At 59.3% G+C, this 55,259-nt stretch carries 59 protein-coding genes and 1 pseudogene (1 of these 60 running past the window's edge); 27 read left to right on the top strand and 33 right to left on the bottom strand.

Annotated features, from left to right (window positions below; genetic code table 11):
- The 4 genes from lon to ACR0KM_RS14195 form a co-directional block, all read right to left on the bottom strand.
- Positions 1 to 270: the start of an endopeptidase La gene (lon, locus tag ACR0KM_RS14210; protein WP_480859493.1), read on the bottom strand. It extends 2,139 nt beyond the left edge of the window; the window shows 270 of its 2,409 coding nt (coding positions 1-270); it begins with the start codon at positions 268 to 270; its stop codon lies beyond the left edge, outside the window.
- A gap of 233 nt (positions 271 to 503) precedes the next feature.
- Complete coding sequence (locus ACR0KM_RS14205; protein WP_480859496.1) at positions 504 to 914, bottom strand: DUF6636 domain-containing protein; 411 nt, start codon at positions 912 to 914, stop codon at positions 504 to 506.
- 83 nt (positions 915 to 997) lie between these two features.
- Positions 998 to 2,128 carry a tRNA guanosine(34) transglycosylase Tgt gene (tgt, locus tag ACR0KM_RS14200; RefSeq protein ID WP_480859499.1) on the bottom strand — a complete coding sequence of 377 codons (1,131 nt, stop codon included), beginning with the start codon at positions 2,126 to 2,128 and terminating at the stop codon, positions 998 to 1,000.
- A 63-nt stretch (positions 2,129 to 2,191) separates the two neighbouring features.
- A complete protein-coding gene (locus ACR0KM_RS14195) occupies positions 2,192 to 3,103 on the bottom strand; it encodes a nucleoside hydrolase (RefSeq protein ID WP_480859503.1) in 912 nt (303 codons plus the stop codon).
- 175 nt (positions 3,104 to 3,278) lie between these two features.
- Here ACR0KM_RS14195 and ACR0KM_RS14190 point away from each other — a divergent pair, with 175 nt between their 5' ends.
- The 3 genes from ACR0KM_RS14190 (at position 3,279) to ACR0KM_RS14180 (ending at position 4,905) form a co-directional block, all read left to right on the top strand.
- Entirely contained in the window at positions 3,279 to 4,169 is an 891-nt protein-coding gene (locus ACR0KM_RS14190) for an SPFH domain-containing protein (RefSeq protein WP_480822002.1), read from the top strand.
- Complete coding sequence (locus ACR0KM_RS14185) at positions 4,169 to 4,447, top strand: NfeD family protein (protein WP_480859505.1); 279 nt, start codon at positions 4,169 to 4,171, stop codon at positions 4,445 to 4,447. Before ACR0KM_RS14190 ends, ACR0KM_RS14185 begins: the two co-directional genes overlap by 1 nt.
- Before the next feature lie 95 nt (positions 4,448 to 4,542).
- Positions 4,543 to 4,905 carry an SUF system Fe-S cluster assembly protein gene (locus ACR0KM_RS14180; RefSeq protein WP_170393211.1) on the top strand — a complete coding sequence of 121 codons (363 nt, stop codon included), beginning with the start codon at positions 4,543 to 4,545 and terminating at the stop codon, positions 4,903 to 4,905.
- A gap of 220 nt (positions 4,906 to 5,125) precedes the next feature.
- On the opposite strand, the gene ACR0KM_RS14175 is transcribed toward ACR0KM_RS14180, so the two are convergent.
- Entirely contained in the window at positions 5,126 to 5,452 is a 327-nt protein-coding gene (locus ACR0KM_RS14175) for a hypothetical protein (RefSeq protein WP_480859507.1), read from the bottom strand.
- 171 nt (positions 5,453 to 5,623) lie between these two features.
- On the opposite strand from ACR0KM_RS14175, the gene ACR0KM_RS14170 reads away from it, so the two are divergent.
- The gene (locus ACR0KM_RS14170) at positions 5,624 to 5,989 is read left to right on the top strand and encodes a HesB/IscA family protein (protein ID WP_480821996.1); all 366 of its coding nucleotides are present in this window, start codon (positions 5,624 to 5,626) and stop codon (positions 5,987 to 5,989) included.
- Here the strand turns inward: ACR0KM_RS14170 and ACR0KM_RS14165 are convergent.
- Positions 5,986 to 6,897 carry an isopenicillin N synthase family dioxygenase gene (locus tag ACR0KM_RS14165; protein ID WP_480859509.1) on the bottom strand — a complete coding sequence of 304 codons (912 nt, stop codon included), beginning with the start codon at positions 6,895 to 6,897 and terminating at the stop codon, positions 5,986 to 5,988. The genes ACR0KM_RS14170 and ACR0KM_RS14165 overlap by 4 nt on opposite strands.
- Before the next feature lie 121 nt (positions 6,898 to 7,018).
- On the opposite strand from ACR0KM_RS14165, the gene tpiA reads away from it, so the two are divergent.
- Entirely contained in the window at positions 7,019 to 7,768 is a 750-nt protein-coding gene (gene tpiA, locus ACR0KM_RS14160) for a triose-phosphate isomerase (RefSeq protein ID WP_480859538.1), read from the top strand.
- 11 nt (positions 7,769 to 7,779) lie between these two features.
- On the opposite strand, the gene ACR0KM_RS14155 is transcribed toward tpiA, so the two are convergent.
- The 7 genes from ACR0KM_RS14155 to ACR0KM_RS14125 form a co-directional block, all read right to left on the bottom strand.
- Positions 7,780 to 7,929 (bottom strand): hypothetical protein, encoded by a 150-nt coding sequence (locus ACR0KM_RS14155; RefSeq protein WP_480821992.1) that lies wholly within the window; start codon positions 7,927 to 7,929, stop codon positions 7,780 to 7,782.
- Between the two features lie 60 nt (positions 7,930 to 7,989).
- Positions 7,990 to 8,301, bottom strand: a complete 312-nt coding sequence (locus tag ACR0KM_RS14150) for a DMT family transporter (RefSeq protein WP_480821990.1) — start codon at positions 8,299 to 8,301, stop codon at positions 7,990 to 7,992.
- 160 nt (positions 8,302 to 8,461) lie between these two features.
- Complete coding sequence (locus ACR0KM_RS14145) at positions 8,462 to 9,838, bottom strand: TRAP transporter large permease (RefSeq protein WP_480821988.1); 1,377 nt, start codon at positions 9,836 to 9,838, stop codon at positions 8,462 to 8,464.
- Entirely contained in the window at positions 9,838 to 10,515 is a 678-nt protein-coding gene (locus tag ACR0KM_RS14140; protein ID WP_480859511.1) for a TRAP transporter small permease, read from the bottom strand. The genes ACR0KM_RS14145 and ACR0KM_RS14140 overlap by 1 nt, the downstream gene beginning before the upstream one ends.
- Positions 10,516 to 10,626: 111 nt before the next feature.
- Entirely contained in the window at positions 10,627 to 11,628 is a 1,002-nt protein-coding gene (locus ACR0KM_RS14135) for a DctP family TRAP transporter solute-binding subunit (RefSeq protein ID WP_480821984.1), read from the bottom strand.
- 365 nt (positions 11,629 to 11,993) lie between these two features.
- Complete coding sequence (locus tag ACR0KM_RS14130; protein WP_480859514.1) at positions 11,994 to 13,223, bottom strand: sigma-54-dependent transcriptional regulator; 1,230 nt, start codon at positions 13,221 to 13,223, stop codon at positions 11,994 to 11,996.
- Entirely contained in the window at positions 13,220 to 14,953 is a 1,734-nt protein-coding gene (locus ACR0KM_RS14125) for a sensor histidine kinase (RefSeq protein ID WP_480859516.1), read from the bottom strand. The genes ACR0KM_RS14130 and ACR0KM_RS14125 overlap by 4 nt, the downstream gene beginning before the upstream one ends.
- 47 nt (positions 14,954 to 15,000) lie before the next feature.
- On the opposite strand from ACR0KM_RS14125, the gene ACR0KM_RS14120 reads away from it, so the two are divergent.
- Positions 15,001 to 16,182 (top strand): cytochrome P450, encoded by a 1,182-nt coding sequence (locus ACR0KM_RS14120; RefSeq protein WP_480859540.1) that lies wholly within the window; start codon positions 15,001 to 15,003, stop codon positions 16,180 to 16,182.
- A 151-nt stretch (positions 16,183 to 16,333) separates the two neighbouring features.
- Here the strand turns inward: ACR0KM_RS14120 and ACR0KM_RS14115 are convergent, their stop codons facing one another.
- Positions 16,334 to 16,813: an Lrp/AsnC family transcriptional regulator gene (locus tag ACR0KM_RS14115; protein ID WP_480821976.1), complete on the bottom strand. Its 480-nt coding sequence runs from the start codon at positions 16,811 to 16,813 to the stop codon at positions 16,334 to 16,336.
- A gap of 177 nt (positions 16,814 to 16,990) precedes the next feature.
- Here ACR0KM_RS14115 and ACR0KM_RS14110 point away from each other — a divergent pair, with 177 nt between their 5' ends.
- The 6 genes from ACR0KM_RS14110 to infC all read left to right on the top strand — a co-directional run bounded on the left by ACR0KM_RS14110 (position 16,991) and on the right by infC (position 21,851).
- Positions 16,991 to 17,305: a DUF2849 domain-containing protein gene (locus ACR0KM_RS14110; protein WP_480821974.1), complete on the top strand. Its 315-nt coding sequence runs from the start codon at positions 16,991 to 16,993 to the stop codon at positions 17,303 to 17,305.
- Positions 17,306 to 17,368: 63 nt separating this feature from the next.
- Complete coding sequence (locus tag ACR0KM_RS14105; protein ID WP_480859518.1) at positions 17,369 to 19,033, top strand: nitrite/sulfite reductase; 1,665 nt, start codon at positions 17,369 to 17,371, stop codon at positions 19,031 to 19,033.
- Entirely contained in the window at positions 19,023 to 19,784 is a 762-nt protein-coding gene (locus tag ACR0KM_RS14100) for a phosphoadenylyl-sulfate reductase (protein ID WP_480859520.1), read from the top strand. The genes ACR0KM_RS14105 and ACR0KM_RS14100 overlap by 11 nt, the downstream gene beginning before the upstream one ends.
- Positions 19,781 to 20,188: a DUF934 domain-containing protein gene (locus tag ACR0KM_RS14095; protein WP_480859522.1), complete on the top strand. Its 408-nt coding sequence runs from the start codon at positions 19,781 to 19,783 to the stop codon at positions 20,186 to 20,188. Before ACR0KM_RS14100 ends, ACR0KM_RS14095 begins: the two co-directional genes overlap by 4 nt.
- 105 nt (positions 20,189 to 20,293) lie before the next feature.
- On the top strand, positions 20,294 to 21,145 hold the full coding sequence (locus ACR0KM_RS14090) for a ferredoxin--NADP reductase (RefSeq protein WP_480821966.1): 852 nt from the start codon (positions 20,294 to 20,296) through the stop codon (positions 21,143 to 21,145).
- A gap of 115 nt (positions 21,146 to 21,260) precedes the next feature.
- Positions 21,261 to 21,851 carry a translation initiation factor IF-3 gene (infC, locus tag ACR0KM_RS14085; RefSeq protein WP_480822411.1) on the top strand — a complete coding sequence of 197 codons (591 nt, stop codon included), beginning with the start codon at positions 21,261 to 21,263 and terminating at the stop codon, positions 21,849 to 21,851.
- A 52-nt stretch (positions 21,852 to 21,903) separates the two neighbouring features.
- Here the strand turns inward: infC and ACR0KM_RS14080 are convergent, their stop codons facing one another.
- The 3 genes from ACR0KM_RS14080 to ACR0KM_RS14070 form a co-directional block, all read right to left on the bottom strand.
- On the bottom strand, positions 21,904 to 22,290 hold the full coding sequence (locus ACR0KM_RS14080; RefSeq protein WP_480821964.1) for a hypothetical protein: 387 nt from the start codon (positions 22,288 to 22,290) through the stop codon (positions 21,904 to 21,906).
- A 77-nt stretch (positions 22,291 to 22,367) separates the two neighbouring features.
- Entirely contained in the window at positions 22,368 to 23,684 is a 1,317-nt protein-coding gene (locus ACR0KM_RS14075; protein ID WP_480859524.1) for an aspartate aminotransferase family protein, read from the bottom strand.
- A complete protein-coding gene (locus ACR0KM_RS14070) occupies positions 23,681 to 24,454 on the bottom strand; it encodes a beta-keto acid cleavage family enzyme (protein WP_480859526.1) in 774 nt (257 codons plus the stop codon). Before ACR0KM_RS14070 ends, ACR0KM_RS14075 begins: the two co-directional genes overlap by 4 nt.
- Positions 24,455 to 24,543: 89 nt before the next feature.
- On the opposite strand from ACR0KM_RS14070, the gene ACR0KM_RS14065 reads away from it, so the two are divergent.
- Positions 24,544 to 25,443: a MurR/RpiR family transcriptional regulator gene (locus ACR0KM_RS14065; RefSeq protein WP_480821958.1), complete on the top strand. Its 900-nt coding sequence runs from the start codon at positions 24,544 to 24,546 to the stop codon at positions 25,441 to 25,443.
- 46 nt (positions 25,444 to 25,489) lie between these two features.
- Here the strand turns inward: ACR0KM_RS14065 and ACR0KM_RS14060 are convergent, their stop codons facing one another.
- The 5 genes from ACR0KM_RS14060 to ACR0KM_RS14040 all read right to left on the bottom strand — a co-directional run bounded on the left by ACR0KM_RS14060 (position 25,490) and on the right by ACR0KM_RS14040 (position 31,397).
- The gene (locus ACR0KM_RS14060; protein WP_480859528.1) at positions 25,490 to 26,281 is read right to left on the bottom strand and encodes an FAD binding domain-containing protein; all 792 of its coding nucleotides are present in this window, start codon (positions 26,279 to 26,281) and stop codon (positions 25,490 to 25,492) included.
- A 96-nt stretch (positions 26,282 to 26,377) separates the two neighbouring features.
- The gene (locus ACR0KM_RS14055) at positions 26,378 to 28,738 is read right to left on the bottom strand and encodes a xanthine dehydrogenase family protein molybdopterin-binding subunit (protein ID WP_480861639.1); all 2,361 of its coding nucleotides are present in this window, start codon (positions 28,736 to 28,738) and stop codon (positions 26,378 to 26,380) included.
- Between the two features lie 51 nt (positions 28,739 to 28,789).
- Positions 28,790 to 29,275, bottom strand: a complete 486-nt coding sequence (locus tag ACR0KM_RS14050) for a (2Fe-2S)-binding protein (protein WP_480821952.1) — start codon at positions 29,273 to 29,275, stop codon at positions 28,790 to 28,792.
- Positions 29,276 to 29,430: 155 nt separating this feature from the next.
- Positions 29,431 to 30,432, bottom strand: coding sequence for a molybdopterin-binding protein (locus ACR0KM_RS14045; RefSeq protein WP_480861637.1), 1,002 nt, complete (start codon positions 30,430 to 30,432; stop codon positions 29,431 to 29,433).
- Positions 30,429 to 31,397 (bottom strand): XdhC family protein, encoded by a 969-nt coding sequence (locus ACR0KM_RS14040; RefSeq protein ID WP_480861635.1) that lies wholly within the window; start codon positions 31,395 to 31,397, stop codon positions 30,429 to 30,431. The genes ACR0KM_RS14045 and ACR0KM_RS14040 overlap by 4 nt, the downstream gene beginning before the upstream one ends.
- A gap of 207 nt (positions 31,398 to 31,604) precedes the next feature.
- Here ACR0KM_RS14040 and ACR0KM_RS14035 point away from each other — a divergent pair, with 207 nt between their 5' ends.
- Entirely contained in the window at positions 31,605 to 32,105 is a 501-nt protein-coding gene (locus ACR0KM_RS14035) for a hypothetical protein (RefSeq protein WP_480861633.1), read from the top strand.
- On the opposite strand, the gene ACR0KM_RS14030 is transcribed toward ACR0KM_RS14035, so the two are convergent.
- Positions 32,106 to 33,365, bottom strand: coding sequence for a vWA domain-containing protein (locus ACR0KM_RS14030; RefSeq protein ID WP_480861631.1), 1,260 nt, complete (start codon positions 33,363 to 33,365; stop codon positions 32,106 to 32,108).
- Positions 33,366 to 33,423: 58 nt separating this feature from the next.
- Complete coding sequence (locus ACR0KM_RS14025) at positions 33,424 to 34,332, bottom strand: AAA family ATPase (protein ID WP_480861629.1); 909 nt, start codon at positions 34,330 to 34,332, stop codon at positions 33,424 to 33,426.
- Between the two features lie 136 nt (positions 34,333 to 34,468).
- Between ACR0KM_RS14025 and pyrC the strand changes: the two genes are divergently transcribed.
- A complete protein-coding gene (gene pyrC / locus ACR0KM_RS14020; RefSeq protein WP_480861627.1) occupies positions 34,469 to 35,506 on the top strand; it encodes a dihydroorotase in 1,038 nt (345 codons plus the stop codon).
- Here the strand turns inward: pyrC and ACR0KM_RS14015 are convergent.
- Both ACR0KM_RS14015 and ACR0KM_RS14010 read right to left on the bottom strand, forming a co-directional pair.
- A complete protein-coding gene (locus ACR0KM_RS14015; protein WP_480861625.1) occupies positions 35,503 to 36,798 on the bottom strand; it encodes an MmgE/PrpD family protein in 1,296 nt (431 codons plus the stop codon). The two genes, pyrC and ACR0KM_RS14015, sit on opposite strands and share 4 nt — an antisense overlap.
- A 38-nt stretch (positions 36,799 to 36,836) precedes the next feature.
- Entirely contained in the window at positions 36,837 to 37,280 is a 444-nt protein-coding gene (locus ACR0KM_RS14010; protein ID WP_480861623.1) for a type II toxin-antitoxin system RatA family toxin, read from the bottom strand.
- Positions 37,281 to 37,352: 72 nt separating this feature from the next.
- Between ACR0KM_RS14010 and hpt the strand changes: the two genes are divergently transcribed.
- On the top strand, positions 37,353 to 37,892 hold the full coding sequence (gene hpt, locus ACR0KM_RS14005; RefSeq protein ID WP_480861621.1) for a hypoxanthine phosphoribosyltransferase: 540 nt from the start codon (positions 37,353 to 37,355) through the stop codon (positions 37,890 to 37,892).
- Positions 37,893 to 37,905: 13 nt separating this feature from the next.
- On the opposite strand, the gene ACR0KM_RS14000 is transcribed toward hpt, so the two are convergent.
- The gene (locus tag ACR0KM_RS14000; protein WP_480861619.1) at positions 37,906 to 39,051 is read right to left on the bottom strand and encodes an amidohydrolase; all 1,146 of its coding nucleotides are present in this window, start codon (positions 39,049 to 39,051) and stop codon (positions 37,906 to 37,908) included.
- Positions 39,048 to 39,998 (bottom strand): lipoyl synthase, encoded by a 951-nt coding sequence (gene lipA / locus ACR0KM_RS13995; RefSeq protein WP_480821930.1) that lies wholly within the window; start codon positions 39,996 to 39,998, stop codon positions 39,048 to 39,050. The genes ACR0KM_RS14000 and lipA overlap by 4 nt, the downstream gene beginning before the upstream one ends.
- A 265-nt stretch (positions 39,999 to 40,263) precedes the next feature.
- Here lipA and ACR0KM_RS13990 point away from each other — a divergent pair, with 265 nt between their 5' ends.
- Complete coding sequence (locus ACR0KM_RS13990; RefSeq protein ID WP_480821928.1) at positions 40,264 to 40,812, top strand: redoxin family protein; 549 nt, start codon at positions 40,264 to 40,266, stop codon at positions 40,810 to 40,812.
- Positions 40,813 to 40,865: 53 nt separating this feature from the next.
- On the opposite strand, the gene ACR0KM_RS13985 is transcribed toward ACR0KM_RS13990, so the two are convergent.
- Complete coding sequence (locus ACR0KM_RS13985) at positions 40,866 to 41,789, bottom strand: hydrogen peroxide-inducible genes activator (protein WP_480821926.1); 924 nt, start codon at positions 41,787 to 41,789, stop codon at positions 40,866 to 40,868.
- 44 nt (positions 41,790 to 41,833) lie between these two features.
- On the bottom strand, positions 41,834 to 42,937 hold the full coding sequence (locus ACR0KM_RS13980; RefSeq protein ID WP_480861617.1) for a DUF6456 domain-containing protein: 1,104 nt from the start codon (positions 42,935 to 42,937) through the stop codon (positions 41,834 to 41,836).
- A 241-nt stretch (positions 42,938 to 43,178) separates the two neighbouring features.
- On the opposite strand from ACR0KM_RS13980, the gene ACR0KM_RS13975 reads away from it, so the two are divergent.
- Positions 43,179 to 43,478: a DUF6477 family protein gene (locus ACR0KM_RS13975; protein WP_480861615.1), complete on the top strand. Its 300-nt coding sequence runs from the start codon at positions 43,179 to 43,181 to the stop codon at positions 43,476 to 43,478.
- On the opposite strand, the gene ACR0KM_RS13970 is transcribed toward ACR0KM_RS13975, so the two are convergent.
- Positions 43,479 to 45,023, bottom strand: a complete 1,545-nt coding sequence (locus ACR0KM_RS13970) for a trimethylamine methyltransferase family protein (RefSeq protein ID WP_480821920.1) — start codon at positions 45,021 to 45,023, stop codon at positions 43,479 to 43,481.
- A gap of 126 nt (positions 45,024 to 45,149) precedes the next feature.
- A complete protein-coding gene (locus ACR0KM_RS13965; protein ID WP_480861613.1) occupies positions 45,150 to 45,590 on the bottom strand; it encodes a GNAT family N-acetyltransferase in 441 nt (146 codons plus the stop codon).
- A gap of 70 nt (positions 45,591 to 45,660) precedes the next feature.
- On the opposite strand from ACR0KM_RS13965, the gene guaA reads away from it, so the two are divergent.
- The 9 genes from guaA to ACR0KM_RS13920 all read left to right on the top strand — a co-directional run bounded on the left by guaA (position 45,661) and on the right by ACR0KM_RS13920 (position 54,969).
- Positions 45,661 to 47,220 carry a glutamine-hydrolyzing GMP synthase gene (guaA, locus tag ACR0KM_RS13960; protein WP_480861611.1) on the top strand — a complete coding sequence of 520 codons (1,560 nt, stop codon included), beginning with the start codon at positions 45,661 to 45,663 and terminating at the stop codon, positions 47,218 to 47,220.
- 96 nt (positions 47,221 to 47,316) lie between these two features.
- Positions 47,317 to 48,222, top strand: coding sequence for a DMT family transporter (locus ACR0KM_RS13955; protein WP_480861609.1), 906 nt, complete (start codon positions 47,317 to 47,319; stop codon positions 48,220 to 48,222).
- A gap of 118 nt (positions 48,223 to 48,340) precedes the next feature.
- Positions 48,341 to 49,561 (top strand): OmpP1/FadL family transporter, encoded by a 1,221-nt coding sequence (locus tag ACR0KM_RS13950; RefSeq protein ID WP_480861607.1) that lies wholly within the window; start codon positions 48,341 to 48,343, stop codon positions 49,559 to 49,561.
- 98 nt (positions 49,562 to 49,659) lie between these two features.
- Positions 49,660 to 50,556, top strand: a complete 897-nt coding sequence (locus tag ACR0KM_RS13945; RefSeq protein WP_480861605.1) for a DMT family transporter — start codon at positions 49,660 to 49,662, stop codon at positions 50,554 to 50,556.
- Positions 50,557 to 50,604: 48 nt separating this feature from the next.
- Positions 50,605 to 51,477, top strand: coding sequence for an ATPase (locus ACR0KM_RS13940; protein WP_480861603.1), 873 nt, complete (start codon positions 50,605 to 50,607; stop codon positions 51,475 to 51,477).
- A 38-nt stretch (positions 51,478 to 51,515) separates the two neighbouring features.
- Positions 51,516 to 52,433, top strand: a complete 918-nt coding sequence (metA, locus tag ACR0KM_RS13935) for a homoserine O-acetyltransferase MetA (RefSeq protein ID WP_480821906.1) — start codon at positions 51,516 to 51,518, stop codon at positions 52,431 to 52,433.
- On the top strand, positions 52,423 to 53,376 hold the full coding sequence (locus ACR0KM_RS13930; protein WP_480861601.1) for an alpha/beta fold hydrolase: 954 nt from the start codon (positions 52,423 to 52,425) through the stop codon (positions 53,374 to 53,376). Before metA ends, ACR0KM_RS13930 begins: the two co-directional genes overlap by 11 nt.
- A gap of 49 nt (positions 53,377 to 53,425) precedes the next feature.
- Positions 53,426 to 54,295, top strand: coding sequence for a polyphosphate kinase 2 (ppk2, locus tag ACR0KM_RS13925; RefSeq protein WP_480861599.1), 870 nt, complete (start codon positions 53,426 to 53,428; stop codon positions 54,293 to 54,295).
- Positions 54,296 to 54,354: 59 nt separating this feature from the next.
- Positions 54,355 to 54,969, top strand: a complete 615-nt coding sequence (locus ACR0KM_RS13920) for a TetR/AcrR family transcriptional regulator (RefSeq protein WP_480821900.1) — start codon at positions 54,355 to 54,357, stop codon at positions 54,967 to 54,969.
- 186 nt (positions 54,970 to 55,155) lie between these two features.
- Here ACR0KM_RS13920 and ACR0KM_RS13915 read toward each other — a convergent pair.
- Positions 55,156 to 55,259 (bottom strand): annotated as a pseudogene (locus tag ACR0KM_RS13915) (IS6 family transposase); the annotation flags it as partial.

Below are 55,259 nucleotides of genomic sequence, written 5' to 3'. Positions count from 1 at the left end.
GACCAGCACCTTAACGGTGCCATCGGGCAGCTTCAGCAGCTGCAGCACATTGGCCAGCACGCCCGAGCGGTAGATCCCGTCAATATCCGGGTCATCATCGCTGGGGTCCATCTGGCTGGACAACAGAATTTGCTTGTCATCCTGCATCACCTCTTCCAGCGCGCGGACCGATTTGTCTCGGCCCACGAACAGCGGCACGATCATATGCGGAAACACCACGATGTCGCGCAACGGCAGGACGGGGTATGAGGAATTCAGAGGCTCTTGCATGCTCTATCCTTATCATTGGCAAGACGACACCGGTCCCTGATCCAGGCAACCCTTGGCCGTCTCCTGTTTGGACGATAAAGGTGGGGCACCTGTTTCCCCATTTCAACCTCATCGCCTTACGTCGTGAAGTAGCATGACCCGAGGATTTCGCGACTGCAAGGCATCGCGCGCACATATCCACTGATTTTGAAGCCTCAGTAGCTAATCATCGGCTTGAGACGCACAAATATGGGTCAGAACACCTTCTGGACCGCGCGCGACAAGAAGAAACCGTGGCCGACCTCGTTCTTGCACTCCAATCCCTTTCGCGAGGAATGGCAAACAAAGCCGCCGAACCGTCCGGTGACGCCATAATCGGCCCGGTCAAATCCGTCGCGGCTGTGGTTTACTGGCTGACACAGCATTCTGACCGCGCCCTGATTGGTCATAAAAAAATCATGCCCCCAATCTGACTGACAATCGGCGGGCTTGGGCAAGGCCGGAGCGCCCGAGCGCTCGATAATGGTGCAGGACAGATCCGAGGCGCCGGGCTCTTGCCCGACGACACATTGTATGTTTTCGGATGGTGTTTCAAACGTCCACACATCTGCCTGCGCAGATGTGATCAGACAAAACGAAGCAAAAACAGCAAGAAAACGAGGCATAGAGTCCTCCTGAACAAAACAAGAAAATTCTTTGAAATAAACTGTTGTCAGAATAGCAGAAGGCGCGCCGTTTGTCACCGTTGTCAGAGCGGTTCGATATCGCCCTGCGCCCGTTGCGCGTGAAACTGCGCCTGCCACTCGGCGAAGGTGCCCGAGGTGATCGCATCGCGCATTCCCTGCATGATCTCCTGAAAGTAATGCAGGTTGTGCCACGTCAGCAGCATGCCCGAGATCATCTCGTTCGAGCGAAACACATGATGCAGATAGGCGCGGGAGTAATTCGAGCATGCGGGGCAGCTGCAGTGTTCATCCAGCGGGCGTGGGTCGTCGGCATGTCGGGCGTTCTTGATATTGACCACGCCGTACCGCGTGAACACCTGTCCCGTCCGCCCCGACCGCGACGGCAGCACGCAATCCATCATGTCGACCCCACGCGCCACCGCGCCGACGATGTCATCGGGCTTGCCGACCCCCATCAGGTAACGCGGCTTGTCGGTGGGCAGATAGTCGGGTGCATAGTCGAGACAGTCGAACATGGCCTCCTGCCCCTCGCCCACGGCCAGACCGCCGATGGCGTAGCCCTCGAATCCGATGGCCTTCAGCGCCTCGGCGCTTTCCGCGCGCAGGTCCTGTTCCAGCCCACCCTGCATGATACCGAACAACGCGTGGCCCGGGCGATCGCCAAAGGCCTCACGCGAGCGCTCGGCCCATCTCATCGACAGCCGCATCGAGCTGGTGATCCGGTCGCGGTCGGCAGGCAGTGCCGGGCATTCGTCAAAGCACATCACGATGTCCGAACCCAGCAAACGCTGGATCTCCATCGACCGTTCCGGCGTTAGCTCGTGTTTGGACCCATCGACATGAGATTTGAAGGTCACGCCCTTCTCGGTCAGTTTCCGCAAACCGGCCAGGGACATGACCTGAAACCCACCTGAATCCGTCAGGATGGGGCGATCCCAGTTCATGAACTTGTGCAACCCGCCCAAACGGTCGATCCGCTCGGCCGTGGGGCGCAGCATCAGGTGATAGGTGTTACCCAGCAGGATATCGGCACCCGTAGCCCGCACACTTTCCGGCATCATCGCCTTGACCGTTGCAGCCGTACCGACGGGCATGAACGCTGGCGTTCGCACCTCGCCACGCGGGGTGTTGATCACACCTGTGCGGGCCTTGCCATCGGTGGCTTTCAGATCAAAAGAAAATCGCTGAGTCATGTCATCGCCTTGGGTCGCTGAACCGGGCAGGCTTTGCCCGATCTACATGGGCATTGCAACCCGTCAGGGCAGCGAGGCCACGCGTTCCGTAAACAGATGCACGACCCCTGCCCCGTCCACATCCCGACACACACGCACCGGCGGCCGTGCGGGGTCAGGTCGCGTCGCGCCGATCTCGGGGCCGTCCAGCGCCACTTGCAAACCGGTTTCTACCACCTCGAACATCGGCTCATGCGTGCAGGCGATCACTGCGGTTGAATCATGCAGACCGCAGCCCTCAAGCCCGCCGACCTCTTTGTAGAACTTTAGATAGAAGCGCGATATGTCACGCAGAAAGCCGCCCATATCAGGCGAGCGCAGGGCCAAAGCCTCAAAATCGGCGGTTTCGTAGAGCGTTTTCAGCGTCACATCCAAACCCACCAAAACCGTGGGTGGCGGCGCGGCAAAGACCTCATCCGCGGCTTTGGCATCGTGATAGATGTTCGCCTCGGCATGTTCGGTGATGTTTCCGGCGCAGAAAACGGCACCGCCCATGATCACCAGCTTACCAAGGTTGCCCGCAAACTCGGGATCAAGCCGCATCGCATCCGCGATGTTGGTCAGCGGGCCCACAGCACATACAACCAGCTCTTGGCGATGGGTCCGCGCCATTTCCACAAGGAACTCAGCCGCAGGCAGCGCGTGATTCTGGCCGATTTCACGAATCTCAGTGAGATCGCCAAAACCCTCTGGCCCGTGCACACGCTCGGACGGGGCATGCGTTGTCTCACCGCGCGCAAAGGGCGCGCCCTCGGCCACAGGGATGTTCAGCCCCAGCTTGTCTGCCAAAAACCGCGCGTTGCGGCTGGATTGGTGGACATGGGTGTTGCCGAATACGGTTGTCAGGCCGATCAGTTCAATCTCGGTGGCTGCAGCGGCATAGGCGATAGCCATCGCATCGTCGATGCCAGGGTCTGTGTCTATGATCAGTTTCATCCCGGCCCGATATCGCAAACACGCACGGGATGCAAAGCGGACACAGCGCGGAAATTCCACGCCACATAAACGCTTTCATAGATTTGCATTTTGCGCCTCACAATCCATACCAGAGTTGAAATCGGGCGACTCAATCCCCAAATGTATACTATAGTACACAAAAATAGAGGACAGTATGATCGAAGACCAGATTATCGGACTGCTTACATCCAATATCATCTATCTGCTGGCAGCGGCACTGGTTGCCATTGTCATCTTCAAGGGCATCAAGATCGTGCCTCAATCCGAGAAATACGTGGTTGAACGGTTCGGGCGTCTGCACTCGGTCCTCGGGCCCGGTATCAACTTTATTGTTCCTTTTCTGGATGTTGCACGTCACAAGATATCTATTCTTGAACGTCAATTGCCCAACGCGACGCAAGACGCCATCACCAAGGACAACGTTCTGGTGCAGATCGATACATCAGTGTTTTACCGGATTCTGGAACCTGAAAAGACGGTCTATCGTATCCGTGACGTGGATGGCGCGATTGCGACCACAGTAGCCGGTATCGTCCGTGCCGAGATTGGCAAGATGGATCTGGACGAGGTGCAGTCGAACCGCGCGCAACTGATTGAACGTATTCAGGAAAGTGTTGAAACCGCCGTCGATGACTGGGGCATCGAAGTGACCCGCGCCGAGATTCTGGACGTGAACCTCGATCAGGCCACCCGTGATGCGATGCTGCAGCAGTTGAACGCCGAACGCGCGCGCCGTGCGCAGGTGACCGAGGCCGAGGGCCAGAAGCGTGCCGTCGAGCTGCAGGCCGACGCCGAGCTTTACGCCGCCGAACAGACCGCCAAAGCCCGCCGCATCGAGGCCGAGGCCGAGGCTTATGCGACTCAGGTCGTGGCCAAGGCCATTCAGGATAACGGGCTGGAGGCCGCACAATATCAGGTGGCGTTGAAACAGGTCGAGGCCCTGAATGCCTTGGGCAACGGCACCGGATCGCAAACCATCGTTGTGCCCGCCAACGCGCTTGAAGCATTTGGCAATGCGTTTAACATGCTCAAAGGAGGCAAATGATGGCCGATCCTTTCTGGCTGACATGGTGGATCTGGCTGGCCGGAGCACTTGCTCTGGCCATCCTTGAAGTTGCCCTGCCCGGCTTCATATTTCTGGGCTTCGCCATCGGCGCGGCCATCACCGGCCTGCTGTTGCTGATCCCCGGCCTTGCCCCTTCGTTGCCGGTTTTGCTGTTGATCTTTGCCGTCCTGTCATTGGTCGCGTGGCTGGTCCTGCGCCGGATATTCGCCCTGCCGCATGGTCAGGTCAAAACGTTCAACCACGATATAAACGATTGATCGGGCAAGAGGTCTGAAACAGGTGCAACGGCACCTCTGGACGCTGCCCGGCACTTTCCCTATATAATTTCTCAGGTAACAGACCCGAGGCTTCAATGACCCACCCCAGCGAACAGTTCGAAGGCAGCCCACTGATTGCGCCGTCGACCATCGATCACCCGCTTTACGAACCGGTGGTCGAAGCCTGCAGGACGGTGTTTGACCCCGAGATTCCGGTCAATATCTATGACCTCGGTCTGATCTACACGATCGATATCACTGGCGAAAACGCCGTCAAAGTGATCATGACCCTGACCGCGCCGGGTTGCCCCGTCGCTGGCGAGATGCCGGGCTGGATCGTCGAGGCCATAGAACCCGTGGCGGGCGTCAAAGAAGTCGACGTAGAACTGACATGGGAACCCCCTTGGGGCATGGAAATGATGTCGGACGAAGCCCGTCTTGAGCTTGGCTTCATGTAATCTGAACATCTGTTTTCTGATTTTGGCCGTTTGTCGCGAAACGGTCATGCGTCTGTTACCAATCCTTTGGCTTTCTGACATGAACGCCCGGCAAAGTTGCGGCGAAGGTAGGGCGATCCCCGCCGTGCCGACTTTCCGGGCCATGACTCGTTCGCCGTCCCCAAAGAACAAACCCGGATATCAGACCGCCCTTGCCCGAGGGCGGTCTTTTTACTGCACCTTACTGCAGCCCGCAGCTCGATTTGATCTGATCCGCCCGCGCATCCAGTTCTTTCACATAGTCACCCGAGAGCATTTCGAGATGTTTCTGCTCGGTCCCGGTGATCAGGCCTAGCAACGCGCCCGCAGGCAGGATCGAGACGACCCCCTCAAGCTGTTGATCTTCGGCGTGCTTCTTCTCTACGGCAATCGCTCGAAGGTCTCCGGGCGCGGTGGCACAATTCACGGGATGTCGCTTTTCCTCGTCCCCGGCTATCGCCGCTTGCGTCCACGCAAACAAAACCGTGGCGATCAAAACACAGGTTCCAGCTTGGTTCTGCACTGCCATCGATCCGTACCTCTCTGCATAAATTCCAGCCGTTTCAGGCTCTGCCGTCACGCTAATGCGTTGCGCCCCCATGTGACAACCCGGCGCTGGCGTAGGATTTGAACAACAGTCCCTTGAGCCCGACGCCTCTCGGCCTTAAATTAGAGGTAACGTGCGAAAACGGAGTCCATCATGTTTGGCATCCCCGGCAAACAAGCCGTGACACTGACAGATAAAGCCGCCCAACAGATTGTTCGGCTTATGCAATCCGGCGGCCATGCCGGTTTGCGCATTGGCGTCAAGAAAGGCGGCTGCGCAGGCATGGAATATACCATGGACTATGTCGACGAGGCTGACTCGAACGACGAAGTCGTCGAACAGGACGGCGCACGCGTGATGATCGCCCCGATGGCCCAGATGTTCCTGTTCGGAACCGAGATCGATTATGAGGTCTCGTTACTGGAATCCGGCTTCAAGTTCCGCAACCCCAACGTGGTCGATGCATGCGGCTGCGGAGAATCCATCAAATTTGACGAGACCCTTGCGGCGCAGCGCTAAGGCGCTGCCTGAAGATGCACATAGGTCTCGTTAAAGCGGCGCGTCAGGTGATCGCCTGCGCGGATCACCTGCCCTGAACCCGGCGGCGCTACATTGGTGTCATATGACGGGTTGAAGAACAAAGGTACCGAAATCCGCTCAGCCGCGCCGCCCTTCACCCGGTGCAAAGTCGCCTTGACCTCACCATCCGTCCAGAATTCCAGCATTTCGCCGAAGTTGATGATGAATTGGCCCGGCTCGGCCTTGACCGCTTGCCAAGTGCCGTCGGGCATGCGTACTTCCAAACCCGGCTGACCATCTGTGGCCAACAAGGTCAGGCAGCCGTAATCCGTATGTGCGGCAATACCAAAGTCCTTTTTCCCTGCCCAATCAGGGCGTTGTGGGTAAAAGTTGCCACGCAACAGCGCCATGGGCGTATCGAAGGCGTCATCAAAGCTGCGCTCATCCTGACCAAGCGCCACAGCAATCGCCCGCAGCACGCGCATCGCGACGGCGCAAGCGTCAGTATAATAGGCTTGGATAACCTCTTGGAAATCCTCAATATCAGGCCAAAGATTGGGTGCATATACGCCGAGCGCGCGCTCCGCATATGGATCGCCGGGCGGCAGCTCATATCCACAATCGAACACTTCTTTGTAGTCGGGATTGGCCTCGGGATCGACCTGTTCGGACTGCGATGCCCCCCAGCCGCGATTCGAACCGGTTGCCGCCATGTCCACGGCACTTTTGATGGCAATGGGTTGTTGAAAGAAAGACCGATAGGCCGCGATGACGTCTGACACTCGTTGCGGCCCGAGGCCCGTGTTCGCGACGGTCAGAAAGCCGACCCGCCCGACAGCATCTTTCAGCTTTGCCAATTCCGACGGATCGCGTTGATCCAGTGCAGCGAGATCAAGGTTCTCTATCATGTCACCCTCTGTCTTTTTCCCGCGCAATCTGTCCGTAGCGCGCGCAGACTGCAACCGCAATTGTAAGCCTTGCCCGAGGGTGATATCCGAAATGCAGAACGGATCACGCGGAGGGCTGGCGATGCGGCGCAAACTGGCGGCAGGCAACTGGAAAATGAATGGGACGAGCGGCGCGCTGACCGAGCTAGAAAAGCTTGCTGCCCTGCACCCCTCGGCACCAATTGATATCCTGATCTGTCCCCCGGCAACCCTACTGCACCGCGCCCATGATGTGGTTGGTGACTCTGGTATCGCTGTCGGTGGTCAGGACTGCCACGCAGCGGTTTCAGGCGCACATACAGGCGATCTGAGCGCCGATATGCTGGTCGACGCCGGCGCCTCGGCTGTAATCCTGGGGCATTCCGAGCGCCGCGAGGGCCACGGCGAGCACAATGAAGACATTCGCGCCAAGGCACGCGCGGCAATGGACGCAGGCCTGAAAGCGATCATCTGCGTTGGTGAAAGCCTCGAACAGCGCGAAGCCGCCAATACGCTGGATATCATTGGCGGGCAGATGTCAGGCTCGATCCCTGATCAATCCACAGGCGAGAACCTGGTCGTTGCATACGAACCGATCTGGGCCATAGGCACCGGCAAGGTTCCCACATTGGAAGAGATCGGCGAGGTGCATGATTTCATCCGCGCACGGCTCGAACGTCGGTTTGGTGAAGGCGTGGGTCGTTCGGTGCGCCTGCTTTATGGCGGGTCGGTAAAACCCGGCAACGCAGCAGAGATATTTGCAGTGTCGAATGTGGATGGCGCCTTGGTTGGCGGTGCAAGTCTGAAGGCAAGCGATTTCTCGGGCATCATTCAGGCGCTCGAGAACGCCTGACGCAGGCGAGACTATTCAGCGATGTCTTCGGCCCAGAGATCGGGCTTTTCAGCGACAAAGCGCTTCATCAGGGCGATACCAGTCTGCGTCATCAGCGATGATGACCTCAACGCCTCGGCATAGGCGATACACAACAGGCGGGTATCAGCGTCGGTCAACATGGGCGGCTATCCTTTGAATGGCCCTGACACGCTGCCCGACGCGAGTGTATCCGTCAACGCTCAGGCAAGTTTCATGACGACAAGGCCACTGACAATCAGCACAGCCGCAAAGACGCGCATCGGGGTCAGAGCTTCGCCCAGAAACAAGATGCCGACCGTGAACGCGCCGACGGCACCGATGCCGGTCCAAATGGTGTAGGCGGTGCCCAAAGGCAGATCCCGCATCGCCATGGCCAGCAACCCGAAAGAGCCTATCATGGAAACACCCATGATCGCAGTCGGCCACAGCCGGGTGAAACCAGCGGTTTGTTTCATGGCTACGGCCCACACGATTTCCAGCAGGCCAGCGAACAACAACAATATCCAGGGCATAAGACAACCTCACGCTTGTTTCAGGTCGTCCTGAAAGATCATCCATGATGGCTGAGGTCGTCCTCTGGGGCTGAGATAAGAGCTATACAGCGCAATACAAGGCAGCAAAGAAAAACCGGGCAGATTGCTCTGCCCGGTCTCACTGCTCGATTTGAGTGGTCTAATTGGTTATGATTTCCGGCCCCATGAAGGTGTTGGGCAGGAAGGTCGATATCCACGGGATGTAAGTGACCATGATCAGGAAGACGAACAGAACCGCCAGGAACGGCAGTGCCGCCTTCACAACGCTCATCATAGGCATGCCCGCGACGCCCGAGGTCACGAACAGGTTCAACCCGACCGGAGGCGTGATCATCCCGATCTCCATGTTGACCACCATGATGATGCCCAGATGGATCGGGTCGATACCCAGCTCGATCGCGATCGGGAACACCAAGGGCGCCACGATCACCAGCAGGCCCGAGGGTTCCATGAACTGACCACCGATCAGCAGGATCACGTTCACCACGATCAGGAAGGTCACCGGACCCAGACCCGCCGACAGCATGGCGCTGGCGATGTGCTGTGGTACCTGCTCGTCCGTCAGCACGTGCTTTAGGATCAGCGCGTTTGCGATCACGAACAACAGCGTCACGGTCAGCTTGCCAGCCTCGAACAGCGTATGCTTGGTGTCGGGATGGAAGAAGGCCGTGACCAACGCATGGGGCTTTTTGAGCAGCGGCAGGTTCGGTGACCCTTCCGCGGTGCTAAGCGGCCCCATGTCCTTGTAGACAAAGCTCGCGATGAAGAAGGCATAGACAGCAGCAACCGCAGCGGCCTCGGTCGGGGTAAAGATGCCCCCGTAAATACCGCCAAGGATGATCACGATCAGGAACAGGCCCCAACCGGCTTCGCGGGCAGAGACAAAGATCTCACCCCAGCCTTTCCAATCACCCTTGGGCAGGTTCTTGACCTTGGCCATGACGTAGATGGTGATCATCAGCATCAGACCGGCCATCAGGCCCGGAATAACACCCGCAAGGAACATCCGACCGACCGACACCTCAACAGCGGCGGCGTAGACGACCATCACGATGGATGGCGGGATCAGGATGCCCAGTGTACCCGCGTTACAGATCACGCCGGCGGCGAATTCCTTGGAATAGCCCACCTGACGCATGCCTGCGATGACGATGGAACCGATGGCAACCACCGTGGCCGGGGACGACCCCGAAAGTGCGGCAAACAGCATACAGGCAAACACGCCCGCAATCGCCAGACCACCGGGAAGATGGCCAACGCAGGCGATCGAGAAGCGGATGATCCGCCGCGCTACGCCGCCCGTCGTCATGAACGACGACGCCAGGATGAAGAACGGGATCGCCAGCAGGGTGAAGTGCCCCTCGAACGCCTCAAACAGCGTGCCCGCAACTGAGGCCAGAGAGCTGTCGGAATAGATCAGCAGGAACAGGGTCGAGCTGAGGCCAAGCGCCACCGCAATCGGCACACCGATCAGCAGCAGGCCGATGACCATCGAGAATAGAAGTACAACGTCCATCAGTTATGCTCTCCTTGCTGAGCGCGGACTTCTTCGATCTCGTCCTCGACTTCGTGGCTGGCGACAAGGCGGTCTGTTTCGCCGCGCCAGATTTGTACTGCAGCTTGCGTGAACCGGATCACCAGCAGCAGCATCGACACCGGCAGAACCAGATAGGGAATGACTTTCGGGATTTTCTCATACCCCTCGCCATAGTTGATCAGGTCCTCGAGAAAACGCAGGGGTGCGACCATGGGAATGTCGTCGACCTCATAGAAGCTCTGACTGCGCGCGCCGGAATCGAACCCGGTTGGGAACCAGCGACCAGAGGTCGGCGGCAGGTCGGCAAAGACCGCCCAATAGTCATAAGACCCCTTGAGCAGCAGCAACGAGAACACCAGACAACAGGCCACAGCAATCAGTGCCAGAATCCGGCGCGGTGCCGGAGCCAGCATGTTCAGGATCGCGTCCACACCAAGATGCGCGTGTTTTTTGACCGCATATGATGCCCCCAGCAGCACCAGCCAGCCAAAGGTGAACACGGTCAACTCAAGCGCCCACAAGATATTGGAGTTAAAAACAAAACGCGCAATGACGTTGGCGAACGTTACGACTGTCATCACGCCCAAGAGCAGCGCGATCATCGTCTCTTCGATATGGTCGATCAGCCCGCCTTGGCCGGGTTTCGCACCAGACATCTCTCTGTCCCCACATTTTTGGTGATGATTTGTTGGGGGCGGGCCCTAGACGGCCCGCCCGGCCCGCGCATCGACAACTCCCCAGTCCCTGATGCGCGGCCTGATCCGGGATCAGAACCCGGCGTTGATCGCCTGCGCGGCGTCAATCTTGTCCTGGCCTACGTCGTCCGCGAACTTGTCCCAAACGGGCTTCATCGCGTCGACCCAAGCCTGACGCTGTTCAGGATCCAGTTGACGGATGATGCCGCCCGCCTCCGTGATCGACGCTTTGGCGGCTTCGTTCACAGCAAAGGCTTCTTTGTTCCGGGTGTCGGTCACTTCGGCCAGAATGGTCAAGAACTGTTCCCGCACCTCCGGGTCGAGGCTGTCCAGCCAGTCAACCGACGTCACGACCAGATAGTCGATGATGCCATGGTTGGTTTCGGTGATGCCGTCCTGCACTTCGAAGAACTTCTTGCCGTAGATGTTCGACCAGGTATTCTCCTGTCCGTCCACAACGCCCTGCTGCAGTGCGCCATAAACTTCCGAGAAGGCCATCTTCTGCGGGCTGCCGCCAATGGCTTCCATCTGGGCTACCAGCACGTCCGAGGACTGCACGCGGAATTTCAGGCCATCCGCATCGGTCGGCTCAACCAGTGGCTGGTTGGCTGACATCTGTTTCATACCGTTGTGCCAGAAAGCCAGCCCTTGCAGACCGCGGCGCTGCATGCTGTCCTTCATCGCCTGACCTTCAGCCGAGGCCTGGAACGCATCCACAGCGTCAATGTTCTTGAACATGAACGGCAGGTCGAACAGGCGGAACTGCTTGGTGAACTTTTCGAACTTCGACAGCGAAGGCGCGGCCAGTTGGACGTCGCCTTGCAGCATCGCCTCAAGCACTTTGTCATCGTTATAGAGGGTCGAGTTCGGGAACACCTCCATGCACATGACGCCATTCATCTCGTCATTGACGCGCTGCTCCAGCAGTGACGCCGCGATGCCCTTGGGGTGTTTGTCAGTGTTTGTCACATGCGCGAACTTGACGACGATTTCGCCATCATCACAAGCGGCCATGCCTGCCGTTGCGGTCACACTCAGCGCAAGCGCCGTTGCGGCTGTTGCCAGGAATTTCATCAGTTTTGTCCTCCCAGACTTCCTTGAAACTTCCGTTCGACGCCCAAACGGCGCCCTGTGCAGCGAAGTGAACCGAATCGCCCCTGCGCGCTCAAGAAATTGTTGCGTCGCGCAGCGCAGCGATAAATATGTATATATTTCAGAGACCTGAGCACTGCCCGAAACCGTGCCATGGCGTCCTGCACCGAAAGATGTGCGGAATCTCACACAACGATCACGTGCCCTGTGCGAAATTCCGCACACTCTTCGAATCACTGAATACGAATCGTTTCTTCCAACCTGGCGTCTCGATGACGTGCTTCGTCGGACTGCGCGCCCCAAGGGGTTTGATCGTTTGATCCTGCTGGCCGAACGGCAGAGGGCGGTTACCGTCGATAATCCTCGGGCCGAATGTTGTAGCGTGCCAGCCGATCATAAAAGGTCTTGCGCGGCAGCTTCAGCGCCTTCGCCGCCTCGGCCGCCTTGCCATTGTGTCGCCCCAAAGCCGCAATCAACAAGGAACGCTCAACCCGCGCCAACTGCTCACTTAGCCCCAGATCGGCGGCTTGGGCGACATCCTCTGGCATGCCCAGGACAAAACGCATCGCCGCCGACATAAGAGAGCGCGCATTACCCGGCCAATCCTGCGCCATCAACGAGGCAAGGTGCTCGGGCGTCACCTCTGGCTCGGCGATCCCGGCCTGCTCGGCCGCCTGTGCCACATAGTGTCTGAAGATCACCGGAATATCCTCGGGCCGTTCAGAAAGCGACGGTATGCGCACCCGCATAACATCGAGGCGATAGAATAGATCCGCATTGAACCGCCCCTGCGCCGCCAGATCGGACAAATCCGCAGTTGTACCGGCGATAATGCGTGCATCCGCCCCCTGCTCGATCAACTCGAGCGTCGCGTATTGCGTTGCATCCGACAACGCCGAAACCTCGTCCAGAAACAGTGACCCGCCCGAAGCATCCTCGTATCCCTGTCGCAATTCTTCGGATGTCAGGCCAGCGGCGGGTCGCTTTACAAACGGTCCCTGCCCGACCGGCGACATCAGATGCACCACCTCTGCCACTTTCGATATCCCGCTGCCCGCAGGTCCGGTCACCAAAACCTCGGCCCGGGTCCGTGCCACAACGCGTACACGTTCGCGCAGGGCTTCGGCCTGATCCGACAGCCCAAACAACATCCGGGCCGCAGGGTCACCGCGTTCAAGCTCGCTTCTTTGCTGGCGCAACGCCACAGTTTCAGCACGTACGCCGATTGCTCGTTCAAGAACCGACAACAGATCAGCGGCGGCACACGGTTTTTCTAGAAAGTCGAAGGCGCCCTGCCCCATCGCCTGCACCGCCATCGGAATATCGCCCTCGCCGGTCAGCAAAACCACTGGCAGCTCAGGGTCTACTTCGCGCGCATAGCTCAGCAGGTGAAATCCGTCGCGGCCCGGCATCCGAATATCTGAAACGATCACACCTTCAAAATCGCGCCGGATATGATCCTTCGCGGCCACAAAAGACCCTACGGAGACCGGCTCATACTCGGCCAGTTCCAGCGTCTGGGCCAGGGCCTCGCGCACAGCCGAGTCGTCATCCACCAAAAGAACTTTACGGATCATGCGACCTTGTCCTTGTCATATGGTTCAAGCTCAACGGTAAACTCGGCACCGTCCCGCGTATTCATGCCCCGGATATCGCCCCCAAAGCTCTGCACCAAGCCATAGGAGATCGACAAGCCCAGCCCCATCCCTTCCGAGCTTCCTACGGTTTTGGTCGTATAGAACGGCTCGAACACCCGGTCAGGATCGGCGATACCCGGTCCGGTGTCGCGCACCGACACACGAATGCGCGTCCCCTTGGAGAGGCGGATCGATATCCGGCGGACGTCCTGATCCGCCATCGCATCCGCCGCGTTGTTGATCAGGTTCACAAACACCTGTCCCAACCGCACCTCGCCCCCCCAGGCGAAAACCGCAGTATCGGGTGGCGACCAGTCCAAAGCTATATCCTCGTCCCGCAGCCGGGGCTCGGTCAATTCCACTGCCGCGTTCAGCACCTGCACCAGATCAACACAGTCCATCGGCTCGCTTTCATTGCGCGCGAATGCCCGCAGGTTCTTGATGATCCGCGCCATGCGCGCCGCCATTTCCGAGATCCGGCCCAGATTCTCGCCCGCTTTCTCGCCTTTCCCCCGCTCCAGAAAAGCCGAGCCATTGTCCGCAAATTGGCGGATCGCCATAAGGGGCTGGTTCAGCTCATGGCTGATCCCGGCGGACATCTTCCCAAGTGCGCTCAGTTTGCCTGCCTGCACCAGATCCGCCTGCGCCTGTTTCAGCGCTGCTTCGGCCTCCTGCCGCTCGGTCACCTCGCGCCTGAGTGCCGAGTTGGCCAGCGTCAGATCACGCGTACGTTGCGCCACCCGGCTTTCCAGCACGGCATTCGCTTCGGACAAGGTACGGCGACGCTCCGACGCCAAGAACAATAGCGCACCAAACGCAAAGCAGATCGCAGCCACCGCTGCTGTCTGCAGCCCGGCCAGACGCCGCGCAGGCGCAACATCCACCAGAACCTCAGCTGTCATGTCGATCACCGGCAAAGCCAGCGTCAGATGCAGCGCCCGGCGTGGGAAGTATCGCCCCCAACCCAACCGCCACAACTCATGCCCCCCGACCCGCGTTGACGCAAAATCAAGCGACGCTCCGTCCGGTGGCGTCAATCCCTGCTGCCCGTTCAAACGCTGCCAGAACAACAGGTCCGAACGGTTCGAAATAAAAACAACCCCGTTTGCATCGATAAAGAACACAGCTTCGGTGCTGCCCCGCCAGGTTTGCTCGACGTCTTGCACATCGGCGACGACCATAAGCGCGCCAACCACTTGCCCTGCGCTGCCGAACGCCGGAGCGACGTAGGTATAGATCCGGTCGCCGCTGTCTTGCAGCACCCCATGTGCGCTACCCAACGCACCTTGCATCGCGCGTTCAAAGGCCGGATGGCGTGTCATATCCCGCTGCGAAACAGGTTGCGCTGACACCAGAACCTGACCGTCGGTGTCCAGATAGACAACGTTGATTGCCGCCGTCTTGTCGGCCACGTCCAGCAGTATCGACTGGGCCGCCTGTTTTTGCGCGTCAGTCTCAAGGGTGCGTAATGCCGGATGCTCGGCCATCAGGACAGCAACCTCCTGATAGACCTGCATCTGCGTGCTCAGACGGTCCGCCGCCAGTTCCAGATCGGCCTCGGCCTGCTGACTGAGTTGCGTTAACGCCTGACGATAGCCATACGTCCAGATCGCTGTCGACAGCGCGGCGACAGCACACAGGAAACCAACGATAAGCCAAATCCGTTGCATCTCTTAGGGTCTTGCATTCACAGCGACCCATGGCAAGTCTGCGCATCATGAAGACACTGTCACAATCCCCGACCGAGCCCGGCTTCGTCCAAAACCCCTATCCCTTCTACGATACCGCGCGAGAATACGGCGATCTTTTCTTCTGGGAGGACTACGAGATGGTTGCAGCTGTCTCGCACCGGGCGGTACAGGCGCTGCTGAAAGATCGGCGCTTCGGGCGCGAGATGCCACCCGAACTGGTCCAACCCGACCCCGAGCACCTCGCGCCATGGCGCGCGGTCGAAGCTCATTCGATGCTCGAGCTCGAGCCGCCACGCCATACCCGTCTGCGCGCACTGGTGCTGCGGGCGTTCACATCTCGCGCCATCGCAGCCCTTACTCCCGCGATCGAAACCTTGTGCCACGATTTGATCGACAAATTCCCTTCCGACCAATTCGATCTGCTGCCAGCCTATTGCACACAAGTGCCGGTGCAGACGATTTGCCGGCTGCTGGGCGCCCCCGAACACATGGCACCGCAACTCCTGGAGTGGTCGCACGCCATGGTCGCGATGTATCAGGCTGGCCGCACCTATCAGACCGAGCATGCCGCAGCGCGCGCAGCGGCTGAGTTCACGGATTTCATCGAAGGGTATATCACAACGCGCCGCCACGACCGGCGCGACGATCTGATCACCCGGTTGATAGCAGCCGAGGCGCAAGGCGAAAAGCTCTCGCACCAGGAACTCGTCGCGACCTGCATCCTGCTGCTCAATGCGGGTCATGAAGCGACTGTTCATGCCATCGGCAACGGCATCAAAACAATCCTGTCGACCCACGCGCAGGACACACCGAAACCAAATGACATGACGGACACGGCAGTCGAAGAACTCCTGCGCTTCGACCCGCCACTGCATATGTTCACACGATACGCCTACGAAACTGTGGAAGCTTTCGGACATCGGTTTGCACGCGGCGACAAGGTTGCATTGCTTCTGGGTGCTGCCAACCGTGATCCGATGATCTGGAATGCACCTGACGTCTTTGATCCGACCAGGCCGGTAAAAGCAAATAGCAGCTTCGGCGGAGGACTCCATTTCTGTGTCGGCGCCCCGCTAGCGCGCCTCGAAATCGGAACTGCACTGCGAATCCTGCTCAACAGATGTCCGCAATTGAGCCTTGCAGAAGCACCTTCCTATTCGAACAGCTATCACTTCCATTGCCTGAGCGCGCTGCATGTGCGCATCTAGAGCCTCAAAATCGCGCTGGTCGCGCGATGCCTCCGGCGGGGATATTTAGAGCCAGATGAAGACTGGATCCCCTGCTTCATCTGGCCAAAAATATCCCGGGGGAGGCGCGGCTTGCCGCGACGGGGGCAGCGCCCCCATCCTTTGCCAAAGTTCAGGCCGCGCCAGAGGAACCCAAAGGCAGCATTGTTGTCGACTTAATCTCCTCCATCGACAGCAACGCGGTTACGTTATGGACGCGGACCTCCGATATCAAAGCCTGATAAAACGCATCGTAGGCACGGGCATTTTTAACGCGGACCTTCAGAATATAGTCGATGTCACCTGCCAGCCTGTGCGCTTCTTGCACCTCAGGGCGATCCCGCAGGGCTTGCAGGAACTTCTTCTGCCAATCGGCCTCATGTTCGGACGTCCTGATCAGCACAAAGAAGGTCGCCTCGAATCCCAGAGCCTCGGCGTCCAGCAAGACGGTCTGCTGGCCGATCACACCTGCCCCTTTCAGTTTGCGAATGCGATTCCAAACCGGCGTTTTCGAACTGCCGACCCGAGCCGCAATTTCGTCCAATGATTGACTGGCATCCCGTTGCAACTCGGCCAGAATTTTCCTATCCGTGTCATCTATTCGCACCGACATTCCAATTTTTCCCTCAATGCAGAACGCTGATCTTCTAGTTCGCGAACATGCAGAATATCCGTTCTTATTTTATTCAACATATGGCGAATTGTCGGGAATATTTCCTATATTGCGGGTTAAGTCAAACACCTCCCACGGCATTGCCCTGATGCCTGCCAACAACAAGGACCTTGCCTGATGCCCCGCGCTTTTACACCCAAAGTGGTTACAGCCAATGACCTGCTGGAAGGTGATGTAATCTACCTGACCGAAGACGACCGTTGGTCGCGCAACTTGTCCGAGGCCGAGTTGATCACGGATGAGGCACACGCTCAGCTCCGCTTGCTGGATGCCGAACGCCAGGCCAACAAGATCGTCGGGGCCTATCTCGCTGACGCTTTAGCTGGCGATCATGGTCCCGAGCCTGCTCATTTCCGTGAAGATTTTCGCCGTACCGGCCCATCCAACTATGCCCACGGCAAACAGGAAACTTCCCCGCAGCCCCGAGCCTGATCTCAGGCTCTCTCCCACCTTCAAGGCCCTAAGGTTCGGGGCTGCAACTAAGGACAGCTCATCATGTATCGCTACTCCGAGTTCGACACCGCATTTTTGGCAGAACGCAATGCGCAATTCCGCGCACAGGTCGAGCGCCGCATTGACGGATCGCTGACCGAGGATGAATTCAAACCGCTGCGTCTGATGAACGGGCTGTACCTGCAACTGCACGCCTACATGCTGCGCGTTGCTATTCCCTATGGCACGCTGTCCAGCGCGCAGATGCGCCAACTGGCCCTGCTGGCCGAGAAGTGGGACAAGGGTTACGGCCACTTCACCACCCGTCAGAACATCCAGTACAACTGGCCCAAGCTGAAAGACGTGCCGGATATGCTGGACGCGCTGGCCGAGGTTGGTATGCACGCCATCCAGACCTCGGGCAATACCATCCGCAACGTGACCGCCGACCACTTCGCCGGTGCCGCCGCGGATGAAGTCGCCGATCCGCGCCCCTATGCTGAATTGCTGCGCCAATGGTCGACCGATCACCCGGAATTCCAGTTCATGCCGCGTAAGTTCAAGATCGCCATCACCGGCAGCGAAAACGACCGTGCTGTGATCAAAGCGCATGACATCGGCCTACAACTGGTCGAGCGTGACGGCGTTCTGGGTGCCCGCGTCATCGTGGGTGGCGGTCTGGGCCGCACGCCGATGATCGGCAAAGAACTGTCCGACTTCGTCGCCTTTGACGATCTGCTGGCCTATCTTGAGGCCACCGTTTCCGTGTGGAACCAGATCGGTCGCCGTGACAACAAGTACAAGGCACGGATCAAGATCACCGTGCACGAACACGGCATCGACGCCATCCGCGCCAAGGTAAACGAGCGTTTCCTGCAGGTCCGCCCGCAGTTCAAAGGCGCCGACATGGCGCTGCTGGACGAGATCAAGGGTCACTTCGCTGCGCCCACCTTCCGCGAAGGTTCTGTTGCGTCGTTTGAAAGCGCCTATACCAACGATCCGGTCTTCCGCTCGTGGGTCGATACCAACATCGCGCCGCACAAGAACGCGGACCACGCGATCGTCACGATCTCGATCAAAAAGCACGGCGCAACACCCGGTGATGCAACCGCTGAGCAGATGCGCGTGATGGCTGATCTGGCCGAACAATTCGCCTATGACGAACTGCGCATCAGCCATGAGCAGAACGTGATCCTGCCGCATGTTCACAAATCGGACCTGCCCGCGATCCACGCGAAGCTGAAGGAATACCAACTGGCGACTGCCAATATCGGTCTGATCAGCGATATCATCGCCTGCCCCGGCATGGATTACTGCGCGCTAGCTACGGCACGCTCGATCCCCGTTGCACAGGAAATCGCGACCCGCTTTGACGATCTGAAGTTGGAGCACGATATCGGCCACCTCAAGATCAAGATCTCGGGCTGCATCAATGCCTGTGGGCACCACCACGTGGGCCATATCGGCATCCTTGGTCTGGATCGCGCAGGCGTCGAGAACTACCAGATCACGCTGGGCGGCGACGGGACGGAAACGGCGGCCATCGGCGATCGCACCGGTCCGGGCTTTGCCTATGATGAGATCGTTCCGGCGGTCGAGCGGATCGTGAACACCTATCTAGAACAGCGTGACAGCGCTGAGGAAGAGTTCCTGCAGACCTACCGCCGCGTCGGCATGGCTCCGTTCAAGGCAGCACTCTACCCCGAGGCTCGGGCGAATGCCGCTTGATCTGATCCAGACCGAACTGGGCCGGGATAGACGCGCACTGACCGAACAGGTCAACGCGCTAAATGCCCGGTTCCGGCACCACAGCGCGCATGACGTGATGCATGGTGCCATCGACGAGATCGAAGACCTCGCTTTGGTGTCCAGCTTCGGGGCGGAATCGGTGGTGCTGCTGCACATGGCCGCCGTTGTCGACAAGATGACGCCGGTGCTGTTCATCGACACCCAGATGCTGTTTACCGAGACGCTTGAGTATCAGCAAGAAGTCAGCGAGCGTTTGGGCCTGCGCAACGTCAAGATCATTCGCGCGGACGACGAAGAGGTGCAGCGCGAAGACCCCTACGGCGCGCTGCATTTGCGCGATACCGATGCCTGCTGCAACCTGCGCAAGACCTTTCCGCTACAACAGGCGCTGTCGGGCTATTGCGGCTGGATCAGCGGGCGCAAGCGGTTTCAGTCGGGCACCCGGGCAGCGCTTGAGTTTTTTGAGGTCGAGGACGGTACCGGCCGCGTCAAAGTCAATCCGCTGGCCCACTGGGCGCCCGAGGACGTGCGCGCCTATATGGAAGAAAACAACCTGCCCCGGCATCCGCTGGTGGCCAAAGGTTACCCCTCGATCGGTTGTGCGCCCTGCACCTCGCCGGTCAAAGAGGGCGAAGACCCACGCGCCGGGCGCTGGCGCGATCAGAACAAGGAAGAATGCGGCATCCATTTTGTAGACGGCAAGATGGTGCGCGTCGGAGAAAAATCATGAACGTAATCGTAACGGATGAGGGGTTCGCCCCCGATGACTGGACCGATGGCTATGTCACCCTTGAGGACGCAGCTAATGATGTCGTTTCACTGGACGTGACCTCGGACACTGATCCGGATGAACTGATTGATCGGCTGGGCAGCGCCCAGATGGTGCGGGTGGACTTTCCCTCGTCCGCCGATGGGCGTGGTTTCACCATCGCTCGCGTTTTGCGGCTGAAAGGTTACACCGGTCGTCTGCGCGCCAAGGGGCACGTTCTGGCTGACCAATATGCCATGGCGCGTCGCAGCGGCTTTGACGAGGTCGAGATCGACCATGCGCTGGCCAATCGCCAGCCGGAAGATCAGTGGCTTGCACGTGCAAACTGGCAAGACAACAACTATCAGGCCCGCCTGCGCGGCTGACACAAACTGCGCAAGCTTTCACGACATAGGGGCAATCTGCCCCTTTTCGTGACTTGGATCAAAGATTAAACGGAGATGTCGGTTTAGCAGACCGGTAGTGAAACGATGACAGAGATGAAGCCCGTGACCGAAGCAACTGCCGTCAAGGCCCCCGTTCTGCCCGATGCCCAGACCGTAACGGACGTCAAGCATTGGACCGAAAGCCTGTTTTCCTTCAAGGTCACGCGCCCGGCTTCGTTGCGCTTCCGTTCGGGCGAATTCGTCATGATCGGCCTGATGGGCGATCCTGATCCCAAAACCGGTCGCCAAAAGCCCTTGTTGCGCGCCTATTCCATCGCCTCGCCGTCCTGGGACGAAGAGCTGGAGTTCTACTCGATCAAGGTGCAGGACGGTCCGCTGACCTCAAAACTGCAACACATCAAACCCGGCGATCAGATCATCTTGCGGCCCAAGCCTGTTGGCACGCTGGTCCATGACGCCCTTCTGCCCGGTAAGCGCCTGTGGTTCTTCGCCACCGGCACCGGCTTTGCGCCATTCGCATCGCTGCTGCGCGAACCGCAGACCTACGAAGATTATGACGAGGTCATCATCACCCATACCTGCCGTGAGGTGGCCGAGTTGGAGTATGGCCGCCAGTTGATCGAGAGCGTCCGTCAGGATGAACTGCTGGCCGAACTGATCGGCGAAGGTTTCGCGGACAAGATCCGCTATTACCCGACCACGACGCGGGAAGAGAGCCCCAAGATGGGCCGCATCACCAACCTGTTGAAAGACGGCACAGTCTTTGCCGATCTGGGAATCGACGGCGGCATCAAACCCGAAACCGATCGTGCGATGGTGTGCGGCTCGCTGGCTTTCAACCTCGACATAAAGGAAATTCTTGAGGAGTACGGCCTGCGCGAAGGTGCAAATTCCGAACCCAAGGAGTTCGTGATCGAGAAGGCGTTTGTCGGTTGATCGGGTTTGTCGGTCCCGGCATTGAACGGCTGACCGGCAAAAACGACCGGAATTCATGGAAATTTCATGCGGCCTGCGATTTATGCCGCTTGAAACACCTGTCAGCCCGGTCTAAATTCCGGGCTCGAAATTCTGCAATTATCAAAGGAATGAACCCATAGCTCGCAGACCTCACAACGCGCCGCCACAAAGAGACACCGGACCGCGCGTCAATGACAGAATCCGTGCCCCCGAAATCCGCCTGATTGGCGCTGACGGAGATAACGTCGGGGTGGTTCATCCCGCCAAAGCCATGCAACTTGCCGCCGAAGCCGGGCTCGACCTGGTCGAGATCTCGCCCAACGCGAACCCGCCGGTCTGCAAGATCATGGATTTTGGCAAGTTCAAGTACGAACAGCAGAAACGCGAAAGCGAAGCCCGCAAGAAGCAAAAGGTCATTGAGGTGAAAGAGGTCAAATTCCGACCAAACACCGACACACATGACTATGACGTCAAGATGAAGAACGTCTTCAAGTTTCTGGAAAAGGGCGACAAGGTCAAAGTCACTCTGCGCTTCCGTGGCCGCGAAATGGCGCACCAGAATCTGGGACGTGAGTTGCTGGAACGCGTGGCAGAAGACATCAAAGAGATCGGCAAGGTCGAGAACATGCCGAAAATGGAAGGCCGTCAGATGATCATGATGATCGGCCCTCTACCGCAGAAATAAGCGTTCATCTTAGCGCTTTCGAAGGCTCCGCCTCTCTGGCCGGGGCCTTTTTTCATGCCCGGCGGTGCTTGAACCACAGGAGCGCGTCCCGCATGTCAAACGCAAGCGAGATGACGTCGACCACAATCAACAGTATCAGTGCAACGCGATACGCGGGGTGCAGATCACCCCCGCTTTGCAGCACATGGACTGCCAGCGCCACCAATGGCACCCAACACAGGATGTGAGGTAACGCCATCGCCCGAGACATGCCACGCGCGGCCAGCATGATGGGTATGTTCAGCGCCATGCCCATGACCGCCAGCGCAGCGATCGCCCAGCCATAGGGTTGATCGACAAAAGCCAGCGGCATCAGGTTTACCGGTACGAGAATGACCGCGACCCAAGCCTGCACCCAAAGCGGCAAACCCCGGAAACTGGACCAGATATCTTGCACCATGCGTATGGCCTTTCGACGCCTTCAATAGGACAAACCTAAACAGTCAGGCCCACGCCGAAAGACCTGTCACGGCATTGTCAGATCACACGTGCCATCGCGCGCCCCAGTTTCGAGACCAATTCATCAATTTGCGCGTCTTCGATGATGAACGGAGGCGCCAGCAGGATGTGATCGCCCTGCCGCCCGTCGCGGGTGCCGGACATTGGGTAACAGATCAGCCCTTCGGCAAAGGCCGCTTTCTTGATCTTGCCTGCGACGCCAAGCGCCGGGTCAAACGGGGCCTTCGTCTCGCGATCCGCAACCAGTTCCAGCCCGCGAAACAGGCCACGCCCGCGGATATCCCCAACATTCGGATGCTGACCAAAGGCCGCGATCAGGGCCGACTGCAGTTTCTCACCCATCTGCCCCGCATGCGCAGGCAGGTCCTTTTTAGTCAGTTCTGTCACAACCGCCAGAGCCGCCGCCGTCGCGACCGGGTGGCCGATATAGGTATGGCCATGCTGGAAAAACCCCGTCCCATCCCGGATCGCGTCGTAGATCCGGCCCGCACACAACATCGCACCGATCGGCTGATATCCAGCCCCCAAGCCCTTGGCGATACACAGAATATCGGGCACGACGCCATCATGGTCGCAAGCAAACAGATGCCCGGTACGCCCCATTCCACACATCACCTCGTCCAGAATCAGCAACACGCCGTACTGGTCACAAATCTCGCGAATCCGGCTGAAATACCCCTCGACCGCCGGAACCGCACCGAGCGTTGCGCCGACCACAGGTTCGGCCATGAACGCCATCACCGTCTCGGGACCCAGACGCAGAATTTCGGTCTCAAGTTCATTGGCGACACGCTGACCATAGTCAAAGCTGCTCTCTTCATCGGGCTTCTCGGCATATTCATAACAGGGCGCGATATGCGTCATCTCGATCAGCATTGGCGCAAATTGCGCCCGTCGCCACGCATTGCCCCCGGCGGACAGAGCGCCCAGAGTGTTGCCATGATAGCTCTGCCGACGTGCGATAACGAGACGACGCTCGGGCTGACCGGTCTCCAGAAAATATTGCCGCGCCAGTTTGATCGCAGCCTCGGTCGCCTCGGATCCGCCCGACACGAAGTAAACCCGATCTAAATCGCCCGGAGCATTCTGGATGAGCAGATCGGCCAACGCCTCAGCGGGTTCTGAAGTCATGAAACCGGTATGCGCAAACGCGATCTGCCCAACCTGGTCCTGCACAGCTTTGATCACCGCGTCATTGGAATGGCCCAAGCACGACACCGCCGCATCGCCGCAATCCAGATAACGCCGACCGTCCCCATCAATCAGATAACACCCGTCCCCCGCTACGGCGACAGGCAGTTCGGATTTCGTATGACGCGGAAAAATATGGCTCATTTTTCGATCCTCTTAAGCTGCGAGACCAGCGCCGACACCGAGGCAGCATTGTCTATCCAATCGGTCCCATCCCCACGAGTCAGGCTGTTTTCAAACCCCACCCGGACATCACCACCGCGCTGCGCAGCATACTCCAGACATAGATGTTCCTGTCGACCAAAAGCGCAGACCATCCATCGATCCGGGCAGTCCGGGAATCTGTCCAGATCGCTGGGCAGCGATTGCTGACCAGTGGCGTACCGACCAAGCACCAAAAGACGGTCGGACTGATTTTCGCCCACGATTCCAGATCCTTGCCAACGCACCAAAAGCGCGGCGTCTGCCGAATCGTACAGGATATGCTGAACCCGTGTCCCCTGATCGGCGCACAGCGCATAGACCCTGGAGGCCAGTTCGGGCGATCGTGCAATCTCGCGCACTGCGATCGACACCCAGTCCGGGCGCACCAGACGCAAACACTCCAACTGCGCAGGCACATCATATAGCCCCGCGGATTCGGTGGTGATCTGAACGTCCATCTGCGGCACCACGCGCCGCAATTCGCTCATCGTCTCAAGGTACAGACCCGCATCCAGCGAATGCGCTCCGGCGCTGTCGCGCACATGCAGATGTAATCCATGCGCGCCGGCGGTGGCACAGGCCTGTGCCGTACCAACGATTTCATCCGTTGTGACAGGCAGCGCCGGATGATCCGCCCGCCCCCGGCGCGCGCCGCTCGGCGCAACCAGCACATAAGGCCGCTCTTCGCCTCTGGAAAAGACTTCAGGCATATTCGTATCCCATACAGTTGGCGCCCGGTTTATCCCGCACCTTGGTGTTTTCAATTTCATTTTTTCATAACATATGTTTTCTTCTTACCATGCAAAACACACCTGCCTTTCTGACGCAGCGCCTGCGTCGCGAAATCGACTCTCTACCGCGACAAATGCAGGCCGCTGCGAAATACATCATCGACCATCCCGGAGACTTCGGGCTCGACCCTATCCGCGACACAGCGCGACAAATCGGCGTAAGCTCGAACGTGTTGGTCCGGCTCGCGCAGCGGATGGGGTTCGACAGTTTCGACGCCTTCCGCAAACCCTTCCGCCAGACACTGGTCACCGACCGCGAAGATCGTCTTGGACAGGACTGGCTGGATCACATGCGTGCACAAGATGCCCTCAGCGCAGCCCAGGCGGGATACGCCCAGAACGAACTGAACGTAGTGACCCGGTCGCTGCGACTGATGGAGCCGGCCGTGGTTGAACGTGCGCTGGACCTTATGCTGTCCGCAAATCGCTGTTTCATTACGGCGACCCGCGCCAGCTATGCATTGGCCTATTACTTTCACTATGCAGGGCGGATGGCGCATCCTGGCTTTCAACTGATCCCAAGGCACATGGGCACCGCGATCGATGACTTGCTCGATGCAGATTCAAGCGATTGTCTGTTCGCGTTGACGGTTCAGCCCTACTCGGCAGACACGATCCGGGCCCTCCGTTTTGCCCGTGACCGGGGCACTCGAATTGTGCTTCTGTCAGACAGCAAGATCATCGCGCCGGGCGTAGACCCCGATCTTGTCCTGCAGGTCAGCACTCGCACGCAACATCATCTCACAAGTTTTACCGGCGCCATGGCCGTGCTTGAATGTCTGCTGGGTCATCTCTTTGCCGCCGGTGGACACGCCGCGCGTGACCGGGTCGAGCGCCACCAGAAGGCCCGCGAAGACACCGGCGCCTATTGGCAACCCTCAAAACCACCCAGAATTCGCAACACATAAAAAAAGCCCCGGAGAACCGGGGCTTTTGAGCTTGTTGTTTCTTTGATTACGAACAGGCTTCGACAGCGCGTTTCGTCATGACACTGACAAGATGAGCACGGTAATCCTTGCTGCCATGCAGGTCGGCGATCATGTTCATCGGATTGATATGCAGCCCCATGAGCGCATCCGGGCGGAACTCCTTGCTCAGCGCCGCCTCTGCTTCGGACCACCGGAACACGCCGTCTTCGCTGGCACCGGTGACAGCGACACGGACACCATCCGCAAAGCGCGCCACGTACACACCAACCAAGGCAAAGCGCGACGCAGGCTGCAAGAACTTCTGATAGCTCGCCGCCTGTGGCACCGGGAACCGGACCGAGGTGATGATCTCGCCCTCATCCAGTGCGGTCGCGAACATGCCCTCAAAGAAGTCATCCGCCGCGATCTGCCGCGCGTTGGTCACGATAGTCGCACCCGAGCCCAGAACCCCCGCCGGATAACAGGCCGCCGGATCATTGTTGGCCACCGACCCGCCAATGGTGCCGCGGTTGCGCACCGCCGGATCACCGATCTGACCCGCCAGCGCCGCCAGCGCCGGATAAGCGCTCGCCGCTTCGCGCGCCACGGTGGCATGAGTCGTCGCTCCACCAATCGCGACCGAGCCGTCATCTTCGATACAGACACCCTGCATCTCAGCAATCCCGCTCACGCTGACCAGCACCGACGGCGCCGCCAATCGCTGCTTCAGCGTTGGGATCAGTGTCTGACCACCCCCCAACGCCTGCGCATCCTCAGCCCCCAATGCGGCAACCGCATCCGCAATGTTCGAGGGCTTCTCAAACTCGAAACTGTACATTTCGCATTTCCTTTCCGAAGAACACGGATCCGTTCTTCATCTGGCTATAAATATCCCGGGGGTCCGGGGGCTGGCCCCCGGTCCGCCCTCTCCAACTCAGCTATTCATCGCCGCCCAGACGCGCGAAGGGCTCATCGGCATGTCGATGTGATCCACCGCCTTGCCGCCCGAATTCAGCGCATCCAGCACCGCATTGACCACAGCCGGCGGTGAGCCAATGGCCCCGGCCTCACCACAGCCCTTCACACCCAACGGGTTATGCGTGCAGGGCGTCTGGCTGGAATGATCCACGCCGTAGAAGGGCACATCATCGGCGCGCGGCATGGCGTAATCCATGAAGGACGCACTCAGCAACTGGCCATTCTCGTCATAGGCGCAGTTCTCCAGCAGCGCCTGACCGATGCCCTGACCAATACCGCCATGCACCTGACCATCCACGATCATCGGATTGACGATGTTGCCAAAGTCATCGGCCGCCGTGAAGGCCTCGATACTGACCTGACCGGTCTCGGGGTCAACCTCGACCTCGCAGGCATAAGCGCCCGAGGGGAAGGTGAAGTTGGCCGGGTCGTAAAACGCGGTCTCCTCCAGCCCCGGCTCCACTTCCAGCGGGAAGTTATGCGGCACATAGGCCGTCAGGGTCACATCGCCCCAGGCCACCGACTTGTCGGTGCCTGCCACGCTGAACTGACCGTCCTTCAGCTCGATATCCGCCTCGGAGGCCTCCAGCAGGTGGGCGGCGATCTTCTTGGCCTTGTCGATCACCTTCTCGGTCGCCTTGACCATGGCCGAACCACAAACGGCCAGCGAACGCGAGCCATAGGTGCCCATGCCAAACGGGATCTTCGAGGTGTCGCCATGCACGATCTCGACCATCGACTCGTCGATGCCGATCATGTCGGCCACAACCTGCGGGAAGGCGGTCTCATGCCCCTGCCCGTGGCTGTGCGCGCCGACCATGACACTGATCGAGCCGGTGGCGTTCACCCGCACGGTCGCCGCATCATAAAGACCCGCCCGGGCCCCCAGCATGCCAACGATGTTCGAGGGCGCAATGCCGCAGGCCTCAATATAGCAGTTGATGCCCAGGCCCCTCAGCTTGCCATTGGCCTCGCTTTGCGCCCGGCGGGCGGCAAAGCCTGCCAGATCGGCAGCAGCCTCCAGCTTGTCCATGGTCCCGTTGTAATCCCCGGTGTCATAGGTCAGTGCCACCGGCGTGTCATAAGGGAACTGGGTGACAAAGTTCTGACGGCGAAGCGCAATCGGATCGACGCCCAGCTCACGCGCGGCCTTGTCCACCACGCGTTCCAACTGGAACGTCGCCTCGGGCCGGCCCGCACCGCGATAGGCATCCACCGGCACCGTGTTCGTGAACATCGCCTTCACATTCACCTGAATGACCGGCGTCTTGTAGTTGCCTGCCATCAGCGTGCCGTGCAGCCATGTGGGCACGGAGCTGGAGAAGGTCGACAGATACGCCCCAAGGTTCGCGTAGGTATTGGTCCGCAACCCGATGAAGTTATTGTCTGCATCCAGCGCCAGTTCGATTTTGCTGACATGATCCCGGCCATGGGCGTCCGACATGAACGCCTCGGACCGGCTCGAGGTCCACTTCACAGGCCGGTTGCAGGCCTTGGCGGCGAAGGTACAGAACGCCTCCTCCGCATAGTGGAAGATCTTGGTGCCAAAACCGCCACCCACATCCGGGGCCACCACGCGGACCTTATGCTCGGGCAGGCCCAGAACAAAGGCGCACATCAGCAGGCGGATCACATGCGGGTTCTGCGAGGTCGTATAAAGCGTGTACTCATCCGTGCCACGCTTGTACTCACCCACCGCCACGCGCGGCTCCATCGGGTTGGCGACCAGACGGTTGTTCACCAGATCCAGCGTGGTCACATGGGCCGCATTCGCGAAGACCTCGTTGACCTTGGCATCATCGGCCTCACCCAGCTGCCAGTCATAGCAGATGTTGTTCTTCAGATCGTCATGGACCAGCGTTGCGCCCTCTTGTGCGGCGGCCTTCATGTCCATCACTGCGGGCAGTTCTTCGATGTCCACCTCGATCGCCTCGGCCGCGTCGCGCGCCTGTTCCAGGCTATCGGCCACAACGGCGGCAATGGGATCGCCCACATGGCGCACCTTGCCCTGGGCCAGAATGGGGTGCGGCGGCTCCTGCATCGGCGCGCCGTGCTTGTCCGTCACCTCCCAGCCGCAGGGCATGCCGCCCACGCCTTCGAAATCCTTGCCGGTGAACACCTTGACCACGCCGGGCATCGCCTCAGCCGCTGATGTATCTACGCTTTTCAAACGTCCATGCGCGATATCCGAGCGCAGGAAATGGACATAGGCCTGTCCGGCCACGTTGATGTCGTCGGTATAATTGCCAGCTCCGGTCAGAAAGCGTACGTCCTCGCGCCGCTTGGAACTGGCTCCGATGCCACTGTCTTTGGGCATTGCTTGTTCTCCTCCCTGGAAAAGAATTTTCGTCGAAAATTCTTACCCGCCTTATTCGGCGGCGATGCTTGAAACGTCCTGACCCGAAGCGGCCATGATCGCCTTGACGATGTTATGATAGCCCGTGCAACGGCACAGGTTGCCTTCCAGATATTTCCGGATCTCAGCCTCGGTCGGTCGCGGATTGTCCTTCAGCAGCGCCGCCGCACTCATCACCATGCCCGGCGTACAGAACCCGCATTGCAGACCGTGGTGATCCTGAAACGCCTGCTGGATCGTGTTCAGCGTCCCATCCTCAGCCGCCTGACCCTCAATCGTTCCAACCTCAGCCCCGTCGGCCTCAAGCGCCAGCATGTTGCAGGACTTCACCGCCTCGCCATTTACGTGCACAACGCACGCCCCACATTGCGCCGTGTCACAGCCAACATGCGTTCCCGTCAAAGACAGATGATCCCGCAGAAAGCTGGACAGCAGCGTCCGACCTTCCACGTCACCGCTAACGGCACGCCCGTTCACGGTCATTGAGACCTGTGTCATGAATTCCTCCCTATTTGGTATTTTCCCTTTGCATCCGAGTTAAACACGGGAAATTTTGTTTGAGAACAAAAATATTTGCCCGATTTTCCGCCGCATCCGACGTTTAGCCGCCAAATAATGTGGCCCGCAGGAACCGAAGCAAAAATGCCGTTACGTCACTTCACTTTGGCCGCACGCGGCTGGGGCCTGCTGGGGATTTCTTTCAGCAAGCCGCCAACCCCCATCGCGGCAATATCGGCGCCGGTGGTTTCAATCCCACAGGCCACGCGGGACAGAACCCAGTCCGCCCCGTTGAGCGCAGGTGACCGGGCGCAACCGGGCAGTCCGATGACAGGGCTGCCCAACAGCTCCCCAAGAAACAACAGGTTGCCGGGGTCAACTGGCATACCGAATCTGTCGACCTGTCCCCCTGCCTGTCGCACCGCCGCGGGCGCCACGTCGTTCTCGTCCGACGTGGCCGAGCCGGTCAGGATCATCGCAACCTCGCCCTGCAACGACGAAAGCACATAAGCAAGATCGTCCGTCCGGTGCGGCACGATCTGCACATCGGTCAATTCCATTCCCAGCGCCTCGACCCGGCCCCGAATCGCGGCGATCCCTTTGTCGTTCGGCGGACCTCCGGGGATATCGGTCACGATCAACCCGGCCGAGCGGTATGTCGGCGCGGCCAGCCGAACCGCGCCGCGCGCCAAATCGGCTGCGCGCTGCACGTCCGCCAGCGGCACAGCGTATGAGATCACCTTGATCGTCGCAACCATGCCACCCGCGGCCATCTGCTGATATTGCGGCACGGTCGCAACCGTGATCATAGGGTGCACCTGATTGAACTGCTGCACCGACTCGACGTCCAGAACGACAACCCCTGGCCCGTCAGCCAACAGATTAACCCGCCCTGTAAAAGCCTTCGTCACACGCAGGTTGGCCCCGTCAGGATCGGGGGCCAGCGCCGCCGCCAGTATCGTTGCGGCTTCGTCTTCGTGGCAGTCTCCGGGCTCTGGCCGGGCGACAATGATCTCTGTCAGCCCCGCCTGACCAAGCGTCGCGATATGCGCGTCCGTCAGAGTGATCCCCTTGCGCAACTTCTGGTCTCCGGCCTTGACCGAATGGGCCAGAATGGCACCATTCGCCTCAGACAGAGAGACCGGGCCGAACTTCACGCTTTGCCTCGCAGCACGGCGGTCATCTGGGCCAGAATGGCAACCGCAATTTCCGACGGGCTGGCCGCGCCGATATCAAGGCCAACTGGGCCGTGAATGCGTCCGATCTGGGCATCCGAGAAGCCGGCCTGCTTCATACGATCAACACGCTTGGCATGGGTCCGCGTCGATCCGAGCGCGCCAATATAGAATACTCCGGCATCCAACGCCGCCTGCAGTGCGGGATCATCCAGCTTGGGGTCATGTGTCAGCAACACCAGTGCGGTCCGCGCGTCCAGACCCAGCTTGGCCACGGCCTCATCCGGCCAATCGGTCAGAATGGTCTCGCCGGGGAACCGGGCGTCCGAGGCGAAGGCCTCACGCGGATCGATGATAGCCGGATCATACCCGGCGATCCGGGCCATCGGCACAAGCGCCTGAGCGATATGCACCGCGCCCACCACGATCAGGCGGAGTGGCGGATTGTGCACCGCCACAAAGGTCTGTGCATCTTCCTCGAACCCGGACCGGTCCATTCGCAACCGATCTGTATAGGCGTTACGGCGCAGCGCACGGTGGCCGGTTTCGACATTCACCTCATAGGCCAGAGGCTCGCGCCGGGCACGGGCGGCGACGAGTTCTGCCAGCATGGGCTCGGGCAAAACCTGCCCGATGGGTTCGACCAGAACCCGGATGGTACCGCCGCAGGCCAGCCCGACGGCAAAGGCGTCCTCATCACTGACGCCGAATTCCAGCAAGCGCGCCTCGCCCTCGTCAATCGCCTCCAGTGCCTCGACGATCACCGCGCCTTCGACACATCCGCCCGATACCGAGCCCTCGATCCGGCCGTCCCCCGCAATGACCAGCTGCGCGCCGACACGGCGCGGTGCGCTGCCCCAGGTTTCGACCACAGTGGCAAGCGCGGCCTTTTTACCGTCTCTATACCACTTCAGTGCTGTTTCGGGGCTGTTGTCGAATCGTTCCATGCAGACCTCCGCGCCCTGTTCGCGTTCAACATAGTTAGCTTTGCGGCAATGAAAAGCGGTCAAAGGGAAGAGTTTCCGGCGCTAACAAGCCGATTTTGCGATCACATTCGCAAACTATTGATTGTCCCCGTCCCAACTTCTAGCTTGCGCCCATCATCGGGCCTATCCCGGTGTATCCCCTTCATTTTTCAAAGCGGAGACACAGAGTTGAAACGCATTCTTGCACTCGCATCGTTGATCGGTCTGACGGCTGCCAGCACCGGTTGGGCAGATACCTATTTGAAATACGGCGAGGTCGAAGGCTGGAAGGTCTTCATTGACGAAACCAAGAAGTCGTGCCTGATCGAGGCTGTCGACGATGACGAAAACGTCGTGCAGATGGGCCTGACCGAAGATCGTGGCGTGGGCTATGTGGGCGTGTTCACCAAAGCCAAGACCGATATCAAAGCCGGTGAGACCGAAGCCGTGGCCATCCTGTTGGGCGACAATATCTATGTGGGTGAAGCCACCGGTATGAAAGGCAACATCACCAAGGGTTATTCCGGCGGCTATGTCCTGTCCGATGATCCTCAATTCGCGGAAGACATTGCCAAAAAGCACGTCATGGTGGTGTTTCCGGAAAAAGAGTTTGCCTTCACCGTCGATCTGACGGGCACCTACAAGGCCATGGAAATGGCGCGGAAGTGCAACGAAGACCAGCTTTCGTAATCATCCTTCGGAAAGCGCGGCCATCAGCCGTGCTTTCTGTCCCTGATCGTCGGGCTGGGAAATCACGTTCGCCAGATCTTCGAGCGACGCAATCGAGTGCCCGGCGCGGAAGCTGTCGACATGGGGCAGCATGGTTCTGACCCCCTGCGCCTTGGGGGCAAACCCGTCCCAGCGCAACAGCGGGTTTAGCCAGATCAGACGTTTTGAGGACAGGTGGAGGCGCTCTATTTCCTTCTCCAACTGGTCTGGTGCCCCGCGTTCCAGACCATCGGTAATCAGCAGGACAACCGCGCCCTGCCCCATCACGCGGCGAGACCAATCGCGGTTGAACTGGTGCAGGCAGTCTCCGATTCTTGTGCCGCCCTCCCAATCCTGTGCCTCAGCCCCTGCGGCGGACAGAGCGGCATCGACGTCGCGCTGGTGAAGATGTCGGGTGATGTTGGTCAGCCGTGTGCCGAACGTGAAGGCATGCACCTTTGCCCATCCCGCACCTTTGGTGTTCGAAACGGTGTGCAGAAAATGCAGGATCACGCGACTGTACTGGCTCATCGATCCCGAAATATCGCACAGCGCTACAAGGTTCGGCCAACGCGGTTTGGGTTTGCGCAGAGCGATCTGATGCAGCTCGCCCCCTTGCCGCATGGCCGCGCGCAGCGTGCGCGCACGGTCGATCCGGTTGCCCAGATGGCTGGCCTGCGCGCGGCGCGAGGCGATCGGTTTGACCGGCAAGCTCAACCGTGCCAGCAGCCGCTTGGCTTGTGCCATCTCGTCTGTGCTCATCTGCTCGAAATCGAGGTTGCGCAGGCGTTCTTCGGACGACGCTGTTTGGGTCGCGTCGATCTCGATCTCTGTCTCGCCCTCTTGTTCGTGCAACTCGGGCTGCTGCTGTTCAACACCATCCAGCAGTGCCTCGGCGGCGCGTTTTTCGCCGGCATCGGCCTTGCGCTCCTCCTGCACGCCGCGAATGGCGGGTAGCATCATGGCCATCATATGCTCCATGTAGCGCGGATCGCGCCAGTAGAGGCGGAAGACCTGAGCGAAGACTGTGCGATGCTCGGGGCGATTTACAAAACAGGCGTGCAGGGTCCAGTAGAAATCCTGTTTCTTCGTGAACCCTGCCGCTTCGACGGCGCGGATCGCATCCACGACACGACCGGGGCCGATGGGCAGACCCGCCTTGCGCAACGCGCGGGCGAAATGGGTGATATTTTGTGCCAGCTTGGGATGGTCGGGGATATTCAGGGGAAGGTCTTCGGCCATCAGTCGTCATGGGGGCGCTGCCCCCAAACCCCCGGAGTATTTAGGAAAAGATGAAGCATCAGGCGGGTTCGAGGGTGGCTTTGGCTTCGTCGAGGATGCGTTTGGCTTCGGACCCCTGCAGTTTCTGGATGTCGTCCTGATATTTGAGGATCGCGCCCAGCGTGTCGCCGATGACTTCGGGGCTGAGGTTAATCACGTCAAGCGCCAACAGGCATTTGGCCCAGTCGATGGTTTCGGCCACGCCGGGCTTTTTGAACAGGTCTTCGGTGCGCAGGCGCTGGACGAAGGCGACGACCTCTCGGCTGAGGGCCTCAGCGGCTTCGGGGGCGCGGGCGTGGAGGATTTTGATCTCGCGGTTGAAGTCTGGGTAGTCAACCCAGTGGTAGAGGCAGCGGCGTTTGAGGGCGTCATGGACTTCGCGCGTGCGGTTGGAGGTCAGGATGACGACGGGGGGCTCTGGCGCTTTGACGGTGCCGAGTTCGGGGATGGTAACCTGAAAATCGCTGAGCGCTTCGAGCAGGAAGGCCTCGAATGGTTCATCCGTGCGGTCCAGCTCGTCGATCAGCAGGACGGGAGCCCCGTTTTCGTCAGGGCGCATCGCCTGAAGCAATGGGCGTTCGATCAGATAGTCGTCGGAGAAAAGTTCAGTTTGCAGGGCCATGCGGTCCGCCCCGCCCGAGGCCTCGGCAGTGCGGATTGCAACCATCTGCGCCGGGAAGTTCCATTCGTAGACAGCAGAGGATGCATCGAGGCCTTCATAGCACTGCAGGCGGATCAGGCGGCGGTTCAGACCAGCGGCAAGCGCTTTGGCAATTTCGGTCTTTCCGACGCCGGCCTCGCCTTCGAGAAACAGAGGTCGCCCCAGTTTTAGCGACAGGAACACGACTGTCGCCAGCGCGCGTCCGCAGACATAGCCCTGAGCGCTCAGGGTTTCCTGCACGGCATCGATGGAGTTTGGTTGCGTCATGATGTCCCCTCAATCGCTGCGCCCAACAGGTCATGGCAACGTGCGCGCGTCAAGACCAAGGCATCTGCGGGATTTACGACGATCTGGTCTGTTGACAAGGCTTTTCCCTTAGAACCGGCTGTGGTAGCCGGGGGCCATGACCGATACGCTCACGATCCGCCGTCCCGACGACTGGCATCTGCACCTGCGCGATGGCGCGATGTTGCAGGCCGTCTTGCCCGAAACCGCGCGCCATTTCGCCCGTGCGATCATCATGCCGAATCTCGTGCCGCCCGTTGTGCGCGGCGATCAGGCTGCCGCGTACCGCGACCGGATCATGGCCGCGTTGCCGGATGGCATGGAATTCGAGCCGCTGATGACGCTGTATCTGACCGAAGACACCGATGCCGAAGATCTCGCCGCCGCGCACGCAAGCGGTCTGGTCAAGGCGGTTAAGCTGTACCCGGCGGGGGCGACGACAAATTCGCATTCAGGTGTGCGCGATTTCGACAAAGTGCGCCCGGTACTTGAGAAGATGGCCGAGATCGGCCTGCCCCTGTGCGTGCATGGCGAGGTCACGGATGCCGAGATCGACATTTTCGACCGTGAGGCCGTGTTCATCGACCGTGTTCTGGATCCGATCCGCAGGGCAACGCCGGGTCTGCGCGTGGTGATGGAGCATATCACGACGTCGAACGGCGTAGACTACGTCAAAGCCAATGAGACCGATTTGGGCGCGACGATCACAGCGCATCACCTGATCATCAACCGCAACCATATTTTGGTGGGCGGGATCAAACCGCATTACTACTGCCTTCCCGTCGCCAAGCGCGAGGAGCATCGGCTGGCCTTGCTGTCCGCCGCGACCTCGGGGGATGCGCGGTATTTTCTGGGCACGGACAGCGCGCCGCATACGGATGACAACAAGGAAATGGCCTGTGGTTGTGCCGGTTGTTTCACGGCGACCAACACCATGTCACTGGTGGCCGAAATGTTCGACCGCGAAGGCGCGCTGGACAAACTGGAAGGTTTTGTGTCGCTCCACGGTCCTGCGTTCTATGGGATGCCGGTGAATGACGAGACCATCACCCTGACCAAAGGCGATCCGGTCGCTTACCCGTCCAAGATCGAAACCGGGGATGGTCCGGTGACCGTGTTTGATCCGGGCTTTCCGCTGCACTGGCGCGTCGTCTAGTCGGACAGCCTGCCGGCCAAATCTGTTGCGCGCCCGCCGGTGCGCAGCATGGACCAGATTGCATCAGCATCCTCCTGTCCGATCAGCTTGCCAGCCTTTGCCCTCACACGGTCCTCTCGATCCGCAAGAGACATTGGAGCCAAAAGATCATGGTCGGCCTCAAGCCGCGCCCCATCGCGGCGCAGCAGCGACAGATGGGCCTGCGTTTCAGACAGACCGTCATCGGCTGCGACGGTGATCCGGTCTCGTAAAGATTTCAGACGCGGGTCGGCGCAGATTTTGTCGGAATAGCTGACCGGAAGCGCGGTGTCATAGCCCAGCGATTGCATAGCCAACACCGTGCGATAGGAAAACTTCGCCCCTAATCCGGTTTTGGGGTCCAGCTGATTGCAGACGCTCATCCAGCGGGGATGGGTCTTGACCTTGACCTCGGCCACTTCGGGTTCGGCGATGTCGAGGGCGCGCGCGGCCTCGAGCGCCGCGTGCAGACCATGGCAGCAGGCGTGGAACTTATGGCTGACGGTTTCGAACAGCCATTCAGCGCCCAGATTTGACAAAGCACTTTCTGTATCGTCCGCACTCAGATGCGTGGCCCCGAACCCGTAAGGCCCCTCAAGGGCCTCGGCGTTGGCGAGAAATCCTTTCCGGATCAGTACTGCCGCTTCTACCCCGTTCGATGCGGCCAACCCCGCATTGTAGGGTTTTCCCATCGTCCCGAACTGCGCCTTTTGACCGGACGCACGGGTGGCAGTCAGACCAAGAAGCATGCGCATCTGGGCGGCGTCAAAGCCCATGATGCGCCCGGACGCAACCGCTGCCCCAAAGGCACCCGCCGTTGCGGTCTGATGGAATCCCGCCTGATAGTGCCCGCGCCCCAACCACAGCCCTATGCGGATCGAGATTTCCATGCCGATCAGCGCCGCTTCGAGGAAATCGACGAGCGGGCGGTCCTCCCACGCGGCAACGGCCAGCGCCGCGGGCAAAACCGCAACCGAAGGATGGCCAATATGGGCGAAATGCGTGTCATCATAGTCCAGCGCATGGGAAATTGTGCCATTCGCAAGCGCTGCGGCACGCAAGGGCACGGCGCCGCCGCCGAACAAACGCGCCTGCTCACTACCACCTTCGGACAGCACCATTTGCCGGATAATGCGCGAGACCGGTTCCTCGGCCCCAGCCCGCCCGACGGCCAGCCAATCCAGAACGGACAGAGAGGTCACGATGCGGGCTTGCTTCGTGGTGGAAACGGGGCCTGCGGCAAAATCTGCAAGGGCAGTGGTCAGATCGGTCATGCAGCGCAGTCTAGCGCGCGCCGCCCGGTCGTAAAGGCTTAGCCATAAAGGTCGGCGGCGCGCTGTTCAAAGGCGCGCACGATACGATGCATGGCTTCGTTGAACACGACGCCGATGATGCCCTGCAGCACCGCGTTCTTGAACTCGAAATCAACGTGGAACGAGACGTTGCAGCCGTCAGCCGTATCCTCGAACTGCCAGTCCGAGCGCATGTATTTGAAGGGGCCGTCCAGATATTCAGTATCGATCCGCTTCTGCGCGTCAAACAGGGTCACACGGCTGCCAAAACGTTCGCGGAACACTTTGAACGAGATCACCAGATCCGCCTCCATCACCTTGCCCTCGCCCGCCTGATAGGTGCGGCGGATACGCGAGGCCGCACACCACGGCAGAAACTCCGGGTATTTCGCCACATCCGCGACCAGATCGTACATCTGTTGAGCGGTGTAAGGCAGCGGTCGGGTTTCCGAATGTGTTGGCATGGCGTCCGGGATTAACTGGTGACAATGGCGCGTGATTTCGTATGTTGCGCGCCAAAGATCAAGGGGGCAGCGATGAGCGACCGCGTATATGTGATAGATGAGATGATCTCGGCCAAAGCCATTGCCGCCCGGATCGAGGCGCTGTGCCGCGAGATCACCGATGAATTCGGCGGCACCGACAAGCTGATTGTCGTGGGCCTGCTGCGCGGCAGTTTCGTGTTCATCGCAGACCTCGTGCGCGAGCTTGACCTGCCCATCGAAGTCGATTTCCTTGAGGCATCTTCCTACGGCGACGCGATGGAAAGCAGTCGAGAGGTGCGCATTCTCAAAGACTTGCGGGGCGCAATTGAAGGGCGCGACGTGCTGGTGGTCGAGGACATCGTGGATACCGGCCATACCCTGAACCACGTCACCAACCTGCTGCAAAGTCGCAAACCTGCTCGGCTGAAATCCATCGCCTTGCTGGACAAACCCAGCCGCCGTGAGGTCGATTTCCGCTCGGATTGGATTGGATTTGAAATTCCGGATGAATTTGTCGTGGGCTATGGCATCGACTACGCGCAACGCAACCGCAACCTGCCCTTTATTGGCAAGGTGCGCTTTACCGAATGACCGCGCATGAAGATCAGGGCGCTAGCGCCTGTTCGATCGCAGATACAAAAATACCCGTTCCAATCGGTATTAGCGCATCCGGGAAGTCGTAATCCGGGTTGTGAAGCTGGGGGTGATCCGTGCCAGCGCCCAGCCAGAACATGGCCGATTTCGCCCCCTTGCCGAATTGCCCGAAATCCTCGGAAAATCGCTGCGGTGCGTCGACCAGGGCATGCGGTACAGCTTGCGTATCACAGGCCTTGGCTAATAAAGCCACCGCTTCCGCATCATTGACGCATGCCTCAAATACATCGTCATAGGTGATCTGTACTGACAGACCCTGCGCCTCGGCAATGGTTCCGGCCCTTTGTTCGGCCTCACCGATCAACCGATGCATCCGCGCATCGCCACCGGTGCGCAGCGTCACCCAAAGCTCGGCAGACCCCGGTGCAATGCCAAAAGTGGGCTCGCCCAATTGAGCATGGGTCACGGTGGTCAGAGCATAGTCCGCATCCAGATCACCACCCGATCCAAGACGCGCCAGTTCGGTCATCAGCTCGGATAACGCTTGTGCCGGAGACAGTCCATCCTGCGGCGCCGCAGCGTGAGAGGTCTTTCCGGTGAGCACAATACGCATCCCGCGCGACGCGCAGTTTGCCGCCCCGCTGCAGATCGCTACTGTTCCCAACTCCAACCCCGGCAAGTTGTGCAGTGAAAATACATAGTCAGGGGCGATGCCCGAAAATCTGGGGTCGCTGCGAAACGACCGGGCACCCTGTCCGGTTTCCTCGGCAGGTTGGAAGATCAGCACAACGCGCCCACGCTCGGGCCGTGCTTCACCCAGCATGAACGCCACGCCAAGCACCATCGCCATATGGCCATCATGCCCACATAAATGGCCTTTGCCCGGATATCGCGACGCGTAGGGCAAATCCGACAGCTCTTGAATAGGCAGCCCATCCAACTCGCACCGAATACCGACAGTCGGGCCGGGCTGGCCACTGTCATAGATCGCAGCCACACCATAGCCTCCAATCCCGGTCAGGACTGCATCAGGCCCACAGGCCTCCAACAGATTGGCGATGCTTGCGGCAGTGCCCCGCTCGGCGCCCGAGACCTCGGGCACCTGATGCAACTCATGGCGCTTTTCGATAAGCCAGCTTTGCAGCTCGGGGCTCACCCCTGCCCCAGCTTCTGCTGACGCGCCTCCCGCAGGCGGGCGAAGTCATCGCCGGCATGGTACGAGGACCGGGTCAGCGGTGTGGCAGAAACCATCAGGAAACCCTTGCCAAAGGCGGCTTTCTCATACGATGCGAATTCTTCCGGCGTCACAAAACGGTCAATGCCATGATGCTTGGGCGTCGGCTGCAGATACTGGCCGATGGTCAGGAAATCGATATCCGCCGCGCGCATATCGTCCATCACCTGACGCACTTCCTGTTCCTGCTCGCCCAACCCGACCATGATGCCCGATTTGGTGAAGATCGACGGGTCCATTTCCTTCACCCGCTGCAACAACCGCAACGAGTGGAAATAGCGCGCACCCGGACGCACCTGCGGATAAAGGCCGGGAACTGTTTCAAGGTTGTGGTTGAACACATCCGGCTTGGCCTCGACCACGGTTTCCAGAACCGCGGGATCACATTTCAGGAAATCCGGCGTCAGAATCTCAATCGTAGTTTTGGGAGAGCGGTGCCGCACAGCCCGGATCGTCTGAGCAAAATGCTCGGCCCCGCCATCTTCCAGATCATCGCGGTCGACCGAGGTGATGACGACATGGTTCAGCCCCAGTTTCTGCACCGCATGCGCAACGCGACCCGGCTCGAACGCGTCCAGCGCGTCGGGGCGACCGGTGGCGATGTTACAGAAGGTGCAACCACGGGTACAGATCTCGCCCATGATCATCATGGTGGCGTGGCCCTGGCTCCAGCATTCGCCAACATTGGGGCAACCGGCCTCTTCGCAGACAGTAACCAGGTTATTGTCGCGCATGATCTTGTGCGTATCGGCATAGCCGGCCCCACCGGGGGCCTTTACGCGAATCCACTTGGGCTTGCGCGGGGCTGCGTTGTCAGGCCGGTGCGCCTTTTCTGGGTGTCTTTGCTCGGGGATTTTCAGATCACGCACGGTTGGCTTTCCTGACTTTGGGTCAATTTGCTTTACCCATAACATAAACCGACTGTTCAGGTTACGCCAGCGGCGCATAGCCGCTATGCGTGCTTATTGTGTCGATGCAGAAAACATAGGCTACTGACTTTCATTTTTCATATTGTTTTCAAGCCAATTAACCAGCTTCAAGATATTTGGCATCTGCAGCATATCTATTGTTGAAGGTGATTTAGAATCGTTTTAACCCTCGCATCAAACATATGTGAATCACAGGAGTTTGATGATGAAGACCGGCGCAAAGCTGCCTGATGTAACCTTCCACACCCGCGTCCGTGATGAGGCCGTCGAAGGCCCGAATCCATTCCGCTGGGAAGACAAAACCACTGCAGATTACTTCGCGGGCAAGCGCGTCATCCTGTTCTCGCTGCCGGGTGCGTTCACGCCCACATGCTCGACCTACCAGCTGCCGGGTTTTGAGAACGGGTTTGCTGATTTCACTGCCAAAGGGATTGATGCGATCTATTGCATGTCGGTGAATGACAGCTTTGTCATGAACAAATGGGCCGCAGATCAGGGCCTGCAAAATGTCGCCGTAATCCCCGATGGCTCGGGCGAGTTCACCCGCAAGATGGGTATGCTGGTCGACAAGGACAATCTGGGCTTTGGCATGCGCTCGTGGCGCTACGCGGCAATCGTCAATGACGGTGTGGTCGAGGCATGGTTCGAAGAACCCGGCCTGATGGACAACTGCCCCGAAGACCCCTATGGCGTCTCTTCGCCCGAAAACCTGCTGAAGCATCTGAATGAGGCGCGCGAACCCGCGCTGGCCTGACCTGAAGGATGTTTCTAATGACAAGGCCCGCCTACACAGGCGGGCCTTTGTCGTCAGGCGCGGGTTCGCGTCACGATGTCCTCACCGACCTGCCGGATGACCCCGGCCAATCGGTCAAACCAACCCTCCCCTCCGGTCGAGAGACGCCGCACCAAGCCGATCGTGCGCGCTGGTTGAGGGGTCGCAAAACGCAACAGGCGAAGGCCTGGAACGGCATCGACCTCGGCCTGTGCAGCCAGTTCCGGCATCAGGGTTAGCCCAAAGCCCTCGGCCACCAGACGCGAAAGGGTCGCCAGCGATGACGCCCCCATGTTGATCTGCCCGCTGGTCCGATCCCGGCCGCAGACCTCAAGTGCCTGATCCGTGAGGCAATGCCCATCCTCCAGCAACATCAACTGCGCTGTCTGCAGATCCAGCGGCCGTAACGCCTCGGGGCTGACGGTCAGGCGGCTGAGGCGGCTTTGACTTCCCGCCAACAGAAACCGATCCTCGAACAGGGTCTCTTCGTGCAGGTCGGCAGCGCCCGAAGGCAGCGCCAATACCGCTGCGTCAATCTCGCCCGCACGCAGCATGGCCAGCAGGCGCTCCGTCCGGGCTTCGCGAATCCGAACGCGCAGCGACACATCACCCGACCGCAACCCGGCCAGAACTCCGGGCAACAGATACGGCGCAACGGTTGGAATGATGCCAATCGACAGGGACCGATGACCACCCGAGTGATCTCGGGCAAAGCGATCCAGCTGGTCGGCAGCCGACAGGACATGGCCAGCATGATCCAGAACGTCCCGTCCAAGTGGTGTCAGTAGAATATCCCGCGCCTGACGTTCAAACAGCGGCCCACCCATCGCTTCTTCAAGCGCTTTAATCTGGACCGACAGCGCAGGCTGGGACACATGACACACCTGCGCCGCACGGCCAAAGTTTCGTTGCTCGGCGACAGCGCGGAAATACTGCAATTGGCGGAAAGTAAACCTCATAGCCTTTGACTATCATTTGCAGCCATATCCACAATAAAGATTTATCAACCAATCAGCCTGTCCCGTTCGGTCTGCTCTTCATAGTGGCGTCGCAGTCGCTGCAACGCGATGCGGAGCACGATCTTACCCGACCGGGCCGACCAGCCCATACGCTTTTCTGCCATTTCCAGCCCCTCAAGATAGCAACAGCAGCGCAGCGCCACATCGCTCAGGCCCGGGCCAAGCTCGGCCAGCGCCCGCGCGACACGATCACGCGCACCAGACGAGCCGTGGCCAACATGCGCATCTGGCGTGAAATCAGCCCGGCCCCCACCGGTCAGAAAATGGTCCCAGTTCTGCGTGACCTGAGGCCCAATCTGAGCAAGCTCGAAGTCCTCTCGCAGACGTTCCCCTGCCCCTACAAGCGTCTCATCAAGAAAGGGCTTTCCGTCCCTGTCTCGTCGGCGCGCCAAAGCAACCAGCGGGCTTTCCGCCGCGCTGTACCGCACGCGCGACGGACTCTGAGGCTGAGGCTTTGCCCCCACGCCAGAACCTTGAAATGGAGCCTGCGCCTCGGCCATGCCAAACTCATTCCGTGTTCGGGCACGATTCTCGGCATCAGCCAGAAGATGACCCAGCGCTGTGCGGCCCGCCGTGGTAATGCGATAGCGCGAAATACGCCCCGGATTGTCGCACGATATCCAGTCCTTCAGGGCCAAAGCCTGCGCAATGCTACAATCGACGACCGCGGTTCTGGTAGCCCCCGCATCGGCGTTGTCGCGCACGACTACGGCTTTGTCCATGTCTTCGGCTACCGCCAGCACCGCACCGGATTCGCACAAACGGCGCAGCACACGCAGGGCTTCGCGATCGAATACCGCGTCTTCATCATCACCCGAGGCGAACGGCAAAACGGCGCTGCAAGGTTCCGATCCGTCATCCGCAGGGGCGGTGAAATGCGCCTGTGCCAAAGACTGCAGCGCGGCATCAACCAAAGGATCGTCACGCCGCATTTCCAACCTGCGTATCTGACGCAGAATGGTCGAGGCATGGCATCCAGCCGAGCGCGCGATATCCCGGATGGACCGGCCCGACTCGGTGTGGTCAAGGTATCGCTGCGCCCCTTCGGGGACCCATGCCGGTACAGTGAAAGCCGCGCTGTTTTCCATATTTCAATGCCCTCGTCGACAAAACAAACTGACAGTTTTCGCCGTCGGATTCTTAGTTAACCAAATCTAACTAGAGTCGCTTTCGTTACTCGTTCGTTAACCACGGACGGCACCGAGCAGAATTGATTCAAAAAGATAAACAGTCGTGAAACCATAGTTCGGAGCGAACCACAGCAAGGCAACACCCGCTATAGTTGTGTCACATCTCTGGCATCAGAATGAAAAAGGAAGGAACGCCACAGTGCAGGACCTGATGACCATGATCGCCACCCTCTGCCGCCCGCGCTTGCTGACCCGTGCGGCGAAAATCGGCGCGAAAGACTATAACCGTGATCGCCACCTGCAGCGCATCCTGGGTTATGGGTCCGTCCCAGGAACCGGCTCTGCGCTGGTCCGGCTGCTCGAAATCGAGCGCGAGTTTGACCTGCAGAGGAAAGAAGATGACGCCGCCTATTCTCTGGTGCGTCACCTTGATGTTTTGATTGCCCTGATCGGCGAGGCGCAGCTATATCAGGTCAGCCGCGCCGCGCGCTATACGTGATCAGGTGAAGGCATCCGGCATGGATGCCTTTTTCTCGGCAACATAGGCGTCAAGCGCGGCCTTTACATCCGGGTCGATCTGCGGCTGCTGGTAGTTGGCCAGCAGATGCTCGACCCGTGCGGTGGCCAGCGTCCGTGTATCTCGGGCGCCTTCCTCTTCCCAAGTCTCGAACGGCTTGTAATCCAGCAGGTCGGTCTTCCAGAACGCATCCTTGAAGTTCGCCTGCGTGTGGGCGCAACCCAGATAGTGGCCACCCGGACCGACCTCGCGGATTGCGTCCATGGCCTGTGCGTTCTCGTCATAGGCGATGCCTTTGGCCAGACCGTGCAGAACGCCCAACTGATCGGCATCCATGACGAACTTCTCGAAATCCGCCACCAGACCACCTTCGAGCCAACCGCAGGAGTGCAGCATGAAGTTCACGCCTGCCATCAGTCCCATGTTCAGCGAGTTCGCGGTCTCGTAAGCCGCCTGCGCGTCGGGCAGTTTCGAACCGCAGAACGAGCCCGCAGACCGGAACGGCAGCCCCAGACGACGCGCCAGCTGGCCCGCGCCATAGGTGACATGCGAGGCTTCGGGTGTACCAAAGGTCGGCGCGCCCGAGTTCATGTCGATCGAGGACACAAACGCACCGAAGATCGCCGGAGCACCCGGACGGATGATCTGGCTATAGGCGACGCCCGCCATGACCTCGGCCAGAACCTGTGTCAGCGTCCCCGCGACCGACACCGGCGCCATCGCGCCGCCCACAATGAAGGGCGAGATGATACAGGCCTGATTGTTCGCCGCATAAACCTCGAGCGAGCCCATCATCACGTCGTCGAATGTCATCGGCGAGTTGATGTTGGTCAGCGAGGTCATGACGGTGTTGTTCTGCACGAACTCTTTGCCAAACAGAATCTCGCACATCTCGATCGAATCCTGCGCGCGGCTGGGATCGGTGACCGAACCCATGAACGGCTTGTCCGACAGGGTCATGTGCGCCATCAGCATGTCCAGGTGGCGCTTGTTCACCGGAATGTCCGTCGGCTCGCACACCGTACCGCCCGAGTGGTGCAGCCACTTGGACATATAGGCCAGCTTCACGAACTTATTGAAATCATCCATCGTCGCATAGCGACGGCCACCTTGCGCGTCCCGCACGAACGGAGGGCCATAGACCGGGGCCAGAACCAGATTGCGGCCACCGATGACCACCGATTTCTCGGGGTTGCGGGCGTGCTGGGTGAATTCGCTGGGTGCAGTTTTGATCAGCTCACGCGCCAGACCACGTGGCAGGCGAACGCGCTCGCCGTCGATATCCGCACCGGCGTCTTTCCAGCGCTCAAGCGCGGCGGGGTTGTCGACGAAGTTGACGCCCACTTCTTCCAGAATGGTTTCCGCGTTGTTTTCGATGATCTCCAACGCTTCGTCGTTGAGGACCTCGAAGTTGGGAATATTGCGTTCGATATACTTCGCGGTTTCGATCTTGACCGCCGTGCGCTCGGCCCGACGGGCGGCGCCGCCGCCACCCCGTGCCCTGCGCCGGGTGTTTGCCTCTGCCATTGAGAAAATCCCGTCTGAATGGTTGGTTTGATAAGTGTGTTACATGAACGGCCAACAGCGCCACAGGTAGTTTACGGCGCAATAGGGGGAAAAGCGACATGAACCGCAACCAGACGGATCTGAGCGTCAGGTCACCCGCTTTTGCATCATGACCGAGTTCCCGGTCGTCTCGACCTCGTGCCAGCCCAGATGCGCATACATCGCCCGGGTCGCGCGCATCAGGCGGTGGGTCCGCAGCTGCAGATATGCCACTTCCGCTTTGACCGCCGCCGTTTCGGCAGCCGCAAGCAATTGCCGCGCAATCCCCTGCCCCTGAGCCTCGGGCGAGACAGCAAGGTTGAAGACCATCATCGTATCGGTCTGCAGATCAAAGACGATCACCCCCAGCAAATGCCCGTCGCTTTCGGCCAGAACCACATCACGGTCCCGAATATCCTCGGCGAGTCCAGCCGTTACATCCGGCAGATCGGCGATCTCGCGCATTGCCTGCCCATAAGCGCTGGTAATACAGTCCCGGATCGCGTCTGCATCGCTTTGGCCGGCAGCCCTAAGCCTTATTGTCATCATCTATCAGCCTCCGCCCCCAATTGACGTCATAGCGCTTGCACAAGCAACGCTTGCGACCTAATAGCCCTGCATGACCCAAGCATCCCACGACCGCCTTCTGATCATCGACTTCGGCAGCCAGGTGACCCAGCTGATCGCCCGCCGCCTGCGCGAGCTGAACGTCTATTGCGAAATCCACCCCTATCAGAACGTCACGATGGAGTTCGTCCGAGAGATGGCCCCCAAGGCCGTGATTTTCTCGGGCGGTCCCGACAGTGTGACACGCGACGGCTCACCCCGGGCCCCGCAGGAGATCTTTGACTACGGCGTGCCGATTCTGGGCATCTGCTACGGTCAGCAGGTCATGATGCACCAGTTGGGCGGCAAGGTCGAAAGCGGCCATGGCACTGCCGAGTTCGGTCGCGCCTTCGTTACACCCAAAAGCCAGCTCGATATCCTCAATGGTTGGTTCGCCGAGGGCGACGAACAGGTCTGGATGAGCCACGGCGACCATGTCAGCGAAATCGCCCCGGGGTTTGAGGTGTTCGGCACCTCTCCCAACGCGCCTTACGCGATCACCGCCGATCCCAGCCGCCATTTCTACGCCGTGCAGTTCCACCCCGAGGTGCACCACACCCCCAAGGGTGCGAAACTGTACGAAAACTTCGTCAAACTGGCCGGGTTCTCGGGCGATTGGACCATGGGGGCCTATCGCGATGAAATGATCCGCAAAATCCGCGATCAGGTCGGCGACAAAAAGGTCATCTGCGGTCTCTCGGGCGGTGTCGACAGTTCCGTCGCGGCGATCCTGATTCACGAAGCCATCGGCGATCAGCTGACCTGTGTCTTTGTCGACCACGGGTTGCTGCGCAAGAACGAGGCTGCCGAGGTCGTCGGCATGTTCCGCGACAATTACAACATCCAACTGATCCATGCAGATGAAAGCGAGCTGTTTCTGGGCGAGTTGGACGGTCAAAGCGACCCCGAGACCAAGCGCAAGATCATCGGCAAGCTGTTCATCGACGTCTTCCAGAAACACGCCGACACCATCGACGGGGCCGAGTTCCTAGCGCAGGGCACCCTCTACCCCGACGTGATCGAATCTGTCTCGTTCTCGGGCGGTCCATCGGTAACGATCAAATCGCACCACAATGTGGGTGGTTTGCCAGAGAAGATGGGCCTGAAGCTGGTCGAACCCTTGCGCGAGCTGTTCAAGGACGAAGTCCGCGCCTTGGGCCGCGAACTGGGCCTGCCGCAAAGCTTCATCGGTCGTCACCCCTTCCCCGGCCCCGGCCTTGCCATCCGCTGCCCCGGCGAAATCACCCGCGAAAAGCTGGAAATTCTGCGCGAGGCGGATGCTGTCTATATCGACCAAATCCGCAAACACGGCCTCTATGACGAGATCTGGCAGGCCTTCGTGGCCATCCTGCCCGTCCGTACCGTGGGAGTGATGGGTGATGGTCGTACCTATGATTATGCCTGTGCCCTGCGTGCGGTGACCTCGGTCGACGGCATGACAGCGGACTACTACCCGTTCAGCCATGAGTTCCTCGGCGAAACCGCGACCCGCATCATCAATGAGGTCAAAGGCATCAACCGATGCACCTATGACATCACCTCAAAACCCCCCGGCACAATCGAGTGGGAATGAGCGCAAAAGCCGGGTCTCAGCCCGGCTTTTTGCTTTACATTCCAAGGCGAAACGCCCTTTAGTCGGCGCGGCACACTCTGATACGGCGTTGGCTCTATGGATCAAAGCAAATCACAGGTCGGCAAAGCCGCGCTCTGGATGACCGGAGCGATCGCGTCGTTTTCCTCCATGGCCGTTGCCGGGCGCGAGTTGAGTGTGACCCATGATACGTTCGAGATCATGTTCTACCGCAGCCTTGTAGGCATTTGCGTGGTCGCGCTGGTCCTGTCGTTTACACGAAACTGGCATCAGGTCACGACGCAGCGGCTCGGTCTGCATGGCGTGCGGAACGTCCTGCATTTCACCGGGCAGAATCTTTGGTTCTATGCGGTGACAGTCATCCCGCTGGCGCAGGTCTTTGCGCTGGAGTTCACCAACCCCATCTGGGTCATCCTTCTGTCGCCCTTGTTTCTGGGGGAACGGCTGACTGCCATTCGCCTGACCGCTGCGATGATCGGTTTTGCGGGTATCCTGATCGTCGCCCGCCCCGGCGCCGCATCCATCAGCCCCGGCGTGATCGCCGCTGCCCTTTCGGCGATCTTCTTTGCGTTGACAAACATCTCGACCAAATCCCTGACGCGCACAGCCAGCATTGGTTGCATCATGTTCTGGTTAACTGTGATGCAGGCCGTACTTGGCCTGATCGCTTCCGGCATTGACGGAGACATAACCCTGCCCTCGTTTGGCACGGCGCCGTTTCTTCTGCTGATCGGTCTGGCCGGGTTGCTGGCGCATTTCTGTATCACAAACGCTCTGGCCATCGCGCCGGCCACTGTGGTGGTCCCGTTCGACTTCGCGCGCCTGCCGACCATCGCAATTGTGGGCATGATCCTTTATCAGGAACCGCTGGATCACTGGACCCTTCTGGGCGCGGTCGTAATCTTCTGCGGCATCTTCCTGAACGTCTGGTCCGAGAATCGTAACAATTTGGCAACACAGTTACGTAACGGCGACCCGAACTAACGCTCCGTCACCGGTTGACCTTATTTTAAGGATTAAGACAGTAACACCCGGTAACAGGCCCGGGTGCACTTGTGAGGGTGTGCACCACAGGCAAAGGACAGAGATTGGGAGGAATACAATGAAAAAAACGCTGTTTCAGGCGTGCGCCCTGTGCGTCGGGGCAACCGCAGTGCAGGCGGGCGGTCTTGACCGAAGCGGTCAGGGTGTAAACATCTTGTTTGAGGAAGGGACTGTCGCTCAGTTCCGGCTTGGCTATACCGACCCAAGCGTCAGCGGATCCATGGAAGATCAAATCCCAGGCAGCCCGACATTCGGCGAAACAGTCGACTCGGGCGATGTGGCGAATAGTTTCTTTACACCTCACTTGGCATACAAAACATCTTTGACCGAAAAGCTGGATTTTGCACTGGTTTATGATCAACCATTTGGGGCGGATATCGACTATTCCGCAGCCTACCCTTTGTCACAGAACGTCCTATCCGGTTTTCCGGGTGGGAGCACGGATGTACTGCGTGCCAAAGCTGACACAGATGCAGTCACCGCCCTGTTGCGGTATAAGTTTGACGGCGGTTTCAGCGCGATTGGCGGTATCCGCGCGCAACGCGTGAAAGCCAGTGTATCGGTGCCGATTGCTGGCGCCTCGTCACAACCCTTCCCGCAAGGCGGGTATCGTGTCGAAACTGACGCTGAGATAGATTTTGGGTACGTCATCGGGGTAGCGTGGGAGCGCCCAGATATCGCAGCGCGCGTTGCCCTGACGTATAACTCAAAAATCACTCATGACCTGTCACAAACCGAAGCTAACGATATCGTCACGGGCATCGTTCCTCCGGGCATCCCGACCGTGGGCCGCATAGATGCGGACACAAACAGCGAAGTGGTCACTCCCCAGTCGGTGAACCTCGACTTCCAGACCGGCGTTGCCCCCAAGACGCTGCTGTTCGGCTCGGTTCGGTGGGTTGACTGGCCGCAGACAGTCTATGCACCGCCCGTCTATGTTGGCCTGACCGGGATCAATCTGGTGGACTATGAAGAGGATACTTTCACCTACTCGCTGGGTCTCGGCTATCAGTTTTCGGAAGAGTTTTCAGGGGCTGTAACACTGGGATACGAAACCTCACAGGACACCCCGGTATCGAACCTTGGCCCAACAGATGGCTTCTGGAGCATCGGTCTTGGCGGCACCTATTCGTTTGAAAAAGCACAAGTTTCGGCTGGCGTGCGCTATACCGATATCGGCGACGCGACCGCCAACGGCACAGGCCCGGATAACCGCGCCACCTTCACCGGCAACAGCGCCTGGAGCGTTGGCTTTCAGGTCACTTACCGCCTGGACTGATCCACACTGTCAGGAACGATCCCGAAGCCCCGCCCATTCGGCGGGGCTTTTCGCATGTTTCGGGTCGCTCAAAAGATTCTGGAGTGTCAGAACAGGCCATGGCTGCTCAAAAAACCCTCTCTGCCCGCGCCTGGGCTGAATTGATTCTGCTCGGAGTGATCTGGGGCGCATCGTTCTTGTCGATACGTATCGCCCTGGACACCGTCCCCTTCGTGACCTCAGTATTCCATCGGGTGTTCTGGGCATCCTTGGCGCTTTGGCTGCTGATCCTCGCACAACGGAACAGCTTGCCCCGAAACCCGCGTATCTGGGCTGCATTTCTGGTCATGGGCCTGCTGAACAACGTTCTGCCCTTCTCGCTCATGGCGTGGGGCCAGCTTCATGTCGAAACCGGTCTGACCTCGATCCTGAACGCAACCACCGCAGTGTTCGGAGTGCTTCTGGCGTCATTTTTCTTCCCAGATGAACGTTTGACGCGTGCGCGCGTTCTGGGCGTATGTCTGGGCTTTCTGGGCGTTGCGGTGACAATCGGTCTGCGCCAGTTCGGCGCGTTCAGCCTGAGCAACCTTGGGCAGTTGGCGATATTGTCCGGCACCCTGTCCTATGCCTGCGCTGCAGTCTGGGCCCGCGCCTACCTGAGCAACCTTCAACCGCAGATCGCTGCGGCTGGTATGCTGACGGCGTCCGCGCTCATCATGCTGCCCGTGACTTTGGTCGTTGACGGCATCCCCGCGCTGGCGCTTCCCCTCGAAACATGGGCCGCTATCGCCTACTATGCGCTTGTGGCGACGGCGGGCGCGTATCTGCTGTATTATCGGGTTTTGCAACAAGGTGGCAGCGGGAATGTTCTGCTGGTGACGCTTATCATACCGCCGGTCGCAATACTTCTCGGCGCATTGGTCCGAAGCGAGGCCCTGCCCCCGCGCGCCTTTGCCGGGTTTGCAGTACTTGCCATGGGTCTGATCATTCTCAGCCGATCCCGCAGACGCGATTGACGCCGCCAACCGCCCGTTTTAGCTAGGGCGAAACAAGGAATGGCGGATATGCTCTACAACTCGGCAAACGACTGGCGCGAGGCCGCGCGAAAGAAAGTGCTGTTCTTCGGCATGTCGGGATTGGGCAAGTCCTATGTCTCGAACACGTTGCGCGAGGCCGGGGGCTGGTTTCACTATTCCATCGACTATCGCATCGGCACTCGGTACATGGGCGAATACATCACCGACAACGCCAAGGCCGAAGCGATGAAAGTCCCGTTTCTCAGGGACCTTCTGCTGTCGGATTCAATCTACATAGGCTCAAATATCAGTTTCGAGAACCTCACCCCTGTCTCGACCTACCTTGGCAAGCCCGGCAACCGAGACCTCGGCGGGCTGGAGATATCGGAATACCAACAGCGACAGGAACAGTTCCGGCTGGCCGAGATCCACGCCCTTTTGGACACCAAGTACTTTGTTGATCGGGCCCAGCGGCTGTATGGATATCCGAATTTCATCTGTGACACCGGCGGGTCGATCTGCGAATGGGTCGAACCCGACGATCCCAACGATCAGGTCCTAAGCGAACTGTCGCGCCAGACGTTGATGATCTGGATAAAGGGCGATGATGCACACACGGCAGAATTGATCCGCCGTTTCGACAAGGCCCCCAAGCCCATGTCATATCAGGCCGCTTTTTTGGCGCATGTCTGGGCCGAGTATCTGGCGCTCAACGACTGCAAAGGCGATGACGTCGATCCCGATGCGTTCATCCGCTGGACCTATGCCAAGGCGATGGCGCACCGGCAGCCCCGGTACGAGGCCATGGCGCGCAATTGGGGCGTCACGATCGCCGCCGACGACGTTGCCAAGGTGCGTGATGGTAGAGATTTCGATGAGTTGATCGAACGCACCCTTGAGACCCGCGACAAGCCCGCCTAAGTTCCGAACTTCTTTCACAGTTTCAATAGCGTGACGCGATGCCGATCAAGATACCCTCAGACCTGCCCGCCTTTGATGTCCTGACCAATGAGGGCGTCATGGTCATGGCCGAGGATCAGGCCGCCCGGCAGGATATCCGCCCGCTTCGGATCGGGTTGTTGAACCTGATGCCAAAGAAGATTCAGACCGAAAACCAATTCGCGCGTTTGATCGGGGCCACCCCTCTGCAGATTGAGCTGTCGCTGATCCGCATGACCGAGCATCAGACCAAGAACACCGCAGCCGCGCACATGGCCGAGTTCTACCAACCCTTCCAGGAGGTGAGGGACCAAAAGTTCGACGGCCTGATCATCACGGGCGCGCCGATCGAGCATCTGGATTTCGCCGACGTGACCTATTGGGACGAGCTGCGCGAAGTTTTTGCGTGGACGCAGACAAACGTGCATTCGACCTTCGGGGTGTGCTGGGGCGGGATGGCGATGATCAACCATTTCCACGGCGTCCGGAAACACATGCTGGACGCCAAAGCTTTCGGCTGCTATCGCCACCGAAACATGGCTCCGGCGTCTCCGTTTTTGCGCGGTTTTTCCGATGATTGCGTCATTCCCGTCAGCCGCTGGACAGAGATGCGGCAATATGAAATCGATGCGGTCCCCGATCTGATTACGCTATTGGGCAGCGACGATGTGGGCCCCTGCCTGGTCGAGGATCCAACGCACCGGGCGCTGTATATATTCAATCATTTTGAGTATGACAGCGACACGCTCAAGCAGGAATATGACCGTGACGTCGCCAATGGCGCGCCGATCAATGTGCCGATAAACTATTACCCGGATGACGATCCAACTCAGGAACCCCAGAACCGCTGGCGCAGCCATGCACATTTGCTTTACGGCAACTGGATCAACTCGATCTATCAAACAACCCCGTTCGATCTGAACAAAATTGGCCAGTAAGATCCTCATATCCCTTTGTATTGTGGCTGCAGGACTTGCCGCTGCCACCGCTTGGCGCAGCGCGCAACGCGAAGCGCGGGCCGAATCCGCATTCCCACCCGAAGGTCAGATCGTCGATGTGAACGGCGTGTCTGTTCATGCGGTCGTCATGGGCGAAGGACCCGATGTCGTGCTGATCCATGGCTCAAGCGGCAACACGCGGGATATGACATTCGCGCTGGCTCCGATACTGGCCGCGCACTACCGCGTGATTGTTTTTGACCGGCCTGGGCTTGGCTATTCCGAAAGCTTCAATCCAGATGGCGAAACGATCGTGCAACAGGCCGAAATTCTGCAACAGGCGGCAGCAAAGCTGGGCGCAGAGAAGCCGATCGTTGCCGGGCAAAGCTATGGCGGTTCTGTCTCATTGGCATGGGCAGTGACGCGCCCCGAGAACATCTCGGCGCTTGTCCTGATCGCTCCGGCCGCGATCCCGTGGGAGACGCCTTTGGACGCCTTCAACACCATCGGTGCAACCACCGCGGGCAATGTGCTCGCCCTGCCCCTGATCACCGCGTTTGTTCCCGATTGGTATGTCGAAAAGGCACTCGATAAAGTATTCGCGCCGCAACAGGCCCCTGACGGATATGCCGATCATTTCGGCCCCGGCCTGACCATGCGCCGCGCCTCAATGCACGCAAACGCGAAACAACGCGCCAACCTGCTGGATGAGGTGGCGCAACTGCAACCGCGTTATGGTGAAATTTCGGTTCCGACCGAGATCGTTCACGGCACCGCAGATGACACCGTGGGGCTAAGCTGGCATTCCCAGCGCCTGATCGAACAGATACCGGGTGCTGAACTGATCGAACTGGACGGTATCGGCCACATGCCACAGGTGGTTGCCGCGCCTGAGGTTGCCGCCGCGATCGATCGGGCCGCCGAACGCGCAGGTTTGCGTTAGGACGCTCTGTAATCCATAGTAAGATTTGGATTTTATCGCGAGGCCACATATGACCCGATCAGATCAGGGCGCAATCGAAAGCTATTTCCGTAACGACGCCCCGAAAGAGGTACAAGCCGCGATCAAAGATGGCCGAAAGGGGAATATCCTGTCCGGCTCCTACCCGTATCGGGAAAAGATGAAGGGCAAAGACTACGACAAGCAGATGACAGCCCTGCAGATCGAGCTGGTCAAGATGCAATCCTGGATAAAGGCCACAGATCAGCGAATCGCGATCCTTTTCGAAGGCCGGGACGCCGCCGGAAAAGGTGGGACAATCAAACGGTTCCGGGAAAACCTCAATCCACGAGGGGCGCGCAACGTAGCGCTGAGCAAACCCTCGGATGCCGAGCGCAGCCAATGGTATTTTCAGCGCTACATCTCGCATCTTCCCTCGGCCCGCGAGATCGTGTTCTTCGATCGCAGTTGGTACAATCGAGGCGTAGTTGAAAACGTCTTTGGCTTTTGCACCACCGAGGAACGCGAACGGTTCTTCCGGCAGGTTATCCCGCTGGAAACGGGGTTCAAAAACGACGGGATTCACCTTTTCAAGTTCTGGCTGAATGTCGGGCGCGCCGAGCAATTGAACCGCTTTCTCAAGCGCGAGACTGATCCTTTGAAGCAGTGGAAACTCAGCCCGATTGACGTGGCAGGGCTGCACAAATGGGACGAATACAGCCAGTCCATCTCGGAAACCCTGACACGCAGCCATTCGGAAGACTGTCCCTGGACGATCATCCGCTCGGACGACAAGAAGCGCGCGCGTCTCGCAGCCATTCGCACGGTTCTCAGCAGTTTGGACTATGATGGCAAAGATACTGACGTCGTCGGTACGCCTGATCGCAAGATCAGTGGCGGGCCGGATATCTGGGATGCCTGATCGCGCTGGTCTCACGCACATCTCGCACATATATAAGACAAAACGCGCCTGAGGCCGGGATGACGAAACGCGGATATCACCACGGAAACCTGAAACAAGCGCTGATCGAAGCGGCCCTTTCGCTGATCGAGCAGAAAGGCCCGACCGGCTTCACCCTGTCGGAGGCGGCCAAGACCGCAGGGGTCACCCCTGCTGCGGTCTATCGCCACTATGAAGGGCGCGAGGACTTGATTGCCGAGGCCGCCCGCCAGGGATTCGAAATGTTCGCAGATCTGATGCAATTTGCCTATGACAAAGGCCAGCCCTCGGCTCTGGCCGCGTTCGAGGCCACGGGCCGCGCCTATCTCGCCTTTGCGCGCAAGCACCCGGGCCATTACATCGCCATGTTCGAAAGCGGTATCTCGGTGAACCGAACGCCCGAGCTGGCCCTTGCCGCCAACCGCGCCAAGACGGTTCTGGAAAAAGCCGCCAGCGATCTGTCGCAGCACATCCCGCCGGAGAAACGCCCGCCAGCATCGATGTTCAGCGCCCATATCTGGGCGATGAGCCATGGTGTCGTCGAACTGTTTGCGCGCAATACCGGCGCAAGTTCCCCGTTTCCGCCCGAAGAGCTGCTGGAAACCGGGATTGGCATCTATCTGCGCGGTTTGGGACTTGTGGCTCAGGACGAGTAAATCATCGTAGCACGCCCTATTCGGGAACCACCAGAGTGTTCAGGCAGCGGGCCGCACAAAGATGATCAAGCGTTTGGCTTCGATCACCTGCAGGGCGCGCGACATAAGCAGACGACTGTTTGAGAGGTATGGCGGTGCTGTCAGACGAATTCGAACCAGTCTCAGTTAGCCGTGGAAATCGCGAACTTATCCGGAACAAAGTTGACGCCACTCGCTAAGAGCGGCGGCGCGGGTCAGCTTGAAGGTGTCTCGACTGGCTAACGATCTTTCCTGGTTGAAGTGGTTGTAAA

The sequence above is a fragment of the Ruegeria sp. G10 genome (assembly GCF_056533645.1).
The sequence above is the reverse complement of the archived record's forward strand: the minus strand, read 5'-3'. Positions and strand labels throughout refer to the sequence as shown.

Bases quoted from the DNA above. Each gene is read 5' to 3' on its own strand.
- ACR0KM_RS13955 (WP_480861609.1), top strand. From the start codon at position 47,317: ATGGATCAAAGCAAATCACAGGTCGGCAAAGCCGCGCTCTGGATGACC.
- ACR0KM_RS14150 (WP_480821990.1), bottom strand. From the start codon at position 8,301: ATGCCCTGGATATTGTTGTTGTTCGCTGGCCTGCTGGAAATCGTGTGG.
- ACR0KM_RS14110 (WP_480821974.1), top strand. From the start codon at position 16,991: ATGCCCCGCGCTTTTACACCCAAAGTGGTTACAGCCAATGACCTGCTG.
- guaA (WP_480861611.1), top strand. From the start codon at position 45,661: ATGACCCAAGCATCCCACGACCGCCTTCTGATCATCGACTTCGGCAGC.
- ACR0KM_RS14065 (WP_480821958.1), top strand. From the start codon at position 24,544: ATGCAAAACACACCTGCCTTTCTGACGCAGCGCCTGCGTCGCGAAATC.
- tgt (WP_480859499.1), bottom strand. From the start codon at position 2,128: ATGACTCAGCGATTTTCTTTTGATCTGAAAGCCACCGATGGCAAGGCC.
- ACR0KM_RS14180 (WP_170393211.1), top strand. From the start codon at position 4,543: ATGACCCACCCCAGCGAACAGTTCGAAGGCAGCCCACTGATTGCGCCG.
- ACR0KM_RS14195 (WP_480859503.1), bottom strand. From the start codon at position 3,103: ATGAAACTGATCATAGACACAGACCCTGGCATCGACGATGCGATGGCT.
- ACR0KM_RS14120 (WP_480859540.1), top strand. From the start codon at position 15,001: ATGAAGACACTGTCACAATCCCCGACCGAGCCCGGCTTCGTCCAAAAC.
- ACR0KM_RS13950 (WP_480861607.1), top strand. From the start codon at position 48,341: ATGAAAAAAACGCTGTTTCAGGCGTGCGCCCTGTGCGTCGGGGCAACC.
- ACR0KM_RS14115 (WP_480821976.1), bottom strand. From the start codon at position 16,813: ATGTCGGTGCGAATAGATGACACGGATAGGAAAATTCTGGCCGAGTTG.
- ACR0KM_RS14165 (WP_480859509.1), bottom strand. From the start codon at position 6,897: ATGATAGAGAACCTTGATCTCGCTGCACTGGATCAACGCGATCCGTCG.
- ACR0KM_RS14080 (WP_480821964.1), bottom strand. From the start codon at position 22,290: ATGGTGCAAGATATCTGGTCCAGTTTCCGGGGTTTGCCGCTTTGGGTG.
- ACR0KM_RS13985 (WP_480821926.1), bottom strand. From the start codon at position 41,789: ATGAGGTTTACTTTCCGCCAATTGCAGTATTTCCGCGCTGTCGCCGAG.
- ACR0KM_RS14105 (WP_480859518.1), top strand. From the start codon at position 17,369: ATGTATCGCTACTCCGAGTTCGACACCGCATTTTTGGCAGAACGCAAT.
- ACR0KM_RS14025 (WP_480861629.1), bottom strand. From the start codon at position 34,332: ATGACGCAACCAAACTCCATCGATGCCGTGCAGGAAACCCTGAGCGCT.
- ACR0KM_RS14070 (WP_480859526.1), bottom strand. From the start codon at position 24,454: ATGCCTGAAGTCTTTTCCAGAGGCGAAGAGCGGCCTTATGTGCTGGTT.
- ACR0KM_RS13945 (WP_480861605.1), top strand. From the start codon at position 49,660: ATGGCTGCTCAAAAAACCCTCTCTGCCCGCGCCTGGGCTGAATTGATT.
- ACR0KM_RS14170 (WP_480821996.1), top strand. From the start codon at position 5,624: ATGTTTGGCATCCCCGGCAAACAAGCCGTGACACTGACAGATAAAGCC.
- ACR0KM_RS14030 (WP_480861631.1), bottom strand. From the start codon at position 33,365: ATGGCCGAAGACCTTCCCCTGAATATCCCCGACCATCCCAAGCTGGCA.
- ACR0KM_RS14090 (WP_480821966.1), top strand. From the start codon at position 20,294: ATGACAGAGATGAAGCCCGTGACCGAAGCAACTGCCGTCAAGGCCCCC.
- ppk2 (WP_480861599.1), top strand. From the start codon at position 53,426: ATGACCCGATCAGATCAGGGCGCAATCGAAAGCTATTTCCGTAACGAC.
- ACR0KM_RS14130 (WP_480859514.1), bottom strand. From the start codon at position 13,223: ATGATCCGTAAAGTTCTTTTGGTGGATGACGACTCGGCTGTGCGCGAG.
- ACR0KM_RS14140 (WP_480859511.1), bottom strand. From the start codon at position 10,515: ATGTCTGGTGCGAAACCCGGCCAAGGCGGGCTGATCGACCATATCGAA.
- ACR0KM_RS14040 (WP_480861635.1), bottom strand. From the start codon at position 31,397: ATGGAACGATTCGACAACAGCCCCGAAACAGCACTGAAGTGGTATAGA.
- ACR0KM_RS13920 (WP_480821900.1), top strand. From the start codon at position 54,355: ATGACGAAACGCGGATATCACCACGGAAACCTGAAACAAGCGCTGATC.
- ACR0KM_RS13940 (WP_480861603.1), top strand. From the start codon at position 50,605: ATGCTCTACAACTCGGCAAACGACTGGCGCGAGGCCGCGCGAAAGAAA.
- metA (WP_480821906.1), top strand. From the start codon at position 51,516: ATGCCGATCAAGATACCCTCAGACCTGCCCGCCTTTGATGTCCTGACC.
- ACR0KM_RS14010 (WP_480861623.1), bottom strand. From the start codon at position 37,280: ATGCCAACACATTCGGAAACCCGACCGCTGCCTTACACCGCTCAACAG.
- ACR0KM_RS13980 (WP_480861617.1), bottom strand. From the start codon at position 42,937: ATGGAAAACAGCGCGGCTTTCACTGTACCGGCATGGGTCCCCGAAGGG.
- ACR0KM_RS14125 (WP_480859516.1), bottom strand. From the start codon at position 14,953: ATGCAACGGATTTGGCTTATCGTTGGTTTCCTGTGTGCTGTCGCCGCG.
- hpt (WP_480861621.1), top strand. From the start codon at position 37,353: ATGAGCGACCGCGTATATGTGATAGATGAGATGATCTCGGCCAAAGCC.
- ACR0KM_RS14095 (WP_480859522.1), top strand. From the start codon at position 19,781: ATGAACGTAATCGTAACGGATGAGGGGTTCGCCCCCGATGACTGGACC.
- ACR0KM_RS14015 (WP_480861625.1), bottom strand. From the start codon at position 36,798: ATGACCGATCTGACCACTGCCCTTGCAGATTTTGCCGCAGGCCCCGTT.
- tpiA (WP_480859538.1), top strand. From the start codon at position 7,019: ATGCGGCGCAAACTGGCGGCAGGCAACTGGAAAATGAATGGGACGAGC.
- ACR0KM_RS14055 (WP_480861639.1), bottom strand. From the start codon at position 28,738: ATGCCCAAAGACAGTGGCATCGGAGCCAGTTCCAAGCGGCGCGAGGAC.
- ACR0KM_RS14155 (WP_480821992.1), bottom strand. From the start codon at position 7,929: ATGTTGACCGACGCTGATACCCGCCTGTTGTGTATCGCCTATGCCGAG.
- ACR0KM_RS13970 (WP_480821920.1), bottom strand. From the start codon at position 45,023: ATGGCAGAGGCAAACACCCGGCGCAGGGCACGGGGTGGCGGCGGCGCC.
- ACR0KM_RS14135 (WP_480821984.1), bottom strand. From the start codon at position 11,628: ATGAAATTCCTGGCAACAGCCGCAACGGCGCTTGCGCTGAGTGTGACC.
- ACR0KM_RS14050 (WP_480821952.1), bottom strand. From the start codon at position 29,275: ATGACACAGGTCTCAATGACCGTGAACGGGCGTGCCGTTAGCGGTGAC.
- pyrC (WP_480861627.1), top strand. From the start codon at position 34,469: ATGACCGATACGCTCACGATCCGCCGTCCCGACGACTGGCATCTGCAC.
- ACR0KM_RS14075 (WP_480859524.1), bottom strand. From the start codon at position 23,684: ATGAGCCATATTTTTCCGCGTCATACGAAATCCGAACTGCCTGTCGCC.
- ACR0KM_RS14100 (WP_480859520.1), top strand. From the start codon at position 19,023: ATGCCGCTTGATCTGATCCAGACCGAACTGGGCCGGGATAGACGCGCA.
- ACR0KM_RS13990 (WP_480821928.1), top strand. From the start codon at position 40,264: ATGAAGACCGGCGCAAAGCTGCCTGATGTAACCTTCCACACCCGCGTC.
- ACR0KM_RS14185 (WP_480859505.1), top strand. From the start codon at position 4,169: ATGGCCGATCCTTTCTGGCTGACATGGTGGATCTGGCTGGCCGGAGCA.
- ACR0KM_RS14190 (WP_480822002.1), top strand. From the start codon at position 3,279: ATGATCGAAGACCAGATTATCGGACTGCTTACATCCAATATCATCTAT.
- ACR0KM_RS13965 (WP_480861613.1), bottom strand. From the start codon at position 45,590: ATGATGACAATAAGGCTTAGGGCTGCCGGCCAAAGCGATGCAGACGCG.
- ACR0KM_RS14060 (WP_480859528.1), bottom strand. From the start codon at position 26,281: ATGTACAGTTTCGAGTTTGAGAAGCCCTCGAACATTGCGGATGCGGTT.
- ACR0KM_RS14175 (WP_480859507.1), bottom strand. From the start codon at position 5,452: ATGGCAGTGCAGAACCAAGCTGGAACCTGTGTTTTGATCGCCACGGTT.
- ACR0KM_RS14145 (WP_480821988.1), bottom strand. From the start codon at position 9,838: ATGGACGTTGTACTTCTATTCTCGATGGTCATCGGCCTGCTGCTGATC.
- ACR0KM_RS14205 (WP_480859496.1), bottom strand. From the start codon at position 914: ATGCCTCGTTTTCTTGCTGTTTTTGCTTCGTTTTGTCTGATCACATCT.